Raw genomic sequence first — 56,242 nt, forward strand, 5'->3', positions numbered from 1 at the left:
TTCAGTGCTCGTAAAAGTCCGCGATGATTTTCCAGGCCTGATCGGCCGTTTCCACGAAGCTGATCAAGTTCACGTCATCCGGCGCGATCGTGCCGAATTCCGCAAGCGCTTCGAAATTGATGATACCGCGCCAGAAGGATTCGCTGAAAAGGATCAGCGGAACGCGCTCCATGCGCCTGGTCTGGATGAGAGTGAGCGCCTCGAACATCTCGTCGAGCGTGCCGAAGCCGCCTGGAAACACTGCTACCGCCTTGGCGCGCATCATGAAATGCATCTTGCGGATGGCGAAATAGTGGAAGTTGAAACTGAGCTCGGGGGTTACGAACCGGTTCGGCGCCTGCTCGTGCGGCAGCATGATGTTGAGACCGATGCTGGGCGCGCCGGCCTCGGTCGCTCCGCGATTTCCGGCCTCCATCACGCCAGGGCCGCCGCCCGTCACGACCACGTATTCCTGATGGTTGTAGATGGCCGAATACTTGCCGCAGAGGGCCGCGAATTTCTGCGCCTCCTCGTAATAAACCGAAGCCGCTTCAAGGCTCTTGCGCTGGGTTTCGTTGCGAGCCGCCCAAGCGCTCTGGCCCGGAGCGGGAATGCGCGCACCACCGAAGAGCACGACGGTCGATCGGATGCCGCGTTCGGCAAGGGCCATCTCCACCTTCAGCAGTTCGAGCTGCAGGCGAACCGGGCGAAGCTCTTCCCGGCATAGAAAATCTTCATCCACATAAGCGAGCCGGTAGGACGGCGATTCCGTCTGCGGCGTCTTTGGCAGGCCCGCCGCCGCCTGCCTGTCCGCCACATTGTCCTTCAGCGGATCCCAGACACCATCCTTGCGCCTTGGTCCGTCTTTCCTTGACCTTGCCATTTGCCTGATCCTTCCGGCATCAACATCGGTTGACGCCAATTCACATTGACGCTTGAGTGGCGGTCGCTTAGAGCAAATGACACTAAAAAACCACCTCTCCCACCATCACGATATCGAGCGACGTTTAAGGATTTCCCATGAGCAGCCCCGACTTCTCTTCCCTCGAAAAGACTATCGAGACCGCTTTCGACAACCGTGACAGCGTCACGGTCTCCACGAAAGGCGAGGTGCGCGATGCCGTCGAGGAGGCGCTCTCGCTGCTGGACAGCGGCAAGGCGCGCGTGGCAAGCCGCGGTGCGGATGGAACCTGGACCGTGCATCAGTGGCTCAAGAAAGCCGTGCTGCTCTCCTTCCGGCTCAGCGACATGGAAGTGGTCAAGGGCGGGCCGGGCAATTCCACCTGGTGGGACAAGGTGCCGTCGAAATTCGAAGGCTGGGGCGAGAATGCGTTTCGCGCCGCCGGCTTCCGCGCCGTGCCGAACGCGGTGGTTCGCCGTTCCGCCTATATCGCGAAGAACGTGGTGCTGATGCCCTCCTTCGTGAACCTCGGCGCCTTCGTCGATGAAGGCACGATGGTCGACACCTGGGCGACCGTCGGTTCCTGCGCGCAGATCGGCAAGAACGTGCATCTCTCCGGTGGAGTCGGCATCGGCGGCGTGCTGGAACCGATGCAGGCAGGCCCCACTATCATCGAGGACAATTGCTTCATCGGCGCCCGTTCGGAAGTCGTCGAAGGCTGCATCATCCGCGAGGGTTCGGTGCTCGGCATGGGCGTTTTCATCGGCAAATCGACCAAGATTGTCGACCGCACGACCGGCGAAGTCATGTATGGGGAAGTGCCGCCCTATTCGGTGGTCGTGGCCGGCACCATGCCGGGCAAGCCGCTGCCGAACGGCGAACCGGGCCCGAGCCTCTATTGCGCCGTGATCGTCAAGCGCGTCGATGAAAAGACCCGCTCCAAGACCGGCATCAACGAACTGCTCCGCGATTGAGCGAACAATGTCCACATCCGATCCCGTCATCAATCTCCAGACTCTCATCCGCTGCCCTTCGGTGACGCCCGCCGAAGGCGGTGCGCTTTCGGCACTGGAGGCCATGCTCCTGCCGCTCGGCTTCAAGGTGGAGCGCATGGTGGCGACGGAACCGGGCATGCCGGACATCGAGAACCTCTATGCGCGACTCGGAAGCAAGGGCCCGCACCTGATGTTCGCCGGGCATACGGACGTCGTGCCGCCGGGCGACGAAGCCTCCTGGAGCCATCCACCCTTCGCCGCCGTGATTGCCGGCGGTGAGCTTTTCGGTCGTGGCGCGGTGGACATGAAAGGCGGCATCGCCTGCTTCGTCGCGGCAATCGCACGCCATATCGAAAAGCATGGCATGCCAAAGGGCTCGATCTCATTCCTGATCACCGGCGATGAGGAAGGCCCGGCCGTCAACGGTACGGAAAAACTGCTGAAATGGGCAGCCGAGAGAGGGGAACGCTGGGACGCCTGCCTGGTCGGCGAACCGACCAATCCGGACGCCCTCGGCGACATGATCAAGATCGGCCGGCGCGGTTCCGTCTCCGGCAAGGTGAGCGTTCTCGGCGTCCAGGGTCATGCGGCCTATCCGCATCTTGCCGACAATCCGGTGCGCGGGCTGTTGCCGCTTGCCTCGGCGCTGATGGATCCGCCCTTCGATACGGGAACGGATAATTTTCCGCCCTCCAACCTGGAGGTGACCTCGGTGGACGTCGGCAATCCGGCCACCAATGTCATTCCGGCCAGGGCAAGCTTTGCTTTCAACATCCGGTTCAACGACACCTGGACCGCCGATACGGTGAAAGCCGAGATCCTGCGGCGGCTCGATGCCGCCGCAGCCGGCAGCCCGCTTCGCCCGGGCCGCGATCCGGTCCGCTACGAGATCGCCTGGGCCGAACGGCCAAGCCATGTGTTCCTCACCCGCAACAATGCGCTGATCGCCTCGCTTTCCGAAGCGGTCGAAAACGTGACAGGCAGGACGCCGCAGCTTTCCACCACCGGCGGCACATCGGATGCCCGTTTCATCAAGGATTACTGCCCGGTGGTGGAATTCGGCCTCGTCGGCCAGACCATGCACATGGTGGATGAACGGGTAGCCCTTGCCGATCTGGAAATACTCACCCAAATCTATGGGACTTTCATCTCCCGCTGGTTCGATAATGCCCTCCTACCATGAAGTCAGGCTCTATCTTAATGGCCTCTGGCTGTTGATCAGAGGCGACGCCCAAGGTTTCCGGCTCCTCGACATTTCCGATCGAGGCATGATGCGCTCGTTCTGGGCTTTCGTCTGGTGCCTGCCGGCAGCAGCGATTTCCTGGCTGTGGTGGCGGGCCTATCTGCTCGAAGGCATGCCGGCGGGTGCGCGGGTCGGCGGGCTTTTCTTCGTCCGCATGGCGATGCTGGAGGTCTTCAATTGGCTGGTGCCGCTGATTCTTGCCGGCATTCTCTGCGCGCTGCTCGGCATCGGGCGGAAATTCTCGGCCGTCGTCGTCAGCGTCAACTGGCTCTCGGTTCCGTTCGCCTATCTCTACGGCCTGCTCAGTCTGCGCTTCCTGTTGCCTTCCAGCCTCGACGCGTTGCTGGCGCTCGTCCACTTCGCCCTGCTCATCGCCATGGTCGTTTCCGTCTCACGGGTGATGCGGATGATCTGCGGGCCGCAGCCGCTGATGGTCACGGGCCTCGTCCTGGTGCTGATCGTTCCGGGCATGCTGCTGACCGAAGCATTGCAACGCTTCCTCGGCATCTATCCGTTCTGACTATCTTTGCGGGATCACGGATCGCCGGGATAATCGACCTTCATGAAATAGAGGCCTTCCGGCGGCGCGACCGGCCCGCAGGCCGAGCGATCCCGCGCATCCAACGCGGCGCGCACATCTTCCGGCGTCATCTTGCCCTCGCCCGCAAGCTTCAGCGTGCCGGCGAAGGAGCGGATCTGGTTGTGCAGGAAACTCTGGGCGCTTGCCCGGATTTCGATCAGGTCGCCGGTGCGGGTCACATCCAGCCGGTCGAGCGTGCGAACCGGGCTCGTCGCCTGGCAGTGGGCCGAACGGAACGTCGTGAAATCATGGTGCCCGACCAGCGTCTGCGCCGCTGCGTGCATGGCTTCGTGATCGAGATGGCGCGCCACCCACCATGCGCGCTTGGCCTCCAGCGCCAATGGCGACGGACGATTGAGGATGCGGTAGAGATAATGCCGGCGGAGCGCCGAAAAGCGCGCATCGAACGTCTCATCGACCGCCTGGACGTCGAGCACCGACACCTTTTCGCCCGCCATCATCAAATGGGCGTTCAATGCATTGCGCAGCTTATAAGGCTTCCACTCGCGCGATAGATCCGCGTGGATGACCTGACCCACGGCGTGAACGCCGGAATCCGTGCGGCCCGCGCCGCGGATCGAGACGGTTTCGCCGGTCAGCGACAGGATGCCGCCCTGGAGCGCCGCCTGCACCGAGTGGCCGTTTTCCTGCATCTGCCAGCCGACATAATTGGTGCCGTCATATTCGACGGTCATGCGGTATCGCGGCATCAGGAGAGCCTCGCCCCGGCCGGGATCGGCGTGCCGCGCAGGAAATCGGCCGCCGCAAGCGGCTTGCCGCCTGCTTTCTGAAGCTTCAGCAGCCGGACGGCACCATCACCGCAGGCGACCGTCAGCGCGTCATCCAGCACCATGCCTGGCTGACCACGCCCCTCCCTCATTTCGGATGCCAAAACCTTGATGCGCTCCGGCCTGCCGTTGATCTCGGCCTCGAACCAGGCGCCGGGAAAGGGCGACAGGCCGCGAATATGGTTATGAACATCCCGCCCCGGTTTCGAGAAATCAATGCGCGTCTCGCCCTTGTCTATCTTGGCGGCATAAAGCACGCCCTCTTGCGGCTGCGGCGTCAGCGGCAGGTCGCCGGCTTCCAGTTTCCCCATCGCCTCGACCATGGCGCGGGCGCCGACCAGCATCAGCTTGTCGTGCAGTTCTCCCGCCGTCATGTTTTCGCCGATCTCGACTTCCCTAGTAAGCGCCACCGGCCCCGTATCGAGGCCTTTCTCCATCTGCATCACCATCATGCCGGTCTTCTCGTCTCCTTCCATGATCGCCCGCTGTATGGGGGCTGCACCACGCCAGCGCGGCAGGAGCGACGCATGGCCGTTGTAACAGCCGAGCCGCGTGCCGGTGAGGACCGCTTCCGGCAGAAGCAGGCCATAGGCAACGACCACGGCCACGTCGGCGTTCAGAGCCCGGAATTTCTCGCGCTCTTCCGGATCCTTGAAGTTGGCGGGCGTGAAGACGGGAATGCCGAGAAGCTCGGCCGCCTGATGTACCGGCGACTTGACGAGATCAAGCCCGCGCCGGCCGCCCGGCCTCGGCGGCTGCGTATAGACCGCGACGATATCATGGCCCGCCTGCTTCAGGCCCTCAAGCGTCGGCACGGAAAATTCCGGCGTGCCCATGAAGATGATTCGAAGAGACATGGACGTTCCACGCTTGGAAAGCGCGCCTTCAAACTGAAGATCGCCGGTTGAAGCCCTAAACGGCCTTCGCCTTGGCGGCCTTGGTGAACTTCTTGATCACCATCTCCCGCTTCAGACGCGAGATGTAGTCGATGAAGAGCACGCCGTTCAGGTGATCGATCTCGTGCTGCAGGCAGGTGGCAAGCAGGCCATCGGCCTCCACCATATGTTCCTTGCCGTCCCGGCCGATATGCTTGACCGTGACAGCCGCGGGCCGCTCCACCTCGGCGTAATATTCCGGAATAGAAAGGCAGCCCTCCTCGTAGACGGACCGCTCGTCGGAGGATTTGACGATCTCCGGGTTGATGAAGACCTGCGGGTTCTTCTCTTCGCCCTCCCGGGCAACGTCGATGACGAGAAGCCGGCGCGGCACGCCGATCTGGATCGCCGCAAGGCCGATGCCAGGCGCCTCGTACATGGTCTCCAGCATATCGTCGGCAAGCCTCAGGAGTTCGTCATTTACCTGTTCGACGGGCTTGGAAACCTGGCGCAGGATCGGGTTCGGGAGAATAATCAGCGGTTTGATGGTCATGGCTTCCCATAACGTAACTTTTTTTCGGAAGAAACAGGGATCGCTTCGCTTTTTTATATAATGTTCACGTTTTGATCTTTTCAAGCCGCGGAATTCTGTTAGCTTCCCGCCATGGATGATCTTCTCGCACGTCTCCCCGCGCTTCTGGCCGACCAGCAGGCTGTGGCCGTTGCAGCCGCAGCGGCGGCGCTAGTTATTCTGCTCGCGGTGTTTTTTATCAACCGTCGCCAGCGGGAAATCGCCCGGCAGGCGGTCGAGGCGGAAGCGAGGCTTTCCGAACTCCTTCGTGCCCAGAGCGAGATGCAGGGCCGGCTGTCGGCCATGGCGGAGACGCTTTCGGCGCGGCAATCGGAACTCAACCAGGCTGTCAGCCAGCGTCTTGATGGCATGACGCACCGGATCGGCGCGACGATTACCGAACAGACCAAGTCGACGCATGAGAATCTCCGCCGGCTTCAGGAGAGACTCGCCGTCATCGACGCCGCGCAGAACAATATCCAGACGCTTGCCAAGGATGTCGTCGGCCTGCAGGCGATCCTGTCGAACAAGCAGACTCGCGGCGCTTTGGGCCGGGGGCGGATGGAGGCGATCGTCGCGGACGGCCTTCCGCTCGGCGCCTATTCGTTCCAGGCACTGCTTTCCAACGGCACCCGGCCCGACTGCCTCATCAAGATGCCGAACGGCGCACCGCCGCTGGCAGTGGATGCCAAGTTCCCGCTGGAGGCCTGGAATGCCTTTCGCGAGGCTGCCGCACCAGAAGCGAGGCGGGCGGCTGCGCAGCAGTTCCGCCGCGATCTGGACGTGCATATCAAAGACGTTTCCGAGAAATACCTCCTGCCGGGCGAAACCCAGGAGATGGCCTTCCTCTTCGTGCCGTCGGAATCGATCTTCGCCGAGATCCACGAGCATTTCGAGGGTGTTGTGCAGAAGGCGCAACGCGCCCGCGTGGTCTTCGTATCGCCTTCTCTCCTGATGCTGTCGATCCAGGTCATCCAGGCAGTCCTGAAAGATCAGCGGATGCGCGAACAGGCGCATCTCATCCAGGGCGAGGTAGCGCTTCTGGTGGAGGATCTGGCCCGGCTCGACGACAGGACCCGCAAACTTCAGGCGCATTTCCTCGCCGCCCAGAAGGATGTGGAGCAGATCATCACGTCCACTGACAAGCTCAATCGCCGTGGCGCCAGGATCGAGGCATTGGAACTGGAAGCGCCGGCAGACGCCGAAGCATCCCGCGACGCGCCGCAGGCCAAGGTCGTCGAAAGCCGCACCGGCCTGCTCAAGCTCAGGGTGGTTGACGAGGAGTAACGCTCTCGGGCAGTGTCGCGCGACTTTACACCAGCAAGCAGGCCTGCCCATGATCACTGTCCTCGGCTCCATCAACATGGATCTCACCGCAACGACCGAACGCCTTCCGCAGCCCGGTGAAACCGTTGCAGGAACGAGCTTCGCAACGGCTGCCGGCGGCAAGGGCGCCAACCAGGCGCTGGCGGCACGGCGCGCCGGAAGCACGGTGAAGATGGTCGGAGCCGTCGGCGAAGATAACTTTGCCGGACCGGCGCTCGTCCTTCTCGATGAAGCTAAGGTTGACCTGTCCGCCGTCGCGCATGTCAGCACGCCGACCGGCACGGCGCTGATCCTTGTCGGCGGCATAGGCGAGAATATGATCGCGGTCGTGCCCGGCGCCAACGGCACCGTGAGTGAGGCACAGGCCCACGCGGCAGTCGAAACCATGCAGACCGGCGACATCCTGATGTTGCAACTCGAGATTCCGGCGACAACGGTGGAAGCGGCCCTCAAGGCGGCACGCGCAAAGGGGATTGTAACGCTGATGAATACAGCGCCGCTGACGGATGACGCTGCACGGCTTGCCCGGCTTGCCGATATCGTGGTCGCCAACGAGACAGAATTCGAGCTTCTTGCGGGGCATCCGATTCCGGATGCCGCCACGCGTAAGGCCGCATTGGAAAAGCTGCATTCGGAAACCGGCCAGACCTTCGTGGTGACACTCGGCGGCGATGGCGTCGTAGCCATCCGTGAGGGTCGGTTCTTTTCTGCTGAAGGACTCAAGATCGAACCGGTCGATACGGTCGGGGCGGGCGACACGTTCTGCGGCTACCTGGCCGCCAGCCTGGAGCAGGGACTTGAATTTGCCGAAGCACTCCGCAGGGCGGCGGTTGCCGGCTCGCTCGCCTGCCTTGTCCGCGGTGCGCAGCCGTCCATCCCGCTCGCCGATCAGGTCGATCGCCGAGTCTGAAGTAGGCGGCAACCGTGCTGTTGCGATGTCAATTCCGGCTGCGCTGATTTCAGTCAAAGTTAAGATATCGATCCTAGGGTGTCGCCAACACCTCCGCGGCAGTGGATTCGCCAGCTATCCCTTCCGCGGCAGCCCCATGACGGGGCGCCTCCAGGTGAATACTCCCCCTTTGATACCCTGCTGAAGGCGCGAGCCCATGTTTCCGCTGAAGATCAAGTCCCTGTCCACGAAACTGATCCTTGTGACGAGCCTGGCAATCGCTGCAGTTCTCGTCATCTCCAACCTCTTCCTGATCTCCCAGACACGCAGCCGCGTCTCGTCGCTCACCATGGCTCAGGCCGAGGCCGAGGCTCGCTCGATCGCCAACGAAGTCGCCGTCGACATGGGACAACTCGCGGGCGCCGCCCGATCGATCGCCGGCGTGATCGGTCGCGGTCATGCGGGCGATTACCTTGATCGCAAGGGCGTGGTCGATGCCCTGAAGGCCAATCTCGAGCAGAACGCATTCGCCTATGGCAGCTGGTTCGCAGAAGCCCCCGGCACCTTCGACGGCAAGAACGCCGACCTGGTCGGCAACAAGGAGATGGGGGCCAACAAGAAGGGCGAACTTGCACCCTATTGGACCAAGAGCCGCTCCGGCGATATCGCCTACAGCGTTTTCGACATCGACACCCAGGCGGAGTGGTATGCGCTGGCCGCCAACTCGAAGAAAGGCTCGCTGACCCAGCCTTACGTGGAAAGCACGACCGGCGACGCAACCGCCATGAGCTCGATCGCCTATCCGGTCTTCTCAGGCTCGAAATTTCTCGGTGTTGCCGGTCTCGATGTGTCGCTCGCCACCCTCACGAGGAAGCTGCAGGCGATGAAGCCCTTCGGTTCCGGCCGTGTCCTTCTCGTGTCCCAGGGTGGCAAGTGGATTGTCCCGGTTGATCCGGACAAGCTGATGAAGCCGGTGGAAGGCGAAAAGGCGAGCGAGCTTCTCGCCGCGCTGAAGGCAGACAAGCCCGCACAACTCGACAATCTCTCGGCCGATGCTTCGGAACCATACGACCGCGTCGTCTACCCATTCACGGTACCGGACCTCAACGCCACCTGGGCGATCGTCGTCGACGTGCCCCACAGCGTCATCGCTGCACCTGTCCGGGATCAGACGTGGATGATGGTTCTTGGCGGCGTCGTCATCATGGGCGCCTGCATTGCGACCCTCTATTTCGGCAGTACCGTCTTCGTGCGTCGTCCTTTGGGCGCGCTGCTCGGAAGCGTCGATCTTCTCAGCCAGGGTCGTTTCGAGCAGCCGGTCGAAGGCCAGGACCGTAACGATGAGATCGGCTCGCTCTCTCAATCGCTCGAAGGCTTCCGGCATACGCTGGCCGACGGCCGCCGATTGGAAACCGAGGCGGAAGCTCAGCGCAATGCCGCCGAAAAGGAGAGGAGCCGTTCGGAAAACGAGCGGGAAGCCAACGCGCTTGAACAGCAGTGCATCGTGGCTTCCCTTGCCAAGGGATTGGCCGAACTCTCGAACGGCAACCTCGGCTATCGGGTCCAGGAAGAGTTTCCAGGCGAATACGCAAAGTTGAAGACCGATTTCAACCGGGCGCTGGAAAGCCTTGAAGACACGATCGCGACCGTCAATTCCACCGTGCATAACATTGGCAACGGTACCCGCGAAATTGCCGCCAGCGCACAGGATCTGTCGCGCAGGACCGAGCAGCAGGCATCGAGCCTCGAAGAGACCGCCGCAGCGCTCAACGAGCTCACCGCCCAGGTGAATTCCAGCGCTGAAAATGCGGGTTCGGCTGCCTCCACTGTCAACCTCGCCTGTGACGATGCGGAAAAGTCCGGTGAGGTGGTGCAAAAGGCGGTCGCCTCGATGCAGGGCATTGCCCAGTCCTCGCAGGAGATTTCCCGCATTATCGGCGTCATCGACGAAATCGCTTTCCAGACCAACCTGCTTGCGCTCAACGCAGGCGTCGAAGCGGCCCGCGCCGGCGAGGCCGGAAAAGGGTTCGCCGTCGTTGCGCAGGAAGTGCGCGAGTTGGCGCAGCGCTCTGCTAATGCCGCCAAGGAGATCAAAGCCCTCATCAACACATCTACGACCCAGGTCGGCGAGGGAGTGGACCTGGTCGGAAAGGCGGGCGATGCGCTGCAGAAGATCGCCGTCCAAGTCATGCAGATCAACGGGCTGATCCGTCAGATCTCCGCCTCCGCCAGCGAACAGGCTGCCGGCCTCAAGGAGATCAATTCCGCCGTCAACCAGATGGATCAGGTGACCCAGCAGAACGCCGCCATGGTGGAAGAAACCACCGCGGCAAGTTCCGTGCTCAGCAATGAGGCGGAAACGTTGCGGTCGCTGGTAGCCCGCTTCCGCGTCTCGACGCATGCCACGGGCCAGGTTCAGAACGCACCGCAGGCATTGCGGCAGGTCGCACAGTCCATGCGGGCGCCGCAGGCAAATCGACCTGCTCCAGCATCGCCGCGTGCAAAGCCTGCACCGAAGGCGGCCGTTGCTGCGGGATCGGCCGCCGTTGCGGATGAGTGGGAAGAGTTCTGATTGCCAATGCAAAAAGCCTGAACGGTGGCCGCCGGTCAGTGTCCGGCGGCCTTTCCTTTATCCGCGGGTGAGGCCGATCAAAGCCGGCCGACACGTTCCGTCAGCAGTGCGAAGAAGCCGTCGGCATCCACATCGCGCATGACCTTGGCATTGGGCTTGCGGCCGGAAACCCGCCACCAGTCGACTACGGTCATGCCGGCCGTCAGCTCCGACCGCGTTTCGATTTCGACATTGCAATCGCGCCCCGAGAAGAGTTCGGGCTTCAGCAGATAGGCAATCACGGTCGGATCATGCAGCGGCCCGCCATCGGAGCCGTATTTTTCGATGTCGAATCGCTCGAAGAACGCAAGCCAGTCGACCAGCACCTGTGCCGGCCTGGTCCCGAGTGCCGCAATCTTTCCGACACGAGCCTTGGTCGTCAAAAGCTTGTGGGTGACGTCGAGCGGCATCATGACGATCGGGATAGCGGAGGCAAAGACGGCCTTCGCCGCTTCCGGATCCACATAGATGTTGAACTCGGCAGCAGGCGTGATGTTGCCACCCTCGAAGAAGCCACCGCCCATCATCACCAATTCCCTCACGCGCGGTGCTATGTCCGGCGCCTTTTGAAGCGCCAGCGCCACATTGGTGAGCGGCCCGAGGGTACAAAGCGTCACCGTTCCGACCGGCTCGGAGCGCAATGTCTCGACGATGAAATCCACGGCATGGGTGCTGCGCACCGGCATCATCGGCTCAGGCAGTTCGGCGCCGTCGAGACCTGTCCTGCCGTGGACGTGCTCCGCGGTCACCTGAGGACGCAGGGTTGGTTTCCGGGCTCCCTCGTAGATCGCCGCGTCCTGCCTGCCGCAGAGTTCGCAGACGATCCTGAGGTTACGGCTGGTATAGGAAAGCGGCACGTTTCCGGCGACTGCGCAGAGGCCGAGCACGTCCAGTTCCGCGGGGCTTGCAAAAGCCAGCATGATCGCAGCGGCATCATCCTGGCCCGGATCGGTATCGATGATGATCTTTCTGCGTTCCATGGAATGCCCCTGATTTTGCCGGGGCTTGGTGGCCCTGCTCCTACAGATTGTCAAGTACGGGCGGGGCTTATATGGAAGGATTGCAAATACTGACGACCGGATTCATTCTTGCGGTCTTTGCTGCAACTCCCCATATAAGTTTCCGAATTGGCGCGCCGAATTTCGGGCGCCGATAGGGTCGCTTGTTACAAGGACTGCACGATGAGCCGAATGATGCCATTTGCGAGCCCGCTGCTTTTGGGCTTCGACTCCATGGAAAAGACCCTCGAGCGCCTCGCGAAGGCGAATGACGGCTACCCGCCCTACAATATCGAACGCATCCAGGCGGACGCGTCCGGCGCGCCGGAACGGCTTCGCATTACAGTTGCGGTCGCCGGCTTTTCCGAATCCGAGCTCGATGTGACGATCGAGGAGAACCAGCTCGTCATTCGCGGACGCCAGATGGAACAGGGCGACCGGAATTACCTCTACCGGGGCATTGCAGCTCGTCAGTTCCAGCGTGTGTTCGTGCTCGCCGACGGCATGCAGGTCTCCGGTGCCTCGCTCAGAAACGGTCTCCTGTCGATAGACCTCGTCCGCCCCGAGCCGGAACGCATGGTGCGAAAAATTAACATTTCCGTCTCAGAGTAGGTCAACGGCATTAATGCCGTTGCATCCTCAATACTGGAGGCTGGAATGCTCCTGAAAGAAGCGAATACGCGTTTGACGCAGTCCGAACTCGCTCATCTGGGTACTGGAGAGGTCGGATATATTCGCAAGATGCGGTCGGATGAAGTGTCCCGCTGCTTCCCCGAAGCCCCGGAAATCGATCCCAATCTCGACCTTTGGGCCCTGTTCGGCGCCGATGGCACGCCGATCCTCTTGACCGACAACCGTTCCAGCACCTTCTTCAAGGCTGCTGAGGACGACCTGAAGACCGTCAGTCTGCACTGACTTTTCAGATCCTTCTGAAGGTCAGATAGGCCGAGGAACGGCCTTCGCGACGGGCCTTGTTTTCGTATCGCGTTCCTGGCCAGCCGGCGAAGGGGGTCAGCCAGTCGGAAGATTGCTCCGCCAGCCATTGAAAGCCGCCATGGTCGCGGCAATGGATCAGCGTCCAGTTGACATAGGTGTCGATGTCGGATGCGAAGCAGAATAAGCCGCCCGGCTTCAGCACGCGATGGAAGCGGTCGAGATTGACCTCGGACACGAACCGCCTTTTCCAATGCTTGCGCTTCGGCCACGGATCCGGATAGAGCAGATCCACACGATCGAGAGAAGCATCCGGCAGCCAGTCCAGCACCTGGGTCGCATCGTCGTCATAGACCCGGATATTCTTCAAACCCAACTGATCGACGCGCGACAGAAGCTTCGCCATGGAATTGACGAAGGGTTCCACGCCGATGAAGCCCGTTCTCGGGCTTTCCTGGGCGCGATGGATGAGATGTTCGCCGCCGCCGAAACCGATCTCCAGCCGCAGTTCATCCACCGGGACGAGAAACAGGTCAGACAGTCTTGCCGGCGCCGGAGCTTGAAGATCAAGCTTCAAGGCCGGCAGCAGCGTGGCCATGCCCTCCGCCTGTCGCTCGCGCAGCGGTTTGCCCTTGCGACGCCCGAAAAATGCCTCGGTGGCGCGGCTCGGGTGCGGTTGTTCGGTCATGTCTGCTCTCTCACGATAAAAGCGGGCGTCTCCTTCAGGGAGACACCCGCTTTACAGTTTTCTTCAGCGATCCGTAAAGACCGATCAGGCGGCCTTCAGCATCTCTTCCTTCAGCGCATCCTTGAGCGGCTTGACGAGATCGGTCTTCTCCCAGGAGAAGGAACCATCGCGGCCCGCTTTACGGCCGAAGTGGCCGTAGGCCGAGGTCTTGGCATAGATCGGCTTGTTGAGGTCGAGGTGGCGGCGGATGCCCGACGGCGACAGGTCCATGACCTTGCGGATTGCAGCCTCGATCTGATCTTCCGTCACACCCTTGCCGGTGCCGTGCAGGTCGACGTAGATCGACAGCGGCTGGGCAATGCCGATCGCATAGGAAAGCTGGATCGTGCAACGGTCGGCAAGGCCGGCGGCAACGACGTTCTTCGCCAGATAGCGCGCCGCATAGGCTGCCGAACGGTCGACCTTGGTCGTGTCCTTGCCGGAGAAGGCGCCGCCGCCATGCGGAGCTGCACCACCGTAGGTGTCGACGATGATCTTGCGGCCGGTGAGGCCGGCATCGCCGTCCGGGCCGCCGATGACGAACTTGCCGGTCGGGTTGATGTACCACTTGCAATCGTCGGAAATCTTCAGGTCGCCGAGCGCCTCGCGGATATAGGGTTCGACGACGGCGCGGACCTTCTTGGAATCCCAGCTCTCATCGAGGTGCTGGGTGGAAAGCACGATCGAATCGACGCAGGCCGGCTTGCCGTTTTCGTAACGGACGGTCACCTGGCTCTTGGCGTCCGGGCCGAGCTTGGCCACTTCGCCCTCGCCCTTCTTGCGGGCTTCGGCGAGAAGCCGGAGGATCTTGTGGGAATAGTAGATCGGCGCCGGCATGAGATCCGGGGTTTCCGTGCAGGCATAACCGAACATGATGCCCTGGTCGCCGGCACCTTCGTCGCCCTGCTGGTCGGCGGCGCTGTCGACACCTTGCGCGATATCGGCAGACTGCGAGTGCAGCAATACGTCGATCTTCGCCGTCTTCCAGTTGAAGCCGTCCTGTTCATATCCGATGTCGCGGATCGCCTTGCGGGCGGCCGACTTGAATTTCGAGGGGTTGATGACGTCCTTGCCCTGCTTGTCCTTCTTCATCAGGCTTGGCGGGAGGCGAACCTCACCGGCAATGACCACGCGGTTGGTGGTCGCGAGCGTCTCGCAGGCGATGCGTACCGTCCACGGATCGACGCCGGTCTTGACCGCTTCGCGGTACACAAGATCCACGATTTCATCGGAAATACGGTCACAAACCTTGTCCGGATGGCCTTCGGCGACGGACTCGCTGGTGAACAGGTAACTTGGGCGCATTACGGGATTCCCCTCAAAGAAACGAACGAGCCTGTGTTAGTGGCTTCCGCCGACAAAAACAAGCGTACAACGACATAAATATATCTTTATGTGTACAATCTCAACACTCAAGCAACACTTGGATGCCAGAAAATGAGCAAAAAAAAGCGGCCCTTAGGCCGCTTGCGGAATCGTACTGAATCCGTCTTATTCCACTTCGGCATCCGCCGCCAGCGCCTTGACGAGATCGACCACACGTCGGCGCACCTTCGGGTCGGAGATTTTCACAAAGGCCCGGTTGAGCTGCAGGCCTTCGGAAGACGACAGGAAATCGACCACATAATTGGAGCTTGACGCTTCCGCCATGCCGGCCTGACCGCCCGACTGCTCGCCCGGAGCATCCTCGAAGAAGAAGGAAACCGGCACGTTGAGGATGCTGGAGATATTCTGCAGGCGGCTTGCGCCGACGCGATTGGTGCCCTTCTCATATTTCTGGATCTGCTGGAAAGTAATGCCAAGGCTTTCGCCCAGTTTTTCCTGGCTCATTCCAAGCATGGTCCGACGAAGGCGAATCCGGCTGCCGACGTGAATGTCTATCGGGTTCGGCTTCTTCTTATTTTCAATCATAACGATGTCCTGACGAAGTTAACGGTTCAATCTTCACAACCCGGTCTGCGTGTGGAGATACACTTCGCGCGATTGGTCACTACAGGCACAACGTGTGAAGCATATGGCGAGACGAAAGGCCAGGACCACTATGCAATTTTAGGGGTTTTCGGTCAATTCGTCCGAAAATTAAAACCAGCACGCGAGACCACTGCAATCAGTAACATAGATGCCAGAACCAACCAGAAGTAATTTTGACGAGCATCCTCGCCCCAATGCGGAACGGGAATGCTGCTCACAGTTGCATCTATCACACCTTTTTGATTGTAGTCCATACCCCTTATTAGTCTTCCGTAGGGGTCGACAACGGCCGAAATACCGGTATTCGCCGCACGAATCAGCGGCAGGCCGTTTTCGACGGCACGGATCCGAGCCTGCTGGAAATGCTGATAAGGGCCGGGTGTCGCTCCAAACCAGCCGTCATTGGTGACATTGAGAAGCGCGCTCGTCCGCTCCACGTCTTCGCCGATCTCCTGCGGGAAGATCGCCTCATAGCAGATCAGCGGATAGAAAACCCGGCCGCCGGGCAGCGTCAGCATCGCCCGCACGGGCGCGGCGCTGAAGCCGCCCGGCATGGCAACCGCCTCGGGGATGCCGAGCCTGCGCAACATGTCCTCGTAAGGGACGTATTCCCCGAACGGGACGAGATGCACCTTGTCGGCAGCGGATACGATCTGCCCCTCGCTGTCGATCACGTAGATCGAGTTGTAGTAGCGCGGCGCGAAACCCTGACCGGTCTCTTCCGACCGCACCACGCCGGTAATAAGGACCTGATCGTCCTGAAGCATCTCGGCGATACGGGCCAATGCGTCCGGGTTCTGGGTGAGGATGAACGGAATGGACGTCTCCGGCCAGACGATGATATCCGGCCGCTTGCCGCCATCTTCCGGAGGCAAGGCGGAGAGGGCCAGATGCTCCTCGAAGATTTCGGCGCGGTCGGAATCTTCGATCTTCCGGGCCTGGTCGATCACCGGCTGGACGATGCGGACCACCATCTGGCTTTCCGCAGGCGCGGCAAGAGCGGAATCCGCCAGATAAAGCCTGTAGGCGCCGAAGCCAAGATGGGCGCAAGAGAGCAAAGCCGCCAGCGACAGGCCGAGCCGCATGCCTTTCTTCGTGCCGATCAGAGCGGGTGCCGAGAACACGAAGACCGCGAACACGGTGACCCCGTAGATGCCGAGCACGGCGGATTGCATCATCAAAGGTATGGGCATGGCGCCATAACCGACCGCATTCCATGGAAAGCCGGTGGCAACGAAGCTGCGCAGCCATTCGGCAAGCCCGAAACCGAAGGCGAGCGCCGCGATCCGTCCGAAGCCGTCCGACCAGAACATCCGGGCGAGCGCCGTTGCGAGACCATAAAAGAGGGCGAGACAGGCCGGCAGGCCGATGACCGCAAGCGGCAATGCCCAGGCGAACTCGTCGGCTTCCACCAGCAGCGCATTGCCGAGCCACCAGAGGCCAGCCACAAAATAGCCGAAACCAAAGAACCAGCCGAGCCAGAAGGCCGAGCGGAGGCGGGAGAACAGACCTCCATCCGGATTGCCGGTCGAGCCGTCCATCAGCCAGACGAGCAGCGTGAAGGAGATGAAGAGTGCCGCAAGGAACCCGAAGGGCGGCAGGGCTAAAGCGCCAACGGCGCCCGCCAGAAAAGCGACAATGGCTCGCGGGAAACCCCATAGAAGTATGATCCTGCCCGCCAGCCGCTCCATGGACTTCCCCTTTTTCCTCGAATCAGCCGCCGCAGTCTTCCAAAAAACGGCTGACTTGTCGTGAGGTCAAAGAGGAACGCTCTGGCGGAATCGCTCAGGCCTGATGATTGGACCGGTCTGCACTCGGAGCGGATGGTGGCAGCAGCAGCATGGACGGCGTCTGATCGGTGAGCAGCGCTTCGCCGTCGCCTTTCAGGCGGCGGCGGGCACCTGCCCGCTTGCGCATGATGCGGACGCGCTTGATGCGGCGCGGATCGGCTTCGAGGATCTGGAATTCGAAGCCCGGCACCGCCTGCACGACCTCGCCGCGCACCGGAATGCGGCCAAGCGCGGAGAAGATCAGGCCGCCCAGCGTATCGACATCCTCAAGGCGATCCCTGATGTCGAAATCCGGGCCGATCGCCTGGGCGATCTCCTCGAGTTCGATGCGGGCATCGGCCACGAAGACGTCATCGCCGGCGCGGGAGAACATGACTTCCTCGTCGTCGTGCTCATCCTCGACATCGCCGATCACCATCTCGACGATGTCTTCGTGCGTGACGAGACCATCGGTGCCGCCATATTCGTCGATGACAAGGGCAAGCTGCGTGCGCGCCGCCTGCATGCTCTGAAGCAGATCGGATGCGAGCATCGACGGCGGCACGAACAGGATCTTGCGGATCAGGCCGGCTTCCGAGACGGTCTGTTCGAGATCGACCCGCCCGAGGTCGAAAGCAGGCCGTGGCGTGCGTACCTGCTTTTCCGCCTTCTCCGGCTTGTCGGCGGCAAGCGGCATCGGCTGAGTCGGTGCGGCACGCGAAGGTGCCGCGCGCGCGTTTGTCCGGCGCTTGTTGCGGGCCTGCTTGGCAAGATAGGACAGGAGGTCGCGGATATGCACCATGCCGCGGGGATCGTCGAGCGTATCACTGTAGACCGGCATGCGCGAACGGCCGGTTTCCTCGAAATGGATCAGCAGCTCGCCGATGGTCATGGTCATGTCGACGGCTTCGATATCGGCGCGCGGCACCATGATGTCCTCGACCCGAACTTCCCGGAAACGCAGGATATTGTGCAGCATCGCCCGCTCTTCGGGCGAAAAGGCGTTGCTGACATTGGTATCGGTCATCAGCGCGTCGGCGAGGTCCTCGCGCAGCTTCTCGCCCTGCGAGGGTCTGAGCAACCTCAAGGCGCGCGACCAGAAAGAGCTGTGGTGTTGTTTGGGTTGGGTTTCGGTCTTGGCCGGACTACTGCCCTCTTCCGAGGAGCTGGAGTCACCGTCCTTGCCCTCTCGGGCCGGGTTTGTCGAAAAATCGCTCATTGTTCCAGACTATACTATCGGGTCCTGTCCCGCATAGGGGTCAGATAGGCCGAGCACGGCCAAAATGCGAGTCTCAAGCCGCTCCATTCTTTCCGCCTCATCCGTTTCCATATGGTCGTAGCCGAATAAATGCAGGAAACCATGGATCAGCAGATGGGTCAGATGATCCTCGAAAGTCTTCTCGAGATCAACCGCTTCGCGTTCAACGGTCTCGCGGGCGATGACGATATCGCCGAGCATCGGTCCCGGCATATCACCCGGCTGGAGCGGAAAAGCAGGAAAAGACAAGACATTGGTCGGCGTGTCCTTGCCCCGCCATTCCGCATTGATTTCCCTGATCGACGCGTCATCGGTAAAGACCAGCGACAGTTCCGGAGCCCTTTCCGGGAAGGGCTGCTTTTCCTCGTCGGCGAGCAGCTCTGCCGCCGCGCCCAGTGTCCTTTCGCTCAGCAGGAGAAGGGCGGCCTCGTCGCGCCAGCCCTCGTTTTCCACGGTGATCTGTATGTCGAGCTTGGACATCGCTTCGGTCTCGACCTATCGGTCGAGGTCCTCGCTTTCCTCCTGGACGGCATATTGCGCGTCATAGGCTTGCACGATGCGGCCGACCAGCGGATGGCGGACGACGTCGGTGTCCTTGAAGCGGACGATGGAAATCCCCTCGACGCCCTTCAATATCTGCAACGCCTCGACCAGGCCGGACTTGACGCCGCGCGGCAGGTCGACCTGGCTCGGATCGCCGGTGATGATCATGCGGGCATTCTCACCGAGACGCGTCAGGAACATCTTCATCTGCATCGAGGTGGTGTTCTGCGCCTCGTCCAGGATGACCGCAGCGTTCGCCAATGTGCGGCCGCGCATGAAGGCGAGCGGTGCAATCTCGATAACGCCGGCAGTGATTGCCCGCTCCACCTTGTCGCCCGGCATCATGTCATAGAGCGCGTCATAAAGCGGCCGAAGATAGGGATCGACCTTCTCCTTCATGTCGCCTGGCAGGAAGCCGAGGCGCTCGCCGGCTTCGACAGCCGGGCGCGACAGTATGATACGATCGACCGCACCGCGTTCCAGAAGCTGGGCGGCATGCGCGACGGCGAGGTACGTCTTGCCGGTGCCGGCGGGACCGACGCCGAAGACGAGTTCCGAGCGTTCCAGCGCCCGCATATAGGCGTCCTGGGTCGGCGTACGCGCCTGGATCGTCTTCTTGCGGGTGGAAATCTGCGCCATCGACAATTTTGCTTTGCGTTCCAGGGTCGGCAGGGTCAACTGATCGTCCGTCGCCTGTGCCATGCGGATCGCGCCCTCCACATCGGAGGCTTCGACCGAACCACCCTTCTGCAGCCGTTCATAGAGAAAATCCAGCGCACGGCGCGCCTGATTGGTGGCCGTTAAATCTCCGGAAATCGCGACCGAGTTGCCACGCGGGCGTGCATCGATGCGAAGCCGCTCCTCGAGCAGCTTCAGGTTCTGGTCGAATTGTCCGAAAAGCTCGCTGGCGAACCGATTGTTCTCGAACGTCAGGACAAAGTGATTGGCGTCGGTGGCAGCGGATCGGGGTTGTCGCGCGGATGAAGAAACCAATTCACGTCCGTTCAAGCAGGCTCGCTCCTTAGTAATTTAGTAGTCTATTAAACTCTGTATCGGCTCGGAGAACAAGCTGTTCGGACCGCTTCCGATGATTCGCACCTGGATAATGTCACCGATTTGCGATGTTTTTGCATCAACATTCACAGACTGTAGCCAAGGCGAACGTCCGATCACTTGTCCCGGGTTGCGGCCGGGCTTTTCAAGCAGGATGTCGATGACCTTCCCAATACAGGATTTGGCGAAGGCAGCCTGCTGTTTCAAGAGGAGCGCCTGCAATCTTTCGAGTCGCTCGGCCTTCACCTCTTCCGGGACATGGTCAGGAAAGTCGGCACCAGGCGTGCCCGGGCGCGGCGAATATTTGAACGAGAAGGCTTGAGCATAATTCACCTCCTCGACGATACGGATCGTGTCTTCGAAATCCCGGTCCGTCTCGCCCGGGAAGCCGACAATGAAGTCGCCGGACATGGCGATATCCGGCCGGGCGGCCCGGATGCGATCGATAAGGCGCAGATATTCCTCAGCCGTATGGCGGCGGTTCATGGCTTTGAGGATGCGGTCGGAACCGGCCTGCACCGGCAGATGCAGGTAGGGCATCAGGGCGCGGAGATCGCGATGCGCCTCGATCAATTTGTCGTCCATGTCGCGCGGGTGGCTGGTCGTATAGCGCAGCCGGGCAAGCCCCGGAATTTCCGCAAGGCTGTAGAGAAGATCGCCGAGCCCCCATTCGCCGCCGTTCGGGCCTTCCGCCCGCCAGGCGTTGACGTTCTGGCCGAGCAGCGTGATCTCGCGCACGCCGCCATCGACCAGCCGCCGGGCTTCGTCGAGAATCTGCCGGACCGGACGGGAAACTTCCGAGCCGCGCGTATAGGGCACGACGCAGAAGGTGCAGAACTTGTCGCAGCCTTCCTGCACGGTCAGGAAGGACGTGACACCACGGGAGCGGATCTTGGCCTGCTCCGCGACCGGCAGGTGTTCGAACTTGTCCTCGACGGCATAGTCCGTCTCGACCACCCGGTCCCCGGCACGGGCGCGCCTCAAGGCCTCCGGCAGGCGATGGTAGGTCTGCGGTCCGATGACCACGTCAACCGCGGGCGCACGACGGATGATCTCTTCACCTTCCGCCTGGGCCACGCAGCCGGCGACGCCAATCATCAGCTCCCTGCCTTCCGCAGCGCGCGCTGTCTTCATGTCGCGCAGACGGCCGAGCGCCGAATAGACCTTGTCGGCCGCCTTCTCACGGATATGGCAGGTATTGAGCAGGATCAGGTCCGCCTCGGCCATGTCTTCCGTCGTCACATAGCCGTCGCTGGCCAGTGCATCACCCATGCGGGTCGAATCGTAGACGTTCATCTGGCAGCCATAGGTCTTGATGAAGACCTTGCGGCTGTTCGAGCGCTCGACCGTCTGTTCGGCGGGAGTAGAAAGAGTAACGTGTTCGTTCATGGGCGCTTCCATATCGCAAGAACGCCCGGAAATGAAGCGTTTCGTTATGGAGGCCGAATAGTGAAGGTCGTGCCGTGTCCGCCCCCTCTGGCCTGCCTCAGTGACTAAAGCGTCTCATAATCCCGGCCGCGCAGATGCTTCAGCAGCATGCGCCGGATACGGCTCGTCACCGCCTGGCTCAGATGCTTGCGGTTGTCGCCGGTGCGGAAATCGATCGTTTCACCGAAAGCCACGTCCACATCGAGCGCACCCTCCTTCAGGACGCCCAGCAGATGAGGCCCGAGTTCTATATCCCCCGGCCAGGCGGCGATCGGCCGGTGATAACGGCCCATCGCCATGCCGTGTACGCGGGTATAGGCGATCGCTACCGGCTGAACATGGACCACGCCCTGCTTCGTAAAGGGAACCGCGGCGGCTGCCGCGCCGAATAGCGAGGATTTCACCTCCAGAAGCCGGTTGCCGTCAGAGGTCGTTCCCTCGGGAAAGAGCACGACGATCTCGTCCGCTGCCAGGCGCTCGGCGATTTCACTCACCTGATCGCCCGTGCGGCGCTTCTGTTCGCGGACCACGAAAATGCTCTTCTGCAGCTTGGCGAGCGTGCCGAAGATCGGCCATTCCGACACCTCCATCTTGGCGATGAAGACGACATCGGCAATCGCGCCGAGCACCAGGATGTCCTTCCAGGAGACGTGGTTGGAAGCAAGCATCAGCGGCCGGCGCCGATCGATCGTTCCGTGGATATGGATGCGGACGCCGAGCAGAAAGCAGGCGGCCCGATGCCAGTAGCGCGGAATATAACGGCGGATTCTGAGGTCGAACGCGAGGCCGATCAGTTGAAACGGCAACAGGATCAGCGTGACTGCGAAAAGGACGACAAAAACGATGCCAATCCGCAGCCAGGTGATCACTTATCGTCCTTGTCCAGCGGGATGCCGTAAAGCTCCAGCCGGTGGCCGACGAGACGGAAGCCGTGCTCGCGGGCAATACGTTCCTGCAGCGCCTCGATTTCCGCCGAGCGGAATTCGATGACATTGCCGGTATTGAGATCGATCATGTGGTCGTGGTGCTCTTCCGGCACGGTCTCATAGCGCGAGCGACCGTCGCGAAAATCGTGCCGCTCGATGATTCCCTCGTCTTCGAACAGTTTCACCGTTCGATACACAGTGGAGATCGAAATGCGCGGATCAGCCTTCGAGGAGCGGCGATAGAGCTCCTCCACATCCGGATGGTCGTCGGATTCCTGCAGGATACGGGCAATCACACGGCGCTGGTCCGTCATTCGCATACCCTTTTCGGCACACAGCTCCTCCAGAGTCTTGGAAAGGTCTGTCATGTCGGTGGCCTTCGAAACGTTCCAGTACAAAACAAGGGACTAGCGAAGAACGCGGCTCATGACAAGCGCCATGGAACGCGTCCCGTCGGGACCGGTATAGTAGGCCGGCCGCTCGCCAACCTTCTGAAAACCAAGCTTGCGGTAGAGCCCGACCGCGGCGTGATTCGCCGCCTCGACCTCCAGAAACATGCTTTCGGCACCACGCGCCGCCGCCTCCCTGAGCGCCGCCTGCATGAGCCGCCAGCCGAGCCCCTGGCGGCCGGACTTCTCGCTGACAGCAACCGTCAGTATCTCCGCCTCGCCCGCCGCTTCCCGCGACAACACGAAACCGCCGAGCGGTCTCGAAAAGAAAGCGTTGGTCTGGCGCGCGATGAAACCGAAGACATTGTGCTGCAGAAGCAGGTTCTGGAACTCCCCATCACTCCACTGCCGCGGAAAACGCTGGCCGTGAAGCTCTGAGACTTCCGTACAGTCGCCAATCTCCATCGGCACAACTTCGAAAAACGGCTTCCAGGTCAGGTAATCGTCGAGCATCGGTATTCACGAACGGCGCTGTAGTGCGAATCCCGTCTGCGGCTTGGCATCGGGTCCACGAAGATACAATGGTTTGGGCCGGCCTGCACCTTCCGGTTTTTCCGCGCCGACCCGCGCGACCGTCGCAATATCGAAACGGTCCCGTCCTTCAAATCCGCCCTCTCCCTTGACCGGGGAGTGCTCGGCCCACGAGCCAGTCGCGGCCGCAGCCAGCTTCTCCACGAGTTTCGAGACGTCCTCCGGCGAAAGCGCGGCAGGTTCGCTGAGCGGCAGACCATCGGCGGCAAAGGCCTGAGCGTAGACCTCGTTGCGCTTGGCATCCATGGCCGCCACAACCGGTTTGCCCGGATGATCGGCAAGGTAGCCGCGCGCCAGCGTTTCCAGGGTCGTCACGCCGACCGATTCGACGCCCAGCGCGAGTGCCAGACCGCGGGCAGCAGCAACGCCGACCCGAATTCCGGTAAATGAACCGGGGCCGATCACCACGGCAACGCGCTCCACGGCATCGAGGGACAGATTGGCGGCGGCAAGCGCTGCGTCGATCACGGCCATCAGCCGTTCTGCATGGCCTTTGCCGATCGTTTCGGTAACCGCCGACAGAATCTGCTCCGCTGCACTGTCATAGAGCGCAGCGGAGCAATCCACTCCGGCGGTATCGATAGCCAAGACGATCATGAAAGTGCCGGCGAAGCGCTCAGAGGGCTTCAACCGCCTGCACTTCGGGAACGAAATGGCGCAGCAGGTTCTGCACGCCGTGCTTCAGTGTTGCCGTCGAGGACGGGCAACCGGAGCATGCACCCTTCATGTTGAGGTAGACCGTTCCGTCGCGATAACCCTTGAAGGTGATGTCGCCACCATCCTGGGCGACCGCCGGGCGGACACGGGTTTCGAGCAATTCCTTGATGGTGGCGACGACGGTTTCGTCATCCTCGTCAAAGAATTCACCTTCCTGGTCAAGCGCCTCGGCGAGCGTCGAGGTGCCGCCCATGACCGGCTGGCCGGACATGAAATGCTCCATGATCGAACCGAGGATCGCCGGCTTCAGGTGCTGCCATTCGGCATTTTCCTTGGAGACCGTGATGAAATCGTAGCCGAAATAGACACCGGACACGCCGCTGATCCCAAAGAGACGCGAGGCGAGCGGAGAGGCTTCCGCCTCGTCGGCGTTACGGAAATCAGCGGTTCCGCGCTCCATGACCACCTTGCCGGGCAGGAACTTGAGCGTCGCCGGATTCGGCGTGGCTTCCGTCTGAATAAACATCTCGTTTCTCCCGGGGGCGTGGCGCCCGCCAATTTAGAATTCTTCAAAAGAAGATAAGCCGGATCAGCTTTTCGTTCAAGTGCGCATTTGCCCTTCGAAGGTCAAGGGCGGCATCAGGCAAGCGCGTCGATTTCCTCGTCGGTCAGCGTATCCGGCAGGACCGTCACGGGGATCGGGAAGGTCGCGCCGCGGCCGGCGACGGCGGAAACCAGCGGTCCCGGTCCTTCCTTGGCGGAAGCCGCGGCGAGAACCAGGATCGCAATATCCCGGTCCTCCTCGACGAGCTGGTTGATCTGTTCGGGGGCGCTTCCCTCGCGAATGACGATTTCCGGATCGATGCCGATCGTCTCGCGCACCCTCTGGGCGGCCTTGGCCATGACGGCTTCCGCCTCCTCGCGGGCTTCGGCGCGCATGATCTGTTCGACGCCAAGCCACTGCTGAAAATCCCCTTCCGGAATCACGAAGAGGAGCACGAGGCCACCATTGGAATTCTTGGCGCGGCGGCCGGCATAGTGGACGGCCTTTTCGCATTCCGGCGTCGCATCGATGACCGCCATGAATTTGCGCCTATGCCCTTCAAGTCGAGAAAGCCGTTTCGAAACCATGTCCGCCCCCTTCGCTCGCATCTACTCGACCGCCGCGGTCGTGATGCGGAACTTAAAACCTTCGACGGAAAATGAAAACCCGCCACGAAACCGTGGCGGGTATGCAATCCCGGCAGACCTCGGTTCAGCGCAGGAAACCGACGATATCGAAGACGTCAGCCATGACCTTTCCGGCACGGGCGCGGGCACGTTCCCCGCCATCCCGGAGGATCGCGTCGATATGCGACGTATCGTCCAGCAGGCGGCGCATCTCGCCCGAGATCGGCGACAGGACGTGAACGGCGAGATCAGCAAGCGCCGGCTTGAAGACCGAGAACTGCTGGCCGCCGAATTCGGCAAGCACATCCGCCTTCGTCCTGTCTGCGAGCGCGGCATAGATGCCGACGAGGTTGTCGGCTTCCGGCCGGTCCTTGAGACCTTCGATTTCGCCCGGCAGGCCTTCCGGATCGGTCTTGGCCTTGCGGATCTTCCTGGCGATGTCGTCAGCGTCGTCCATCAGGTTGATGCGCGACAGGTCCGACGGATCGGATTTCGACATCTTCTTGGTGCCGTCGCGCAGCGACATGACGCGCGGCGCCGGCCCATCGATCAGCGGCTCGACCAGCGGGAAGTAGCCGTGGATCTTCTCCTCGCCGACCACCATGTCGACGCCGGTGCCGGTCGCGCGGATCTTTTCCTGGAAGTCTATGTTGAACTTCTGGGCGATGTCGCGGGCAAGTTCCAGGTGCTGCTTCTGGTCGTCGCCGACCGGCACATGGGTGGCGCGGTAAACGAGAATGTCGGCCGCCATCAGGCTCGGATAGGCAAGCAGACCGAGCGAAGCATTCTCGCGGTCCTTGCCTGCCTTGTCCTTGAACTGCGTCATGCGGTTCATCCAGCCGATGCGGGCAACGCAGTTGAAGATCCAGGCGAGCTCCGCATGCTGCGGCACGGCCGACTGGTTGAAGACGATATGCTTCTTCGGGTCGATGCCCGAAGCGATGAAGGCAGCGGCGATCGAGCGGATCTGGCCGCGCAGGTCATCGTGGACGAGCTGGGCGGTGATCGCATGCAGGTCGACGACGCAGTAGATGCAGTCGTTGTTTTCCTGCAATGCGACGAACTTGCGGATCGCGCCGAGATAGTTGCCGAGATGGAGATTGCCAGTCGGCTGAACGCCGGAAAAGACAAGCGGCTTAAAGGTATTCGTATTCATATCGTCCTCGATTAGGCTTGTGGAGGGCCCCAGACCCGAAGGGTCATGTTGCTAACGGCCGGGCTTATGCACGGGCGACGAGGCGCAATCAAGGGCTTACGCGACCCTGTGCTCAATCAAATCCCAGGTGTTGCCGTAGGGATCGGCAAAAACGGCCACGGTGCCGTAGATTTCCCGCCGCGGCTCTTCCAGAAACCGGACTCCCTTTGCAATCATGGCAGCACGGTCGTGGGCAAAATCATCCGTCTTGAGGAAGAAGCCGACCCGGCCGCCCGTCTGGTTGCCGATCGCCGATTTCTGTTTTTCCGTCGCGGCCTGAGCGAGCAGCAGGGCCGCGCCCTCCCCTCCCTTCGGCCTCACCACGACCCAGCGCTTGCCGTCCGGCTGCGGCGTGTCTTCCAGGCATTCGAAACCGAGCGAACTGCAATAGAAATCCCTGGCACGGTCGTAATCATCGACGACGAGGGTGACGAGGAAGAGGGATTGGCTGGGCATGGCGGCTTCCTGTGAAGTGGACAAAGGCGACGATAGATACACTACGCCCTTGGCGACAGTCGGAATTTCAAGTTCGGCCGGGACACGTCGGGTGCCTTGATTTAAGTTTTTATAAGTGACACACGACGTGTCCCGTTCAGTGTTCTTGTGCTGCGCAACTCCGGTTCCTCTGCGGCGATATGGTCTTACGTCCTTGCAGATGCCATACCGGGTTGGGTGCGACACACGCACGCCCCGCCTTGAGGCGAGAGGGGGACCATTTTCTGCGCAGCCCCTGACGACCCGCCTGCATCAACGGCAGACCGAAAGGGCACCGGTCCCATCTCGCCGGCGATGCTTGAACCGGTGTAGCCGAAACGGGACGCGAAGATTGTAGGCATGGGTTGAAAGGGCGGGGATGAACGGGAGTGATTTTTCCTGTCGATTTTTGCCAAGGTCTTGACTTGCCTCGTCTCACCCCCCTCTGCCCTACCGGGCATCTCCCCCACAGGTGGGGAGATCGAATGGACGCACCGGCTTCCCCAAACAACTCCGGTGCAGCTCTGCGAGCCATTGCTTTGGTAGAAAGGTCAGGCCGCTTGTGATCCCCCCTTGTGGGGGAGATGCCCGCCCTTCGACAGGCTCACGAGGCAGACGGGGCGGCCTGGTTGATGCGGGAAGCCTTTTATCTGGATCTCCGATCAAGCCTGAAAGTGGGCGAAAATACACCAATCCCTGCGGGAGCCTGCTACCGCTTTCGACATAGCTTCGACACTCAAATAGCAAAATTCTACTCCTCCCTCCTCAGAAAGATTAATGGATGTTAGCTATTTAGGCAGGCATTTTCCCAATTTTGAGCAAAAGCCTCCTTATTCACGCCTCTTTTAGAAAAGAAATACCCGCCGAACATCACGGTTAACCGGTCATGAAGACCGGTCTTTTCGGGGGATGACCCATGCGCATGATTTTTCGCGTCGCGCTTGCCTGCCTTCTGGCATTCGGCCTCAATGCCAATGCCCAAGCAGAAGCCGGCCAAAGCCAGAAACGCCGTGGCTCATCTTTCAAACACGACTACTCGGCCTTCTACACGGTCCAGCGGGTCAGCGTCCGGACAGGCTGCTTTCCCGAAAAGCTCGGAGCCATCCTCGCCCACATCGCCAAGCAGACCGGCCGAAAGCCAATGGTAACATCCGGCCACCGGCCGCATTCCGGCAGATCACAGCACAGCCGCTGCTATGCCGCCGATATCCGCGTTCCGGGCGTTTCGGAGAAGAGGATCCTTGCCGCGGCCGCCACCGCGCCGGGCATCGGCGGCATCGGCCGCTACTGCAACGGCATCGTGCATGTTGACATCGGTCCGAAGCGGACCTGGGCACATTGTGGCGGGGGGAAGGGCCTTGCCAGCCTCAAACGCCGCAGCCGTTCCTAAGATATAAGCCAGACGAGCGCTACTCGCTCGGCTTCGGCCTGCGCTTCAGATTGCGCCTGATCATGCCCATGTCGGCGCCGCCGATCAGGAAAGCGCAAGCGAAATACACGACCATTGCAAGCCCCAGAAGGCAGCCGAGTGCCATGACCTGCTGAAGAAGCGAGACCTCCGGCTGCAGCCACGGGCCGGTATAGCGCAGCGCATAGACGAGCGCCGCCGACATGATGCCGGCCGAAACGAGAAGCAGGCCGACGCGTTTCGCAAGCCCCCATTCCCATACGAGATCGCCGCGCCACAAAAGCGTCGAGAAGAGCAGGACCGTGTTGGTCCAGCCGGCGGCCGCCTCGGCGGTGGCGATGCCACGTTCCGCAATCAGCGGAAAGAGCGAGATCGCCAGTCCCGAATTGATCACGACCGAGATCATGGTGAAGCGCATCGGCGTTTTCGTATCCTCGCGGGCATAGAAGGCCGGCTGCAGCGCCTTGATCAGCACGAAGCCCGGCAGGCCGATGCCGTAAATGGCGAGGATCGCGGCGACGACCGAGGTGTTTTCCGCCGAGAACGCGCCGTGCTCGTAAAGCACGCGGATGATCGCATCGGACAGTATCCAGAGGCCGGCGGCGGCCGGCAGCGTCAGGAACAGCACGAATTCGATCGAGCGGTTCTGGATATTGGCGGCCTCGCGCATGTGGCCGCCCTTGAGGGCCCTTGAAAGTTCCGGCAAAAGCACGACGCCGACCGCGACACCGACGACGCCGAGCGGAAGCTGGTAGATCCGATCGGCATATTGAAGGGCTGCAATCGCACCTTCCTTTCCGGACGCGATCGCCTGGCCGATGATCTGGTTGATCTGAGTGATGCCGCCGGTGACGGCGGCTGGCACCGCCAGCACCAGCAGGCGCTTGACGTTCGGCGTCATCCTCGGGCGGCGGAGACCGATATTGATGCCCGCATGCCGCACCCCGACATAAACGACGGCAAGCTGCAACAGACCGGCCGCAAGCACGCTCCAGGAAAGATACCAGGCGATCGTCAAAGGATCGGCACCGATCCACAGCCCGTAGAAGAGCGCGCCGATCATCACCACGTTCAGGAAAACCGGCGCGATGGCGGCCGCGAAGAAGTGGTGCAGCGAGTTCAGCATGCCGCTCATCATCGCCGTCAGCGACATGCACATCAGATAGGGGAACATCACTGCCGCCATGCGGATGGTGATGGAGGTCTTTTCCGCATCATCGGCGAAGCCCGGTGCGATGATCCATTGCACCAGCCAGGGCATCAAAAGCTCCATGACGATGGTGATCAGCATCAGCGCGGAGAAGAGGACGCCGAAGACTTCCTCGGAAAAGCGTTTGGCGCCCTCGACGCCGTTCGCCTCGATCTCCTTGGAAAACAGCGGCACGAAGGCGGCGTTGAACGCGCCTTCGGCGAACAGCCGGCGGAAGAGGTTCGGGAAACGGAAGGCGGCATAAAACACATCCGCCATTGGCCCGGTGCCGAGGGCCGCCGCCATCAGCGTCTCGCGGGCGAAGCCGAAGATGCGGCTGCCGAGCGTCGCGCCGCCGACGGTCGCGAATTTCTTGACGAGGCTCATGGGGCTAAACCCATATTTGTACGCAAAGCAGAAAAAAATGCGGCTTTTACACCCCCCTCTGACCTGCCGGGCATCTCCCCCACAAGGAGGGAGATCGGCTGGGTGCACCGACTTCCCCAAACAAGCGACGCTGCTATTTGCAAGATGGTCAGCGAGATAGGAAGGTCGGCCCGCTTGTGATCTCCCCCCTTGTGGGGGAGATGCCCGGCAGGGCAGAGGGGGGTACAATTGTCCGCCGAGGAGATCACGCGCTGGCCTTGGCCTTGCGGGCCTGCGGCTGTGGTGCCGGCACGGAAGCCTGTTCAGGGTTCGGCGCGGGCGCGATGATGCCGGCCGGCATGCCGCTTCGAAGCTCGTCCTCCTGTTCGGCCATGACCGCCTTCAGCCTTGCGGAAATATTGCCCTGGCGGTTCTCATTCACGACCTTCTGGCCGACCAGGTCGGTGACGTAGAAGGTATCGATGACCTTCTCGCCGAAAGTGGTGATGCGTGCCGAATGAATGTCGAGCGAGAGATCCGCCAGAACCGCCGTGATATCGGCCAGCAGGCCGGTACGGTCCAGGCATTCCACCTCTATGACCGTGAACTTGTTCGACAAGCCGTTCGAGATGATGACCGAGGGCGGAATCACGAAGGTCTTGTTGCGCTTGCGGGACTTGGCGCGCGTCGCAATGACTTCCGGCAGGCGTTTCTTTCCCGACAGTACGTCCTCGATCATCCGGCTGATCGTACCGGCGCGGCGCAACTCGTCCTCGTCGACGGCAAACTCGCGGTTGACGAGGATGGTGTCCAGGGCCCGGCCATCCGTCGTGGTGAAGATCTGCGCATCGGCGATATTGGCGCCGGCCGCAGCGCAGGCCCCGGCAATGATCGACAGGAGGCGCGGATGGTCGGGAGCAAGCACCGTGATCTCGGTGATGGCGTGGAAACTGTCCGTGCGCACCATGGTGGCGAGAGCCTGATCGGCCTTATCCGCATCGCGGATGAATTTCGCGTGTCGGACCTGGTCTTCCAGCGAGACCGACAGCAGGTAGGGCTGGTAGTGTAGCTTCGAATAGGTGCGGCGATCCTTCTGGCTCCAGTCGGAAAGCGCCTTGAAGAGCTCTTCCTCGGCAAGCTTGGCGCGCTCCTTGCGGGAGACTTCCGAAAAGCCGCCCGAAAGCAGGAGTTCCGTCTCATAGTAAAGCGTGCGCAGCAACTGGCCCTTCCAGCCGTTCCACACACCCGGGCCGACGGCGCGGATATCGCAGATCGTCAGGATCAGGAGCAGCTTCAGCCGGTCCATCGACTGCACCTTCTCGGCGAAGTCCGTGATCGTCTTGCGGTCGTGCAGGTCGCGGGTCTGGGCGGTCATGGACATCAGGAGATGTTCCTCGATCAGCCAGACGACCAGCTCGGTCTGCTTCGGATTGAGACCGAGACGCGGGCAGAGCTTGCGCGCGATGCGGGCTCCGGCGATCGAATGATCCTCCTGGCGGCCCTTGGCGATATCGTGCAGCAGCACCGCCACATAAAGCACCGTGCGGTCCTCGATACCCGGCATCAGCTTGTTCGACAGCGGATGGATGTCCGCCGTCTTGCCCTGATCGACCTCCGAAAGCGCCTCGACGGACCGGATCAGGTGCTCATCGACCGTATAGTGATGATACATGTTGAACTGCATCATCGCGACGACCTTGCCGAATTCCGGGATGAAGCGGCCAAGTACCCCAGCCTCGTTCATGCGGCGCAGCATCAGCGCCGGATCGCGGCGCGAGGTCAGTATGGAAAGAAAGAGCCGGTTCGCCTCCTCGTTCTCGCGCACGTCGTTATCGATCAGCGAGAGCGAACGGGTCATGTGTTTGAGCGCATCGGGATGCAGCTCGAGTCCGTTGATGTCCGCGACGTGGAAGAAGCGTATGATATTGACGGGGTCGCGCCTGAAGACGTCCGGGGCAGCAAGCGTGATGCGGCCGCGATCCTCTACGAAATCCAGCGTGCCGGGGATCTTGCGGAGCCGCTTGGTGAAGCGGGAAATGACGCGCTGGGTAAGCCCCGGCGCGGCCTTGGCCTGCTCATCCTCGAGTGCGGCGCAGAGGATGCGCGTCAGGTCGCCGACGTTCTTGGCGACCAGGAAGTAGTGCTTCATGAAGCGCTCGACGGCGGAAAGGCCGGGGCGCGTGTGGTACCCCAGGCTTTCTGCAATCTCCCGCTGGATATCGAAGGAAAGCCGTTCCTCCGCCTTTCCGGTCAGAAAATGCATCTGGCAGCGCACGGCCCAGAGGAAGTCATCCGCCTTTTCGAACAGCCGCCATTCCTCGCGGGACAGCACGCCGAGCTTGACGAGATCGGCCGTGTCACGCACCCGGTAGTAATATTTGGCGATCCAGAAGAGCGTGTGGAGGTCGCGCAAGCCCCCCTTGCCCTCCTTGACGTTCGGCTCGACGAGATAGCGGGTGTCGCCCGCCTTCTGGTGGCGCTGGTCGCGTTCGGCAAGCTTGGCGGCGATGAATTCAGGCCCGGTGTCGGCGACGATTTCCCGGTCGAAACGGGTCTGCAGCTCCTCCACCAGCGCCTGTCTGCCGCAGATGCGGCGGGTTTCGAGGATCGCCGTGCGGATCGTCATGTCCGTCCTGGACAGGCGGATGCATTCCTCGACGGTGCGGGTCGCATGGCCGACCTTGAAGCCCATGTCCCACAGGATGTAGAGCAGGAACTCGACCGCCTTGCGCATGTTGTCGGTATTCTTTTCCGGCAGCAGGAAGAGAAGATCGATGTCCGAGCCGGGCGCCAGCGTGCCGCGGCCATAACCGCCGACGGCCGCCACGGCGATATCGTGGCTCTCCGGATAAAGGCCCTCCGCAATCGTCTCATGCAGGATGCAGATGAGTTCGTCCTGGAGCCAGGAAATGCGGCGGGCGCAATTCAGGCCGCTGCCGTCGCTCGCCAGCAATTCGCGCGCCTTCTGGCGGCCCTCAACGCTCGCCCGGCGCAGGACCGCCAGGAGGGCCGTGCGCAATTCGAGCTGCGGGCGCTCCTTGTCCTTGACGATCGCACAGCATTCGGCCCGAAGACGGGCCACATCGAGAAGTTCGGAAAAATCGATATCGTGTCTGGCCATGTTATCCTGCCGGTGCCGGCCTGCGGTGGCAGGCTATAGCGATTTTAAGGCACCTTGACCAACGATTATCATCGCCAGCCGTTTCAAAGTTGTTTCTTCGGGCGACGAAGTTCAAGTCTCCGCCTTCGCTACATTGTCTCCCTGCCCCCTTGCCCGGTATTGCGCCGGGCTCATGCCGGTGACGCGGCGGAATTCGCGATTAAAGTTCGATTTCGTCGAAAAGCCGGCATCGAGCATGATCCGTGTCACGGTACCTTCGGTTTCCCGCAAAAGGCGGCAGGCTTCGGCAATCCGCCGGTTGTTGACGAATTGCGAGACGTTGAGGCCCGTCGCACGGTTGACGGCGGCGGAGACATCACGGGCGGGAAGGCCGGCCCGGCGGGCGAGCTTGGCAAGGCTCAGGTCCTCGTTCCTGTAAAGCCCCCGCTCGTCGAGGGCGGCCTCCACGCGGGCGAGAACGGCGCGGTCCTCCTCCGTCGGCTGCGAGGCGACGGGGCGACTCGTCGCGGAAAAATCCGGCGCGAAATAGTAGACAAGCACTGCGGCGATCGCGGCGATATTCATCAGGCCGACCACCAACGGTACGTTCCCGGGACCATAAACGTCGGTGTAAAAGGCAAGGGCTGCATCGCTGACCGCAAAGAAGAGCATGAGACCGGCCGTCAGGCGCGCCGCACGCAGCGCCGGGCGCATGCGCTGGAGCGAGGCTTCCGCCATCACCTCCTCATCGCCGTCTGACACCGTCAGACGCCACAACGCCGCGCCATAAGCCAGGAAAACCGCAAGCAGCAGCAGATCAACGAGATCGCGGAAGAACGCCACCGAGACGGCGACCGCCAGAGGCGGCAGGCTGTGAAGCCAGGCCCTCGAAAGGGGCTTCGAGGTCAGGCCGCGGAAAGCCAGAAAGGCCAGCGGCGCCATGATGGACGCCGAAACCGGCAGAAAGGGTGCCAACCATTCGACGCCGTAACCGAAGCGGAGGCCGATGCCGACGCCCTGCAAGGCATAGAGGACGAGGAAAGCGTAGAAGTAGCGCCGGGTTCCGGGGACCTCGACGCCCTTCAGGCTGCGGTAAAGCGTCAGCGCAAAGACGAGGCCGGCAAGGAAGGGCAAGGGAATGGAAGGCAAGCGGATACCCGACGAGAGCGGCCTCAATCACAATTTTCGAAGGCCCATAGCATGTTCAGGGCCGAAAGGCATGAGGATTGAGATATTGATCTGACTCTCCGAAAGGCACTGCCGCACAGACAGAGATCGCCATATGTTAAAAGGAGGTCCTGCCAAGACGCGCCTCAGCCTCCCGCCCGAGACCGGCGATAAAATCCTCCAGTCCGTCGCCCCTCACATCGACAAACCTGCCTTCATCCAGATCGGTAAAGCCTTTTCGAGCTGCCTCCCGCAATTGAATCAGGCGCAACTCTTCGCACAGAACTTCGCTGGCATTCTGATATTGGTCGGACTTCACCAGTCGGTCAGTGTCTTCTTTTTTCATGTTTGGTCGGTACGATGCTACGTATGGACATGGATTCTGTACGCTCAACAAGTACACTTGAAACATAACGCCGACGGCATGAATGGCCAACTGCTATCGACGCTCGATCACCGATATCAGATCGCCAATCCCAACCAAGTGCGCGATTTTCCCGTTCATATAGCTCAAAGAGATACGGCCGTGTTCATCGTCGTAGGTGCTTATGCACTCTTCTGCAAGAAAGACACGGAAATCCCTTTGATAAGCGTCTATCGCGGCCGTCCGGATACAAGCGTGCGTGTTGATACCGCAAAGAACGAGATCAGTAGCGCCCAGCTCTGCCAGAAGTTCGTCCAGATTGGTGCCGAAGAACGCACTGTATCGTTTCTTGATGACGGTTATGTCGGACGCACTCCATAAAAGATCCGGATGTAATTGAGCGCCTTGCGTACCCTGAATAGCAAGCCGAACATTCTTCTCGCGCATCTCCGGAAACGCATCGCTCAGGTCGGGACGGAATTCGTTTCGGACCCAAATAACCGGAAGCTGCCTTCGCTTGAAGTTTTCAACGAGTTTGTTGGTGTTCCCGACGAGCTCTTTCAAAGCCTCGGGCTCCCAAGAACCGAGATAGTCCCTGATCATATCGATCACGATGAGGCATGGCTTGTTCATGCACCAGCCGTACCGCCTTCCGACTTCACTTTTGTGACATGCCAGCGCAATCCGACATGCCTTGCCGGAGTCTAGAGCTGCTTCTTCAGCGCGTAGAGCGCGTCGAGCGCCTCGCGCGGGGTCATGTCGTCGGGGCTGAGCGCCTTCAGCGCCTCCTCGACCTTGGACGGGCCGGCCCGTTTTGTTTCCTCGCGGCGCACCGCGACCTGGAAGAGCGGCAGGTCGTCGATCAACTGGCTCGCCGGGTTCTTGCGGTCGGAATCTTCCAGCTTGGTCAGCACGTCGCGGGCTCGGGCGACGACCGAATCTGGAAGGCCGGCAAGCCGCGCGACCTGGATGCCGTAGGAGCGGTCGGCAGCACCCGGCCCGACCTCGTGCAGGAAGATCACCTCGCCGTCCCATTCCTTGACCCGCATCGTTGCGTTGGAAAGCCGGTTGAGCTTTTCCGACAGCACGGTCAGTTCGTGGAAATGGGTAGCGAAAAGGCCCCGGCAGCGGTTGCCCTCATGCAGGTGTTCGACCGCCGCCCAAGCGATCGACAGGCCGTCGAAGGTCGCCGTGCCGCGGCCGATCTCGTCCAAAATGACCAGCGAACGATCCGTCGCCTGATTCAAAATCGCCGCCGTCTCAACCATTTCGACCATGAAGGTGGAGCGGCCGCGCGCCAGATCGTCGGAGGCGCCGACGCGGGAGAACAGCCGGTCGACGATGCCGATATGAGCAGACGTGGCCGGCACGAAGGAACCCATCTGCGCCAAAATGGCGATCAGCGCGTTCTGGCGCAGGAAGGTCGATTTACCGCCCATGTTCGGGCCGGTCAGAAGCCAGAGCGCGCCGAATTCGCCATCCCCATGCGGGGAAAGATCGCAGTCGTTGGCGATGAACGGGCCCGAAGACTGGCGGCGCAGCGCCTGCTCGACGACCGGATGGCGGCCGCCCTCGATCGCAAACATGCGGGAGCCATCCACCACCGGGCGGCGGTAATTCCATTCTTCCGCCAGCATGGCGAGGCCCGCCGCGACATCGATGACGGCGAGCGCCCGGGCGCCGGCCTTGATCGCCTCGGCCTCGGAAATCACGGCCTCGACCATCCGGTCGAAGGCTTCGAGCTCGATCGTCAACGCCCGGTCGGCGGCGTTGGCAATGCGGCTTTCGAGATCGGCAAGCTCGGTGGTGGTGAAGCGCATGGCATTCGCCATGGTCTGGCGATGGATGAAGCGCGCCTTGCCCTCGACCGTGTCGGTCATCGTGCCGGAATTGCCGGCGGTCACCTCGATGAAATAGCCGAGCACATTGTTGTGCTTGATCTTCAGCGACTTGATGCCGGTCTCTTCCGCATATTGAAGCTGCAACCCGGCAATGACCTTGCGGGACTGGTCGCGCAAGGCACGCACCTCGTCCAATTCGGAAACGGCACCTTCCGCCAGGAACCCGCCGTCACGCTTCAGGAGCGGCAATTCCCCGGCGAGCATGTTGCCCAGCATGGATTCCAGATGCAGCGGCAGGGCTTTCAGGTCCGCCAGCGCCTCACCAAGCTCCTGCGGCAGCATGGCGCGATCGAGGAACGTCGTGACGCCGCGCGCCGCTTCGAGGCCCTGCAGGATCGAACCGAGGTCACGCGGACCGCCGCGATCCAGCGCCAGGCGAGAGAGCGCGCGCGGCATGTCCGGCACGTGCTTCAAAGCCGACCGCAACTCGCTGCAGAGGCCCGGCTCCTCCAGCAGGAAGGAAACCGAGTCGAGACGGCGATTGATTCGATCAGGATCGGTCAGCGGCGACATCAGCCGCTCGGCGAGCAGGCGGGCGCCGCCTCCGGTGACCGTCCGGTCGATCGCCTTCAGAAGCGTGCCGTCGCGCTCGCCGGAGAGCGTCTTCGTGAGTTCCAGATTGCCGCGCGTTGCCGGATCGATGAAGAGGGTCGAGGCGCCGCTTTCCCGCTCCGGCCGGCCGAGCGGCGGGCGTTCGGCGATCTGGGTTTTCTCGACATAGGCAACGGCAGCCGCGGCGGCAGCCAGTTCCGCACGGGAAAAGGTGCCGAACCCATCGAGCGTGCCAACGCCGAAATAACGGGCTATGCGGCCTTCGGCGCTGGCGCTGTCAAAGAGCACCGACGGCTGCGGCACGGCCACCTTGCCGAGGACGTCGAAAACGGGCTTCAGCTCCGGATCGTGGAAAGTCGTGTCGGCCAAAATCAGCTCACGCGGATCGATGCGCAGGATGTCCGCCAGCAACCGTGAGGCGTCGGTCTCCGCCAGCCGGAAGACACCCGTGGAGATGTCGATCCAGGCGAGCGCCATCTGCGCTTCGGAAGAGCCGCGGATGCGGGCGAGCGCCATGAGATAGTTCGATTCCGAGGCGACGAGCAGCTTTTCTTCGGTGATCGTGCCCGGTGTGACGAGACGCACGACATCGCGCTTCACCACCGATTTCGAACCGCGCTTCTTGGCCTCCGCCGGGTCTTCCACCTGCTCGCAGACCGCGACGCGGAAGCCGAGCGCGATGAGCTTCTGGAGATAGTCGTCCGCCGCGTGTACCGGCACGCCGCACATGGGGATATCCTGCCCCATATGCTGGCCGCGCTTCGTGAGCGTTATGCCGAGCGCTCGGGAGGCTTCCACCGCATCCTCGAAAAAGAGCTCGTAGAAATCGCCCATGCGATAAAAGAGCAGCGAACCGGGATTGTTCGCCTTGATCTCGATATACTGCTCCATCATCGGCGTCGCCGATGCACGGCTTTCTTCCGAGGCGAGCTCGGCGGCGTTCAGGGCTTCGATGGAGAATCTTTCAAACTGGGTCACGGAACCGAATTTTTGTTGCGCAAGGGAGTTGACGACACTATCGATGTTGGCCCCTGAAAGACAACATCTGCCGCGGCCTTAAAGACGGCTGCCCACAAAAAGCTGGAGGAGACATGCCTGCCAACGACAAGGCCGCCCGGACGCGCGCATCGGTGACCGAACAGGAAGCGCTCGATTTCCATTCGGAAGGCCGGCCCGGAAAGCTGGAAATCAACCCCACGAAGCCGATGGCGACGCAGCGGGATCTTTCGCTCGCCTATTCGCCGGGCGTTGCGGTGCCGGTAAAGGCAATCGCCGCAGACCCCGCAACGGCCTACGACTACACGACCCGTGGCAACATGGTGGCCGTCATTTCCAACGGCACCGCGATCCTCGGCCTCGGCAATCTCGGCGCTCTCGCCTCCAAGCCGGTCATGGAAGGCAAGTCGGTTCTCTTCAAGCGCTTTGCCGACGTCGATTCGATCGACCTCGAAGTCGATACCGAGAATGTCGATGAGTTTATCAACTGCGTGCGCTTTCTCGGCCCTTCCTTCGGCGGTATCAACCTGGAGGACATCAAGGCGCCGGAGTGCTTCATCATCGAAAGCCGGCTCCGGGAACTGATGGACATCCCGGTCTTCCACGACGACCAGCATGGGACCGCGATCATCGCTGCCGCGGGCCTGATCAATGCGCTGGAACTCACCGGACGGGATCTCAAAACCACAAAGCTCGTCTGCAACGGCGCGGGCGCTGCGGCAATCGCCTGCGTCGAACTCATCAAGGCGATGGGCTTCAATCAGGACAACATCATCCTCTGCGACACCAAGGGCGTGATCTACCAGGGACGTACCGAGGGGATGAACCAGTGGAAATCGGCGCACGCGGTCAAGACGACCAAGCGGACGCTGGAAGAAGCCATGAAGGGCGCCGACGTGGTGTTTGGCCTTTCCCAGAAAGGTGCGTTCACCGAAGAAATGATCCGCTCCATGGCGGACAAGCCGATCATCTTCGCCATGGCGAACCCCGACCCGGAAATCACTCCGGAAGAAGTCGCCCGTATCCGCGACGACGCGATCATGGCGACCGGGCGTTCCGATTATCCGAACCAGGTCAACAACGTGCTCGGCTTTCCCTATATCTTCCGTGGTGCGCTCGACGTGCGTGCTTCGCAGATCAATGACGCGATGAAGATCGCCGCCGTCCACGCACTCGCCAATCTCGCCCGCGAGGACGTGCCGGACGACGTCGCCGCCGCCTATCAGGGCAACCGGCCGCGCTTCGGTGCGCAGTACATCATCCCGGTTCCTTTCGATCCGCGCCTCATCTCGGCGATCCCGGTCGCCGTCGCTGAGGCGGCGATGGAAAGCGGCGTGGCGCGCAAAAACATCACCAACCTTGCCGCCTATGCCGCCGAGCTTTCCGCCCGCCGCGATCCGATCGCCGCCACGACGCAAGGCATCTACGAGCGGGTACGGCGCTTCCCGAAACGGGTCGTCTTCGCCGAGGCCGAGGAAGAGCAGGTCATGCGCGCGGCGATCTCCTTCTGCCATCAGGGGCTTGGGACCGCCATCCTGCTCGGCCGCGACGACGTGATCCGCGCAACGGCGGAGAAGGCCGGCATCGATCTCGACCGGCCGGGCATCGAGATCGTCAATGCCCGCCTCTCGAACCGCGTCGAAGCCTATATCGACCACCTCTATGCCCGCCTGCAGCGCCAGGGCTTCCTCTACCGCGACGTGCAGCGCCTCATCCATAACGACCGCAACCATTTCGCCGCGACCATGGTGGCGGTGGGCGACGCGGATGCGATGGTGACAGGCACGACCCGCAATTATGCCACAGCGCTTGCCGACGTCAGCCGCTGCATCGACGCCAAGCCGGGCCACAAGGTAATCGGGGTTTCGATCGTGATCGCCCGCGGCCGCACGATCTTCGTGGCGGACACCGCCGTGCACGACATGCCGAATGCCGAAGACCTTGCCGATATCGCGGTCGAGGCCGCACGGGTCGCAAAGCGCATGGGCTACGAGCCCCGCATCGCCATGCTTGCCTATTCGACCTTCGGCCAGCCGATCGGCGAACGTTCGGAGCGGGTGCGCGAGGCAGTGAAAATCCTCGACCACCGGCGCGTCGATTTCGAATATGACGGCGAAATGGCGGCCGACGTGGCGCTCAACCCGCACCGGATGGAGCAGTATCCGTTCTGCCGGCTTTCCGGCACGGCCAACGTGCTCGTCATGCCGGCGATCCATTCCGCCTCGATCTCGACGCGCATGCTGCAGGAACTCGGCGCCTCCACCGTGATCGGTCCGCTGCTCGTTGGCCTCGACAAATCGGTGCAGATCACCTCGATGGGCGCCAAGGACAGCGATATCGTCAACATGGCGGCGATCGCGGCCTATAACGCGGGGACGTGAGAGGCGGTATCCAGCAAAAGGCCGGGACGGTTATAGCGCTCCGGCCTTTTTGAACATCGGATATGAATTCATGCGCAACTCTGTTGGCGGAAACGGTTGGATCCGTCAGCTCGCGAAGCGGCCGGCGTCGGCGCCATAATAATTGATGTAGCGGTCCGAGATCGCGGCGATCGGCAGCACGACCAGCACATCGGTCGTGTTGAAGGCCCGGTCGACGACCGCGCCGTCGCCGATCATCGCGCCGAGGCGCAGATAACCCTTGATCAGCGGCGGCAGCGCCGATAGCGCCTTGCGGGTGTTGATCCCTTCCAGCGGCATCAGATTCATCTCTTGATGGAGTTCCGGCCGAGCGGAAACAGCCCATTCGCCCTTGGTCAGGACCGTATGATACAGGAAGGAAAGAGCCAGCGCATGTTCTTCCGGCACCACGCCCGGGAAGGAGGCGCAACCGAACATGGCGTTCATGCCGTGCTTCAGCGAATAGGCCCAGTTGCCCTGCCAGAGCAGTTCCACCGTTCGCTTGGTACGGTAGTCCGGCAGCACGCAGGAGCGGCCGAGCTCCATGAACTGCTTGTCCGGGTGACGGGCAAGCAGCGGTTCGATATCGAACTCGGAGGCTGAATAGAAACCACCATTGGCGAGCGCCACTTCCTGCCTGAGCAGGCGGTAGGTGCCGACGATCTGATCTTCGATATCGCCCTCGATCGCATTGTCGATGACCAGAAGATGATCACAGATCGCGTCATAGGCATCGACATCGCGGTGGAGGCGCATGGCATCCGGATTGAGCGTCGCGTTCATCTCTTCGACAAAGACGCGATAGCGGACGGCCTGCGCGGCATCGATCTCGCGCTCGCTACGGGCGAGCCGAGTTTCGAGCGTGCCTATTCGGCCGAACACATCGCCGTTATCCGGAGTAGGGGCCGGTGCCTGGTTTGTTTCAGGGGTCACTTCACGGTTCAGGAGTTCAATTGCCATGGTGATTCGTCCCGTACCGGTTGGATCACCACCATAAATCACGTCTCCACGACAGGAACGTGACAACTTCTGTCACAATATGGTCCGCCGATGATCGCGTCAACGGACCTGTTGACGTTCGGAGCCAAGAATGCCCAGAGCCCCGATTTCCTCCACAAGCTTCACGGGGTCAATCGGCTTGCCGAGCACGCGGCTCGCGCCGCTGAGAAGCACCTCCCGATGGGCGGTCTCGCGGCTCTCGCCAGTCAGCACGATCACCGGAACGGAAGGACCTGCTTCCGGGCGATCGTCGGCGCGCAGGGCCGACAGGAGATCGAAGACACTGCCGCCCGGCATATGCATGTCGGAAATGACGAGGTCCGGCCGGGCGTCTTTCTTCAGAGCGGCCTTCACCAATGAGGGGAAATCCTCCGCGAGGCGGACGCGATGTCCCGCTTTTCCCAGAATCGCGCGGATAAGCAGCGCACTGACAGGATCGTCTTCGCCGAGCAGCACATCGAGCCCTGCCGCGTGTATCTCGACAACCGGCGCAGGCGTCGGTTGGCTGTCGCTGAGGACGTCGCGTGTGCGAAAGCCTCTCAAGCGGCCGCTCAGCACGTCGATCAGCGATTTTTCCCGCAGCGGCCGGATAAGCCAGGCATCGAAGAAATCCTGCGGCTGGGACGCCCGCTCCTCCGGATTGACGAGCAGGATGCGATGAAGGGTCGCATGCGCCTTCTCATTGGCGTAATCCGACGCAAGCCGGTGATCGACGATCAGGTCCGTATAAGGCATTGAGCCGGTGGCCTCGCGGTCAATCAGCATCGGCACATCAGCGGGACTGGACACATGCCGGCAGCGGCCGCCAAGCGTCTGAATGGTCGATACGGTCGCCGTCGCGGCCGGACCGTCGGGGGCCAGAAGCAGGACGCGAGAACGGGCGAGCAATTGGCTTCTCTCGACGGGCCCGGACTGGGCCGCTTCCGCAAGATGCAGAGGAAAGCGGATCGTAAACGTCGTGCCGGTTCCCTTCCGGCTGGCGACCGAAAGCGAACCACCGAATTCGGTCAGGATGCGGGAGGCGATGGCAAGTCCGAGACCGGTGCCGCCGCTGCGCGCCTCGGCGGTGCCGACCTGTTCGAACTCCCCGAAAATCCGCGCCTGTTCCTCCTTCGTCATGCCGGGGCCGCTGTCTATGACCGCGATCGTCACATTGTTGTTCTCGGGACTGTTCCCGACGAATGCCCGCACCAGCACACCGCCTTCAGCGGTAAACTTCACCGCATTGCCGACGACATTAAAGAGCACCTGACGGATGCGTGCAGGGTCGAAATCGAGAAGATCGGGAAGATCGGCCGCGACGGTCGCGGCAATCTCTATGCGCTTTTCGTGCGCGCGGGGCGCCAGCATCTCGACGACGCTCTCAATCAGATGGCGCAGGTTCTCCGCCCGGTTGTTGAGCCGGAAGCGGCCGGCTTCCAGCGTCGAATAATCCAGGAGATCCTCGACAAGCTGCGCCAGCGCGTAACCCGACTGGCGGATGCCGCTCAGATAATTCTGCTGTTCAGCCGTCAGTTTCGTCTGGCCGAGCAGATGGGTCATGCCCAGGATGCCATTGAGCGGCGTGCGGATTTCGTGGACCACGGTGGCGATCTGCCGGGATTTTGCAGCGCTTGCCGCCTCCGCCTCCATCCAGGCGTGATGGAGCCGGGTGACGGTGCGCTGGCGGAACCATGCGGAAACCCGGGAAAAGGCAGCGGCGAAGGGGCTGGACGGCAGACGCGTTTCTTCCGAAGCGCGCAGCCCTAATGCAGGCACGATCCGTTCGCCCGCCGATTCGGGCGAATCGGCGGATGCAGGGGACGCGAACGCTTTGGCAATACGTTCATGTATTTCGGCAATATCGCGCATGGGGGGAAAGATTACCGACGTTTCCTTTCCCAATCCCTAGAGCAAATGGGTAAAATTTTATTGATCGCTCTTTTTCGGCCCTAAAAGCTCATCAAGGATCACAAATCCGGCGCCGATGGTGATGAAACTGTCCGCCAGATTGAAGACCGCGAACGACCAGCTCGCCGTGTGGAACAGGATGTAGTCGATCACGTGGCCATAGACGAAGCCGTCGATCAGGTTGCCGGTCGCGCCGGCGATGATCAGCGAAAAGCCTACATGGGCAAACGGCCGATCCTTCGGCGTGCGCCGCCAGAGCCAGAGCACGAAGGCAACGATGACGACCCGCATGCCGATGATGAATTCGCGCTCCATGCCGGACAGAAGCGAGAAGGCGACGCCGAGATTGTAAGTCCGATAGAGCGCCAGGACCGGCAGCAGAGGCACCGCCTCCTGCATGGGAAGATAGTTTTCCACCGCGATCTTCACCGCCTGGTCGAGGATGACCGCGATGATGATGACAATCAGGGCCGTCAGCGGTCTTGAGAGGAAGGCAACGCGTCCGTTCATTTTTTCTCGTCCAGGGTCAGCAGATGACGGCGCGCCTCGAAAAGCATCACGGCAGTGGCGACGGCAAGGTTGAGCGAATCGGCCCTTCCCTGCTGCGGGATACGAACCGTGCGGTCCGCGGCCCTGGCAAGATTGTCCGGCAGGCCTGACTGCTCGTTGCCCATCAACAGAACGACCGGCTTCTTTGCATAGTCGACCGTTCTGTAGTCAACCGCACCGGCCAGATGGGTCGCGACGACCTGGGTGCCGGAGCGCTTCTGCCAGGCGAGAAACTCCTCCGCCGAACATTTGACGACCGGCATCGCGAAGACCGAGCCCATGGTGGCCCGTACGGTTTCCAGCGAAAAGGGATCGGTGCATTCGCCGACCAGGATCACGGCGGAGGCCCCGGCCGCATCGGCCGTCCGGATGATCGTACCGAGATTGCCGGGGTCGCGCACCCGATCGAGCGCCACGAAAGTCTCCTCCCTGGCAGGCCTCAGATCGTCCAGCCGCTTCCAGCGCTGTTCGAAAATGCCGACCACCATCTGCGGATTGTCGCGCCGGGTGATCGACGAAAGCACCTTTTCGCTGACTTCCAGCACCAATCCACCCCGGGCAACGGTCTTCGCCGCCACCTGTTCCACCAGCGGCTTGCCCTTCGCCGCCTTGGCGTAGACGAGCGTGCGGATGGCCCAGCCGAGTTCCAGCGCGTCGATGACGAGCTTCAAGCCCTCGGCCATGAAGGTGCCGCTTTCCTCGCGATCCTTCTTGTTGCTGAGCGCCTTGATATCCTTGATGATCGGGTTGGCAAGCGAGGTGACTTCCTTCACCTGTCCTACCCGTCCTGGTCCTGATTTCTGAAATTCATCTGTCATGCCGGCACCCAGCGGCTGAAAAGCGAAGTGGAAAGCGCGCGGCCGTGGCCTTTGCCGTCGAGCCCGGCCTCGCGGATGACAAGTTCGCCCGATTCCACCAAGCCGCCCGCACCGCGCATCGTCTCGCGCATCAGTTCGTGGATGGAATAGAAGCTTGCCCGGATGGAATAGGCGGTCAGCACAAGGCCGATCGCCTTCGGTGAGAGCAGTTCGCGGCAGATATCGAGCATCAGCGGCAGGTGATCGAAGAGCTGCCAGACCTCGCCGTTAGGCCCGCGGCCGAACTTTGGCGGGTCGGTGAGGATGATGTCGTAACGGTTGCCGCGGCGTTCCTCTCGCAGGATGAACTTCATGGCATCCTCGCAAATCCAGCGGATCGGCGCCCTTTCGAGTCGCGCAAGCGCCTGGTTCTCGCGCGCCCAGCCGATCGCCTTCTTCGAGGCGTCCACATGGGTGACCTCCGCACCAGCGGCGGCCGCCACCAGCGAAGCGACGCCCGTATAGCCGAAAAGGTTCAGCACCTTGACGGGCCGTTTTGCCTCTTCGATGCGGGTTTTCATCCAGCTCCAGTGGGCGATCTGTTCGGGGAAGACCCCGACATGGCGGAAGGCGGTGAAGCGGCCGAGGAAGTCAATGCCGAGAAGGGAAAGCTGCCAGGTCTCGCCCAGCGCCTCCTTGGGAAAACGCCAACGGCCCATGCCGTCCTCATCCGTGTCACCGGTGAAAACCGCATCCGCCCTCTCCCATACATGTGCGGCAAGCGACGGCTGCCAGAGCGCCTGCGCTTCCGGGCGAACGATGCGATAGGGGCCGTATTGCTCGAGCTTGAGGCCCTTGCCGCTGTCGATCAGGTGGAAATCTCCGGCACCCGACGATTCCAGGATCACCGGAATGCGTTCGGCAGGCGGCTCGCCCGCGCGCACGATCAGCGGCCGGCTTTCTGCCGGCGCAGATGTTGCGGGTCCTGCGGATTTCTCCTGCGACCGTGGCACCGGCCTGGCCGGGGCGGCATTCCCGCGCGCAGGCCGGCGGCCTGTCTCTGACCGGGCCTTTCGTTCCGGCCGCCTTTCCTTGTTCTTCAATGCGTTCATCCGCCTGGGTTATTCTTCGCAAGGCAGCAGATAACATCCGCCGCGCATTCTTCAAAGCCATGCGCCGGCAGAGGCCAGGTTTTCTTCTCGACCGGCCTGTCCGCCCAATGTCCCCCTTGGCAAAGGTATCGGCGCTTGCAATATGACAATCAGCAAAATCCAAGGAGGAGCATCACATGGATATGGGCGGCGAAGAACGGATTGCAGCACCCCGCGAAGTGGTCTGGGAGGCACTGAACGACCCGGATATCCTCCGCCAGTGCATTCCGGGCTGCCAAAGCCTCGAGCAGAAGTCGCCAACGGAACTCGCCGCCACCGTGAAGCTGAAGGTCGGCCCGGTTTCGGCAACCTTCTCCGGCGAAGTGACCCTTTCCGACATCAACCCGCCGGAAAGCTACATGATCTCCGGCGAAGGCAAGGGCGGCATTGCCGGCTTCGCCAAGGGTTCAGCAACCGTGACCCTCCTGGAAGACGGCGCCGATACGTTGCTGCGCTATGCGACCAAGGCGCAGGTCGGCGGCAAGATCGCCCAGCTCGGCTCGCGCCTGATCGATTCGACCTCGCAGAAGCTCGCGGCGCAGTTCTTCGCGGATTTCAACAAAGCCGTCGTCGCCAGGGTCAGCCGGGCCTGATCCTTATTTTGCCGGAAGCTGCGACGATCCAGGCCGCCCTGCAAGGACTGCCTTGTGCTCCTTCTGCCATTTGACGGCTTCGCGCGCCTCGGCGCGGGCCTGCTTGCGATACTTGCCCTGGCTCCACCAGGTCGCAGCCGAGCCGATCACCATGCCGATGAGGACGGCAAGAAAAAGGAACACGAAGAAAGGAGCGCTCACCGAAAGGACACTGTCCGCCGGCCGGAAGGGATTGAGCGCGAGGATGGCCATCTGGCGGTTCGCCACCGCAAGAACGATCAGCACGATGCCGAGCGGCACCAGGATCAGAAGGCTGATGATCTTTTTGAGCTTATCCATCGGACATCTCCCGGCAGCAACGATTGCCGTTTGGTCGGCAGCTGTTGCAGAATAGGCGCAGTTTATGGGCTTTCAAAGGCGACGGAAGGCCGCGGCCGGAGATGTCAATCGTCTTCGTCCGCAAGGCCCGGATTCAGTCGTTCGCGCAGTTCCTTGCCGGTCTTGAAGAAGGGAACCCACTTCTCCTCGACAAAGACGCTTTCGCCGGTGCGCGGGTTGCGACCGGAGCGAGAAGGACGATTCTTGACCGAAAAGGCACCGAAACCGCGCAGTTCGACGCGGTTTCCCGCTGCAAGGGCATCTGTGATCTCGTCGAGCACGGCATTCACGATGTTCTCGACGTCGCGATGGTAGAGATGCGGATTGCGCGCTGCGACGATCTGAACCAATTCAGACTTGATCACGGTTGCCCCCCTGAAAAGGCTAGATTTTCAACCGTGCCAACCTGCCAAACCGAGACCAGACCGTCAAGGAACAACTTGTCGGCACCGAGCGCGCGAAGCGTCTCCGGCGTCACCACCTGAGCAAGGCCGGTCTGCTTCACAAACTCCGCAAGCGCCCCCGCCAACCAGAAGGACGAGGCGGAGCTGCGCTCCTTCCAGTCCACGACCGGCAGGTTCTTCGCGACGCCGCGCGTTTCCAGATAGGCGCGGATATCGTCCTCGCCGCCGAGCTTGTCGACGAGCTTGACATTGAGCGCCTGGCGACCGGTGAAGATCGTGCCGTCGGCGAGCTTCAGCACGTCCTCGCGCGGCAGTTTGCGGCGGTCGGCGACGAGATCGACGAACCAGCCGTAACTGTCCATCACCATGCTGCGGATCATGGCCTTGGCTTCCTCGCTCGCCGGATGGAAGGGCGAGGGCTCGGCCTTCAGCGGCGCCGACTTGATCTCCTCCAGCGAGACGCCAACCTTCTTCATGACCTCGCCAAGCTGCGGATACTGGAAGATCACCCCGATCGAGCCCGTGATCGAGCTCTCGCCCGCAACGATCTGATCGCCCGCGGTGGCGATCATGTAACCGGCGGACGCCGCGAGCGTACGGATGTCGGAGACGACGGGCTTCTTTTCCGCAATGTGGCGAATCGCCTTGAAGATGCGTTCTCCCCCATAGGTCGTTCCGCCCGGCGAGGAGATCGAGACGATGAGCGCCTTGGCCTGATTGCTGTCGGCAATCCGATCGAGCCGCTCCAGGAGTTCCTTGTTATCGGCGATCAAACCGGAAATCTCGACACGCGCGACATGCGGTACGGCCGCACCGGCACGATCGCCGAGCGCAACCCGGTAGAGTGCAAATCCGATACCGACCAGCATGATCAGAGCGACGACGCGCCAGAAGCTCAGCTTGCGGCGCAGAGAACGCCGATCGGCAATTGCCATTCGATCCATAAAAACACCCTCAAATCTGCCCAGCAGCAGCTAAATAGGCTCTGTAGCGCGTTTTACACGAGGGCACATCACGTTTTTATGTTGTCCGTTATTGTTTGTTGATGAATAAAAACCATATTGGCGGACAGAGTAGGCCTGTGCGTGCCGGCCCCGGCCATGAGATGGCTTCGGGGCAGGCCGCAGAAGGGCAAAAAGGAAAAGATCCAGCATCCATGCTGCAGCATATTCGAAAGACGGCAGGCCTGGTGGCGGCGTTGGAGCCGCATGCGGACGCCTATCAAGAGGCGCTTGCCCATTCCGCGCTTGTGCGGAAGCTGAAAATCCTGCTGCCTGTCGCCGCCGGCTTGATCTCGATTGTCTTTATCGGTGTTTCGATCATCCGCGCCTATCTGCCGGAAGACCTCTCCATCGAAAGCGCCCGCATCGAAAACGGCAAGATCGTCATGGAACGTCCGGCGATTTCCGGCCGCAACAACGAAGGCATCAGCTATTCGATGATCGCCAACCGTGCGTTGCAGGACATCCAGAACCCGAACATGATCACGCTCGAAGACGTGAAAGCGGCCGTGCCGATCAATGACGACGTGATCGCGCGGGTAACGGCAACCGGCGCCAACTTCGACCGCGGCACCGACATGCTCGATCTCACTGCTCCGTTCGACGTGAACCTCAGCAACGGCATCACGGCCCGGTTCAAATCCGCCCATCTTGACGTCAATGCCGGTTTCATGGACACACGCGATCCCGTCGATATATCGATGAAAGAAGGGTCGATTGTTGCAGACTCCTTAAAGATAACGGATAAGGGGCGCATTATCACTTTCATAGGCCAGGTTCGCGTCCATCTCGACCCTGCCACCATCCGCAACCAAGGCAAATAGAGCCCGGCCGCCATGACCTATCGCCGCCTTTTTACACGGAATTCCGCAGTTCTGGTTGCGGCGGGGCTATTATCCTGCCTTGCCGCCACCGCTCAGGCCCAATCGACCACCAGCCAGATGGAAAGCCTCAAGCTTTCCAACGATCAGCCGATCCAGATCCAGAGCGACCAGCTCGAGATCAAGGAGCAGGAAAAGAAGGCTTTCTTCACCGGCAATGTGCAGGTCGTGCAGGGCTCGACCACGGTGAAGGCCGGCAAGATGACGGTGCTCTATACCGGCGAGGGCGCATCCGTGACCTCGGGTAACGCCAATATTGACAAGATATTCCTCGATGAAACGGTTTTCCTGAGCTCCGGTACGCAGCAGGCCACCGCCGAGAAAGGCGAGTTCGACATGGCCACGCAGACCTTCGTGCTTTCGGGCAAGCAGGTCGTGCTCTCCGAAGGCCCCAATGTCTTCAAGGGCTGCAAGCTGACCGTGCTGATGGAAACCGGCCAAGCCAAGCTCGACGCCTGCGGCGGGCGCGTCGAAATCCTGCTCGATCCGAAATCGCGGCAGCAGCAGCAACCGAAACAATAATAGACATCGCACGTGAAAATACCGCTGCTCTCCAGTCTGTCGGCAAGGAAGCCGTCCGCGCCCGAACCCTTCGTTGTACGCGACAAAGCGCGCTATGAGGGCACGCTGGTCGCGCACGGCCTTTCCAAGAGCTATGACGCGCGCCGCGTCGTCAACGGCGTGTCGCTGGTGGTGCGCCGCGGCGAGGCCGTCGGGCTGCTCGGACCGAACGGCGCCGGCAAGACGACCTGTTTCTACATGATCACCGGCCTCGTGCCAGTGGATGAGGGCATGATCGCCATTAACGGCAACGAGGTCACCCGCATGCCGATGTACCGGCGCGCCCGCCTCGGTGTTGGCTATCTGCCGCAGGAAGCCTCGATCTTCCGCGGCCTGACGGTGGAAGAGAACATCCGCGCGGTGCTCGAAGTGCATCAGCCGGACAAAGACAAGCGGGAACAAAAGCTCGATGAACTCCTGCAGGAGTTCCATATCAGCCAGCTGCGCAAATCCGCTGCCGTGGCGCTTTCCGGCGGCGAGCGGCGCCGCCTCGAAATCGCCCGCGCATTGGCGACGGATCCCGCCTTCATGCTGCTCGACGAGCCGTTCGCCGGCGTCGATCCGATTTCCGTCTCCGATATCCAGAACCTCGTTCGCCACTTGACGGCGCGCGGGATCGGCGTTCTGATAACCGACCATAACGTCCGCGAGACTTTGGGCCTCATCGACCGCGCCTACATCATCCATGCGGGTGAAGTGCTTACGCATGGCCGGGCGGGCGACATCGTCAATAACCCGGATGTCCGCCGGCTTTACCTTGGCGACAAGTTCAGCCTCTAGTGCGACAAAGAAGTTTGCTTTGCCCGCACCGCGGCGCTTGACCAAATCTCCTAAAAAAGCAATTCTCGTGCCAGATGCAAATTCGGCCATCAAGAGGCTTGGCCGAAGGCGCGTATTGCCGCCTCATGATGGGGTACCGCAAGGGGATTGCAGGGGAGTTTCGCGTCCGCCATGGGTTTATCCACCAGCCTTTTCCTACGCCAAACCCAATCGCTGGTGATGACGCCGCAGCTGATGCAATCGATTCAGCTGCTGCAGATGACGCATTTCGAACTCAACCAGTTCATTGCCCAGGAAGTCGAGAAGAACCCACTGCTCGAAATTGCATCAGAGGATGCCGAAAACGGCGCGGAAACGGGCTTTGAAAGCGGCGGCATCTTTGCCGAACCGGAGCTCGGAAGCGAAGGCGCCGGGGCCCCGGACGAGAGCGAGTGGTATGAGGGAGGCTCTTCCGCCACAGCGGAACAGCTCGGCGAAGGACTCGACACAGGCTTTGAAAACGTCTTTCCAGATGACGGACCGGAACGGCGCGCCGACGCCCCGGAACTCCTCAGCCAGTGGAAATCCATGCCGGGCGGGGATTCCGGCGAAGACTACGATCTAGACGATTTCGTCGCCGGCCAGGTGACGCTACGCGACCATCTCAACCAGCAGATCCCTTTCCTTCTGGGCAGTATGACGGATCGTCTGGTGGCCCAGCATCTGGTCGATCACCTCGATGAGGCGGGTTACCTGCAGGGTGATGTTCAGGAAATCGCCGCTCGGCTCGGCAAGCGCGCCGAAGACGTGGAGGCCATCCTGCACAGGCTGCAGACGCTGGAGCCGCCGGGCGTCTTTGCCCGCTCGCTCAGCGAGTGCCTGTCGATCCAGCTCCGGCAGAAGGATCGGCTTGACCCGGCGATGGACGCGCTCGTGAAGCATCTCGACCTGCTCGCCAAGCGCGACTTCGTCTCGCTCCGGAAGATCTGCGGGGTCGATGACGAAGATCTGCTCGATATGCTGGCGGAAATCCGCGGGCTCAACCCGAAACCCGGCGCCGGTTTCGAAAGCTCCGTCTCGGAGACGATTTCGCCGGATATCGTCGTCCGCCCCGCGCCGGACGGAAGCTGGCTGGTCGAGCTCAATCCGGACACACTGCCGCGGGTTCTGGTGAACCAGGCCTATTTCCAGAGCGTTTCAAAGAATTGCCCGAAAAATGGAGAGGATCATAATTTCCTGTCCGAATGCCTGCAGAACGCCAACTGGCTGACGCGCAGCCTCGACCAGCGAGCCAAGACAATCATGAAGGTGGCAGCCGAGATCGTCCGCCAGCAGGACGCCTTCCTGCTGCGAGGCGTCGATCACCTGAGACCGCTCAACCTGAAGACCGTCGCCGAAGCGATCAAGATGCACGAATCGACGGTGAGTCGCGTCACCTCCAACAAATACATGCTGACGCCGCGCGGCCTGTTCGAGCTCAAATATTTCTTCACCGTCTCGATCGGTTCGGCGGAAGAGGGCGGCGACAGCCACTCGGCCGAAGCCGTGCGCCACCGCATCCGCCAGATGATCGCCCAGGAAACGCCGGACGCGGTGCTTTCCGACGACGACATCGTCATCAGCCTGAAGCGCGGCGGCGTCGAACTGGCTCGCCGCACGGTGGCAAAATACCGCGAGGCGATGAACATCCCCTCCTCCGTCCAGCGCCGCCGGGAGAAGCGTGCGCTTGCCAAGGTGGCGGCATTCTGACGAACGGATTTCCACAGACCTAAGTAGTTTTCCCAAGGCCTGCGGCCGTTGACATTCCGGGCCTCGGGGGTTAGAAGCCCGCCGCAACTGCACGGGACATGGCCAAAAAGCATGCCCCGCCGTCCGATAGGCATAGATAGCAGCAATTTGGCTTTGCCGCATTCGAACGGCTTGGATGAGGGGGCGGCTTGGCGTAGACTGAAACACGCAAGTCACGACAAGAAGGAAAAATTCCATGAGTGTGCGTGTATCCGGTAAGCATATGGAAATTGGTGAATCGTTCCGTCAGCGGATCGAGGGCCAGATCGGTGAAGCGGTTGCGAAATACTTCGACGGGGGGTATTCCAGCCAGGTCATTGTGGAAAAATCCGGCTCGCGCTTTTCAGCTGATTGCAAGGTCCATCTCGATACCGGGATCGTCCTGCATGCGGCAGGAGAGGCGAATGATCCCCAGGGGTGCTTCGATGCTGCGGCAGAGCGGATCGAAAAGCGCCTTCGCCGCTACAAGCGGCGCCTGAAGGACCATCACGCGGGCAACCACATGAATGGCTATGCCGAAGTCGCTTACACGGTGATGGATGCCGTACCGGATGAATCGGACGAACTGCCTGAGGATTTCGCGCCGACCATCGTTGCGGAAAGCTCAAAGCCATTGAAGACGATGACTGTAGCTAGCGCAGTGATGGCGCTCGACATGACTGATGAGCCGGTTCTCCTGTTCCGCAGCCCCGGCAAAGAAGAGTTGAACATTGTTTATCGCCGCAACGACGGCAATATTGGCTGGATCGATTCTACCAATATCAAAAACTGAACAACCTTGGGGAGAGCGTCGGAAACGGCGCTCCCCTTCGCATGGAGCAAAGCCTCTTGCGGCACAAAGGATGACGAGAATGGCATTGGCAGATTTGCTGCAGCAAGATGCGATTATTCCTGCCCTCAAAGTGAATTCCAAAAAGCAGCTCTTGCAGGAACTGGCGGCCAAGGCCTCCAGGCTCACCGGCGTCGCCGAACGGGAGATCTTCGACATTATCCTGCAGCGGGAAAGGCTCGGCTCCACCGGCGTCGGCCATGGCATCGCCATCCCGCATGGCAAGCTCAGCAGCATCTCCTCCATCAAGGGGATTTTCGCGCGGCTCGAAACGCCGGTCGATTTCGAAGCACTTGACGATGAGCCGGTAGACCTCGTTTTCCTGCTGCTTGCGCCGGAAGGCGCCGGAGCTGACCACCTGAAGGCGTTATCGCGGATTGCCCGCGTGCTGCGCGATCAGGATCTGGTGGCGAAGCTGCGCAAGACCGATTCCGCATCGGCAATCTACGCCTTTCTGAACGAGGAACAGGCTAACCACGCCGCATGACGGCACAGATTTTTCGTGGGGACGAAGCGAAACCGCCCGGCTGCTGGAGAAGCGCCGGGCGGTTTTGTTCTGGGGATTTTCAGACCTGCCCGTCGATCACTGATCGAGGTCCGATTTCAGCCGATCCAGCAATCGGACGGCATGCGCGGCGTATTCCCCGATCCAGCGATCACTGATCGCCTTGATCGGCACCGAATTCAGATAGTTCCAGCGTTCACGCCCTTCCCGCTTCACAATCACCAGATCCGCGTCCTCCAGAACCCTCAGATGCTGCATGACCGTGCAGCGATCCATATCAAAGAAGGTTTCGCAGAGTGCGCCCGTCGTTTGCGGCTTGTCCTTCAACTGATCCAGGATTTGCCGCCGCCGGGGATGGGCGAGCGCCTTGAAAACGGCATCGATCTGCGATTCGCTTGACATGTTATATTTTTATAACATATTTTGGATACCGGCAAGAAATCGCGGGGAAGAGCTGCGACATTTCCAAAAGGGAGGAGAATTTGTCATGACCGGACACATCTACGGCGGCATCGACATCGCCATGAAAGTCCCGCCGCATCAGTATCAGGAGACGCTCGCTTTCTACCGAGACGTCGTCAGGCTCAAGGAGATTACCGACAAGGCGCCGGCCATAGGCTTCGAACTCGGTCCAAACAAATTATGGATCGACGAGGCGCCGATGCTGAGCCAGGCAGAGATCTGGCTGGAGCTTTTCACCGACGATTTCGGTGCCGCAGCGGCTCACCTGGAGAAATCGGGTGTCGTTCGTTGCGATGCGATCGAGCCCCTGCCGGGCGGCTTCAAGGGCGGCTGGGTGACGAATCCTGCCAACATCGTGCACATGGTGCGAGAACCCGCCGCCTGGTGAGACGACAGAAGACCGCACCATGGCAAAAGCGGGCGAGACCGCCCGCCTCCAGAATTGTCAGGCTTTGTTCTCGCCAGCCGGCTCGGCCGCCGAGGCTTCCGGTTTGGGGCCGCCTTTTGCAACGCCGACCATGGCCGGACGCAGGACGCGTTCGCCGATCGTAAAGCCTGCCTGCACCACCTGCACGACCGTGTTGTTCGGTACGGTGGTGTCCGGTATTTCGAACATGGCCTGATGGAAGTGCGGATCGAACTTCTGGCCTTCCGCCTCGATCCTCTTCACGCCATGGCGTTCCAGCGCCGACAACATGGAGCGCTCGGTCATTTCAACGCCTTCCAGAAGCGTCGTCAGCGTGGCATCGGCCCCAGCGCGCATTTCGGTCGGCACGGCATCCAGCGCACGGCGGAGGTTATCCGAAACGGCTAGCATATCGCGGGCGAAGCCCGCGACCGAATAGGACTTGGCGTCCTTCACGTCGCGCTCGGTGCGGCGGCGCAGGTTATCCATCTCGGCGGCAAGCCGCAGGAAGCGGTCACGCAGTTCGGCATTCTCCGCCTTCAGCACGCCCAGGGGATCGGTCGTCTGGCCTGCATCCGGGGCCGGCGCTTCGGCGGCGTTCTGATTGGCCGCGTCCTCAAGAGCAGACGCCACGGCTTCCGTCGTATTTTCGGCGGCAGTTGTGTCAGGTCCGTTCTTCTTGGTTTCGTCGGTCATGACGGTCTCCAGTTATTCTTTGCTTAGATTTCCGGGCTTCGATTTGTGCCCGATATCGAGGTTTAAGATGGAAAAATCAAGGCTTGGCGGAAACTCGGGCGCCGGAAGCTTGCCTCTTCAGCGCGACAGCCTTGCGAGAAGCTGGGCGGTGTAGTCCACCATCGGCACAATACGGGAGTAATTGAGCCGCGTCGGACCAATGACGCCGACAGCGCCTATGATATGATCCTCGCCGTCGCGATAGGGCGCCACAATGAGCGAGGAACCGGAAAGCGAAAAGAGCTTGTTCTCCGAGCCGATGAAGATACGCACACCCGGCCCTCTCTCGGCGAGTTCAAGAATTTCGATCAGGCTGTCCTTCTTTTCGAGATCGTCGAAAAGAAGGCGCAAACGATCCAGATCGGCTGAATCGTCGAGGCCCTGAAGAAGGTTGGCGCGGCCGCGAACAATAAGCTGGCTCGGCTTGCCCTCCTCATTGTCCCCCGACCAGACGGCCAGCCCTCGCTCGACGAGCTCCTGCGAGAGAGTATAAAGCTCTCCCTGCACCTGGTCTTTCAGCCTCGTAAGCTCATTGCGCAGCTCCGGCAGCGTCTGACCGGTCAGATGCGCATTCAGGAAATTCGCCGCTTCCGTGAGCTGTGACGAAGTCACGCCGGCGGGCAGCTCGATGATGCGGTTCTCCACCTGATTGTGATCGCCGACCAGCACGGCAAGCGCCTTGGTGGGCTCCAGCCGGATGAATTCCACATGCTTGAGGACAGGGTCGCTCTTCGTGGTGATGACGAGACCGGCGCCGCGCGACATGCCGGACAGCATGAGGCTTGCTTCCGCCATCAGGCTCTCCATCGGCTGGTCGCGGTCACCCGGCCGGATCTGCCGTTCGATCGTGGCGCGTTCCTCATCAGAAAGATTGCCGACCTGCATGAAGGCATCGACGAAGAACCGAAGGCCCGATTGGGTCGGCAGCCGGCCGGCGCTGACATGCGGCGAATAGATCAGGCCGAGTTCTTCGAGGTCGCTCATCACGTTGCGCACGGATGCCGGCGACAGCGACATCGGCAGGAGCCGCGACAGATTGCGGGAACCAAGCGGCTCACCGGTTTCGAGATAGCTTTCGACAACGCGACGGAAAATTTCCCGCGAGCGATCGTCGAGCACAGAGCCGCTGTCCCTACCCGTCGGTCTCGAAAACCCCATTTATTCCTTCACCGTGCCGTTGATCTGCTATGAAAATATAGTCATTCCTCCGGCTATCGCAAAAGGGAAAATCGGATGACCCATTTCCCTCGCATGACAGACGACAAACGCCCT

Annotated in this window: 56 protein-coding genes; 18 read left to right on the plus strand and 38 right to left on the minus strand. The window is 61.4% G+C overall.

From position 1 onward, the window contains the following. Window position 1: 1 nt before the first annotated feature. The gene (locus tag JL39_RS29265; RefSeq protein WP_037159109.1) at window positions 2-862 is read right to left on the minus strand and encodes an LOG family protein; all 861 of its coding nucleotides are present in this window, start codon (window positions 860-862) and stop codon (window positions 2-4) included. A 137-nt stretch (window positions 863-999) separates the two neighbouring features. Here JL39_RS29265 and dapD point away from each other — a divergent pair, with 137 nt between their 5' ends. Genes dapD through JL39_RS29280 form a run of 3 tightly spaced genes read left to right on the plus strand, consistent with a single transcriptional unit; the run spans window position 1,000 to window position 3,638 of the window. After that, on the plus strand, window positions 1,000-1,854 hold the full coding sequence (gene dapD, locus JL39_RS29270; RefSeq protein WP_037159112.1) for a 2,3,4,5-tetrahydropyridine-2,6-dicarboxylate N-succinyltransferase: 855 nt from the start codon (window positions 1,000-1,002) through the stop codon (window positions 1,852-1,854). A 7-nt stretch (window positions 1,855-1,861) separates the two neighbouring features. Further along, window positions 1,862-3,058 (plus strand): succinyl-diaminopimelate desuccinylase, encoded by a 1,197-nt coding sequence (gene dapE / locus JL39_RS29275; RefSeq protein WP_037159114.1) that lies wholly within the window; start codon window positions 1,862-1,864, stop codon window positions 3,056-3,058. Beyond that, entirely contained in the window at window positions 3,042-3,638 is a 597-nt protein-coding gene (locus JL39_RS29280; RefSeq protein ID WP_037159117.1) for a hypothetical protein, read from the plus strand. The genes dapE and JL39_RS29280 overlap by 17 nt, the downstream gene beginning before the upstream one ends. A 14-nt stretch (window positions 3,639-3,652) precedes the next feature. Here the strand turns inward: JL39_RS29280 and truA are convergent, their stop codons facing one another. Genes truA through def form a run of 3 tightly spaced genes read right to left on the minus strand, consistent with a single transcriptional unit; the run spans window position 3,653 to window position 5,914 of the window. Then, window positions 3,653-4,408: a tRNA pseudouridine(38-40) synthase TruA gene (truA, locus tag JL39_RS29285; protein ID WP_037159120.1), complete on the minus strand. Its 756-nt coding sequence runs from the start codon at window positions 4,406-4,408 to the stop codon at window positions 3,653-3,655. Beyond that, window positions 4,408-5,343 carry a methionyl-tRNA formyltransferase gene (fmt, locus tag JL39_RS29290; RefSeq protein ID WP_037159123.1) on the minus strand — a complete coding sequence of 312 codons (936 nt, stop codon included), beginning with the start codon at window positions 5,341-5,343 and terminating at the stop codon, window positions 4,408-4,410. Before fmt ends, truA begins: the two co-directional genes overlap by 1 nt. A gap of 55 nt (window positions 5,344-5,398) precedes the next feature. Next, entirely contained in the window at window positions 5,399-5,914 is a 516-nt protein-coding gene (gene def, locus JL39_RS29295; protein WP_037159126.1) for a peptide deformylase, read from the minus strand. 111 nt (window positions 5,915-6,025) lie between these two features. Between def and rmuC the strand changes: the two genes are divergently transcribed. The 3 genes from rmuC (at window position 6,026) to JL39_RS29310 (ending at window position 10,719) form a co-directional block, all read left to right on the plus strand. Next, window positions 6,026-7,219: a DNA recombination protein RmuC gene (gene rmuC, locus JL39_RS29300; protein ID WP_037159129.1), complete on the plus strand. Its 1,194-nt coding sequence runs from the start codon at window positions 6,026-6,028 to the stop codon at window positions 7,217-7,219. A gap of 49 nt (window positions 7,220-7,268) precedes the next feature. After that, window positions 7,269-8,168, plus strand: coding sequence for a ribokinase (locus JL39_RS29305; RefSeq protein WP_037159132.1), 900 nt, complete (start codon window positions 7,269-7,271; stop codon window positions 8,166-8,168). A gap of 196 nt (window positions 8,169-8,364) precedes the next feature. Continuing rightward, complete coding sequence (locus tag JL39_RS29310) at window positions 8,365-10,719, plus strand: methyl-accepting chemotaxis protein (protein WP_037159135.1); 2,355 nt, start codon at window positions 8,365-8,367, stop codon at window positions 10,717-10,719. A gap of 77 nt (window positions 10,720-10,796) precedes the next feature. Here the strand turns inward: JL39_RS29310 and JL39_RS29315 are convergent, their stop codons facing one another. Beyond that, window positions 10,797-11,738, minus strand: a complete 942-nt coding sequence (locus tag JL39_RS29315) for a nucleoside hydrolase (RefSeq protein WP_037159138.1) — start codon at window positions 11,736-11,738, stop codon at window positions 10,797-10,799. A gap of 201 nt (window positions 11,739-11,939) precedes the next feature. Between JL39_RS29315 and JL39_RS29320 the strand changes: the two genes are divergently transcribed. Together JL39_RS29320 and JL39_RS29325 are read left to right on the plus strand one after the other, a co-directional pair. Further along, the gene (locus JL39_RS29320) at window positions 11,940-12,368 is read left to right on the plus strand and encodes an Hsp20 family protein (RefSeq protein ID WP_037159141.1); all 429 of its coding nucleotides are present in this window, start codon (window positions 11,940-11,942) and stop codon (window positions 12,366-12,368) included. Window positions 12,369-12,413: 45 nt separating this feature from the next. Then, complete coding sequence (locus tag JL39_RS29325) at window positions 12,414-12,671, plus strand: DUF1150 family protein (RefSeq protein WP_037159144.1); 258 nt, start codon at window positions 12,414-12,416, stop codon at window positions 12,669-12,671. A 4-nt stretch (window positions 12,672-12,675) separates the two neighbouring features. Here the strand turns inward: JL39_RS29325 and trmB are convergent, their stop codons facing one another. The 16 genes from trmB to JL39_RS29405 all read right to left on the minus strand — a co-directional run bounded on the left by trmB (window position 12,676) and on the right by JL39_RS29405 (window position 26,822). Next, complete coding sequence (gene trmB / locus JL39_RS29330) at window positions 12,676-13,377, minus strand: tRNA (guanosine(46)-N7)-methyltransferase TrmB (protein WP_037159146.1); 702 nt, start codon at window positions 13,375-13,377, stop codon at window positions 12,676-12,678. An 84-nt stretch (window positions 13,378-13,461) separates the two neighbouring features. Further along, window positions 13,462-14,721, minus strand: a complete 1,260-nt coding sequence (gene metK / locus JL39_RS29335; protein WP_037159149.1) for a methionine adenosyltransferase — start codon at window positions 14,719-14,721, stop codon at window positions 13,462-13,464. A 186-nt stretch (window positions 14,722-14,907) separates the two neighbouring features. Further along, a complete protein-coding gene (locus tag JL39_RS29340) occupies window positions 14,908-15,327 on the minus strand; it encodes a helix-turn-helix domain-containing protein (protein ID WP_037159150.1) in 420 nt (139 codons plus the stop codon). 152 nt (window positions 15,328-15,479) lie between these two features. Next, window positions 15,480-17,078 (minus strand): apolipoprotein N-acyltransferase, encoded by a 1,599-nt coding sequence (gene lnt / locus JL39_RS29345; RefSeq protein WP_037159153.1) that lies wholly within the window; start codon window positions 17,076-17,078, stop codon window positions 15,480-15,482. 94 nt (window positions 17,079-17,172) lie between these two features. After that, entirely contained in the window at window positions 17,173-18,375 is a 1,203-nt protein-coding gene (locus JL39_RS29350) for a hemolysin family protein (RefSeq protein WP_037159156.1), read from the minus strand. Window positions 18,376-18,384: 9 nt separating this feature from the next. Next, window positions 18,385-18,894: an rRNA maturation RNase YbeY gene (ybeY, locus tag JL39_RS29355; RefSeq protein WP_037159159.1), complete on the minus strand. Its 510-nt coding sequence runs from the start codon at window positions 18,892-18,894 to the stop codon at window positions 18,385-18,387. A 15-nt stretch (window positions 18,895-18,909) separates the two neighbouring features. Then, a complete protein-coding gene (locus tag JL39_RS29360; protein ID WP_037159162.1) occupies window positions 18,910-19,965 on the minus strand; it encodes a PhoH family protein in 1,056 nt (351 codons plus the stop codon). 21 nt (window positions 19,966-19,986) lie between these two features. Next, window positions 19,987-21,399 (minus strand): tRNA (N6-isopentenyl adenosine(37)-C2)-methylthiotransferase MiaB, encoded by a 1,413-nt coding sequence (gene miaB, locus JL39_RS29365; protein WP_037159165.1) that lies wholly within the window; start codon window positions 21,397-21,399, stop codon window positions 19,987-19,989. Between the two features lie 104 nt (window positions 21,400-21,503). Then, window positions 21,504-22,307 carry a lysophospholipid acyltransferase family protein gene (locus JL39_RS29370; protein WP_037159168.1) on the minus strand — a complete coding sequence of 268 codons (804 nt, stop codon included), beginning with the start codon at window positions 22,305-22,307 and terminating at the stop codon, window positions 21,504-21,506. After that, entirely contained in the window at window positions 22,304-22,732 is a 429-nt protein-coding gene (locus tag JL39_RS29375) for a Fur family transcriptional regulator (protein WP_037159173.1), read from the minus strand. The genes JL39_RS29370 and JL39_RS29375 overlap by 4 nt, the downstream gene beginning before the upstream one ends. A 39-nt stretch (window positions 22,733-22,771) precedes the next feature. Next, entirely contained in the window at window positions 22,772-23,266 is a 495-nt protein-coding gene (locus JL39_RS29380) for an N-acetyltransferase (RefSeq protein ID WP_037159177.1), read from the minus strand. A gap of 6 nt (window positions 23,267-23,272) precedes the next feature. Then, the gene (gene tsaB / locus JL39_RS29385) at window positions 23,273-23,941 is read right to left on the minus strand and encodes a tRNA (adenosine(37)-N6)-threonylcarbamoyltransferase complex dimerization subunit type 1 TsaB (RefSeq protein WP_037160033.1); all 669 of its coding nucleotides are present in this window, start codon (window positions 23,939-23,941) and stop codon (window positions 23,273-23,275) included. 19 nt (window positions 23,942-23,960) lie between these two features. Then, complete coding sequence (locus JL39_RS29390) at window positions 23,961-24,527, minus strand: NifU family protein (RefSeq protein WP_037159180.1); 567 nt, start codon at window positions 24,525-24,527, stop codon at window positions 23,961-23,963. A gap of 113 nt (window positions 24,528-24,640) precedes the next feature. Then, a complete protein-coding gene (locus JL39_RS29395; RefSeq protein WP_037159183.1) occupies window positions 24,641-25,132 on the minus strand; it encodes a universal stress protein in 492 nt (163 codons plus the stop codon). A 124-nt stretch (window positions 25,133-25,256) separates the two neighbouring features. Further along, window positions 25,257-26,327 (minus strand): tryptophan--tRNA ligase, encoded by a 1,071-nt coding sequence (trpS, locus tag JL39_RS29400; RefSeq protein WP_037159186.1) that lies wholly within the window; start codon window positions 26,325-26,327, stop codon window positions 25,257-25,259. Window positions 26,328-26,423: 96 nt separating this feature from the next. After that, entirely contained in the window at window positions 26,424-26,822 is a 399-nt protein-coding gene (locus JL39_RS29405; protein ID WP_037159189.1) for a VOC family protein, read from the minus strand. Window positions 26,823-27,756: 934 nt separating this feature from the next. Between JL39_RS29405 and JL39_RS29410 the strand changes: the two genes are divergently transcribed. Then, on the plus strand, window positions 27,757-28,230 hold the full coding sequence (locus JL39_RS29410; RefSeq protein ID WP_037159192.1) for a DUF882 domain-containing protein: 474 nt from the start codon (window positions 27,757-27,759) through the stop codon (window positions 28,228-28,230). A gap of 19 nt (window positions 28,231-28,249) precedes the next feature. On the opposite strand, the gene murJ is transcribed toward JL39_RS29410, so the two are convergent. The 6 genes from murJ to mutS form a co-directional block, all read right to left on the minus strand. Then, window positions 28,250-29,824, minus strand: a complete 1,575-nt coding sequence (murJ, locus tag JL39_RS29415; RefSeq protein WP_037159195.1) for a murein biosynthesis integral membrane protein MurJ — start codon at window positions 29,822-29,824, stop codon at window positions 28,250-28,252. A 244-nt stretch (window positions 29,825-30,068) separates the two neighbouring features. Beyond that, entirely contained in the window at window positions 30,069-32,924 is a 2,856-nt protein-coding gene (locus tag JL39_RS29420; RefSeq protein WP_037159199.1) for a [protein-PII] uridylyltransferase, read from the minus strand. Window positions 32,925-33,035: 111 nt separating this feature from the next. Beyond that, the gene (locus JL39_RS29425; protein ID WP_152601303.1) at window positions 33,036-34,052 is read right to left on the minus strand and encodes an AraC family transcriptional regulator; all 1,017 of its coding nucleotides are present in this window, start codon (window positions 34,050-34,052) and stop codon (window positions 33,036-33,038) included. Between the two features lie 136 nt (window positions 34,053-34,188). Next, the gene (locus tag JL39_RS29430; protein ID WP_037159203.1) at window positions 34,189-34,416 is read right to left on the minus strand and encodes a hypothetical protein; all 228 of its coding nucleotides are present in this window, start codon (window positions 34,414-34,416) and stop codon (window positions 34,189-34,191) included. A gap of 93 nt (window positions 34,417-34,509) precedes the next feature. Continuing rightward, window positions 34,510-35,067 carry an isochorismatase family cysteine hydrolase gene (locus tag JL39_RS29435; RefSeq protein WP_037159206.1) on the minus strand — a complete coding sequence of 186 codons (558 nt, stop codon included), beginning with the start codon at window positions 35,065-35,067 and terminating at the stop codon, window positions 34,510-34,512. 71 nt (window positions 35,068-35,138) lie between these two features. Further along, window positions 35,139-37,781, minus strand: coding sequence for a DNA mismatch repair protein MutS (gene mutS, locus JL39_RS29440; RefSeq protein ID WP_244446990.1), 2,643 nt, complete (start codon window positions 37,779-37,781; stop codon window positions 35,139-35,141). A gap of 197 nt (window positions 37,782-37,978) precedes the next feature. Here mutS and JL39_RS29445 point away from each other — a divergent pair, with 197 nt between their 5' ends. Continuing rightward, complete coding sequence (locus JL39_RS29445; protein WP_037159213.1) at window positions 37,979-40,264, plus strand: NADP-dependent malic enzyme; 2,286 nt, start codon at window positions 37,979-37,981, stop codon at window positions 40,262-40,264. Between the two features lie 105 nt (window positions 40,265-40,369). Here the strand turns inward: JL39_RS29445 and JL39_RS29450 are convergent, their stop codons facing one another. The 5 genes from JL39_RS29450 to JL39_RS29470 form a co-directional block, all read right to left on the minus strand. Then, the gene (locus JL39_RS29450) at window positions 40,370-41,242 is read right to left on the minus strand and encodes a GNAT family N-acetyltransferase (protein ID WP_037159216.1); all 873 of its coding nucleotides are present in this window, start codon (window positions 41,240-41,242) and stop codon (window positions 40,370-40,372) included. A gap of 99 nt (window positions 41,243-41,341) precedes the next feature. Beyond that, complete coding sequence (locus JL39_RS29455; protein ID WP_244446979.1) at window positions 41,342-43,039, minus strand: ATP-binding protein; 1,698 nt, start codon at window positions 43,037-43,039, stop codon at window positions 41,342-41,344. A gap of 150 nt (window positions 43,040-43,189) precedes the next feature. Next, the gene (gene lspA, locus JL39_RS29460; protein ID WP_037159219.1) at window positions 43,190-43,681 is read right to left on the minus strand and encodes a signal peptidase II; all 492 of its coding nucleotides are present in this window, start codon (window positions 43,679-43,681) and stop codon (window positions 43,190-43,192) included. Beyond that, complete coding sequence (locus tag JL39_RS29465) at window positions 43,678-44,538, minus strand: RNA methyltransferase (RefSeq protein WP_037159222.1); 861 nt, start codon at window positions 44,536-44,538, stop codon at window positions 43,678-43,680. Before JL39_RS29465 ends, lspA begins: the two co-directional genes overlap by 4 nt. After that, a complete protein-coding gene (locus JL39_RS29470; RefSeq protein ID WP_081953030.1) occupies window positions 44,535-45,629 on the minus strand; it encodes a class I SAM-dependent methyltransferase in 1,095 nt (364 codons plus the stop codon). Before JL39_RS29470 ends, JL39_RS29465 begins: the two co-directional genes overlap by 4 nt. A gap of 176 nt (window positions 45,630-45,805) precedes the next feature. Here JL39_RS29470 and JL39_RS29475 point away from each other — a divergent pair, with 176 nt between their 5' ends. Beyond that, window positions 45,806-46,261: a carbon monoxide dehydrogenase subunit G gene (locus JL39_RS29475; RefSeq protein WP_037159224.1), complete on the plus strand. Its 456-nt coding sequence runs from the start codon at window positions 45,806-45,808 to the stop codon at window positions 46,259-46,261. Between the two features lie 3 nt (window positions 46,262-46,264). Here JL39_RS29475 and JL39_RS29480 read toward each other — a convergent pair whose 3' ends face one another. The 3 genes from JL39_RS29480 to sppA form a co-directional block, all read right to left on the minus strand. Beyond that, complete coding sequence (locus JL39_RS29480) at window positions 46,265-46,600, minus strand: LapA family protein (RefSeq protein WP_037159227.1); 336 nt, start codon at window positions 46,598-46,600, stop codon at window positions 46,265-46,267. A gap of 104 nt (window positions 46,601-46,704) precedes the next feature. After that, window positions 46,705-47,004 carry an integration host factor subunit beta gene (locus tag JL39_RS29485; RefSeq protein ID WP_037159231.1) on the minus strand — a complete coding sequence of 100 codons (300 nt, stop codon included), beginning with the start codon at window positions 47,002-47,004 and terminating at the stop codon, window positions 46,705-46,707. Continuing rightward, window positions 47,001-47,987: a signal peptide peptidase SppA gene (sppA, locus tag JL39_RS29490; RefSeq protein ID WP_052183176.1), complete on the minus strand. Its 987-nt coding sequence runs from the start codon at window positions 47,985-47,987 to the stop codon at window positions 47,001-47,003. The genes JL39_RS29485 and sppA overlap by 4 nt, the downstream gene beginning before the upstream one ends. A 212-nt stretch (window positions 47,988-48,199) precedes the next feature. Here sppA and lptC point away from each other — a divergent pair, with 212 nt between their 5' ends. From lptC to ptsN, 6 genes are all read left to right on the plus strand, one after another. Continuing rightward, window positions 48,200-48,868: an LPS export ABC transporter periplasmic protein LptC gene (gene lptC, locus JL39_RS29495; RefSeq protein WP_052183177.1), complete on the plus strand. Its 669-nt coding sequence runs from the start codon at window positions 48,200-48,202 to the stop codon at window positions 48,866-48,868. A gap of 12 nt (window positions 48,869-48,880) precedes the next feature. Continuing rightward, window positions 48,881-49,447 (plus strand): LptA/OstA family protein, encoded by a 567-nt coding sequence (locus JL39_RS29500; RefSeq protein WP_037159233.1) that lies wholly within the window; start codon window positions 48,881-48,883, stop codon window positions 49,445-49,447. 36 nt (window positions 49,448-49,483) lie between these two features. Then, entirely contained in the window at window positions 49,484-50,266 is a 783-nt protein-coding gene (lptB, locus tag JL39_RS29505; RefSeq protein WP_081953047.1) for an LPS export ABC transporter ATP-binding protein, read from the plus strand. A gap of 171 nt (window positions 50,267-50,437) precedes the next feature. Further along, window positions 50,438-51,994: an RNA polymerase factor sigma-54 gene (gene rpoN, locus JL39_RS29510; protein WP_037159239.1), complete on the plus strand. Its 1,557-nt coding sequence runs from the start codon at window positions 50,438-50,440 to the stop codon at window positions 51,992-51,994. A gap of 235 nt (window positions 51,995-52,229) precedes the next feature. After that, window positions 52,230-52,805: a ribosome-associated translation inhibitor RaiA gene (gene raiA / locus JL39_RS29515; RefSeq protein ID WP_037159241.1), complete on the plus strand. Its 576-nt coding sequence runs from the start codon at window positions 52,230-52,232 to the stop codon at window positions 52,803-52,805. A gap of 79 nt (window positions 52,806-52,884) precedes the next feature. After that, entirely contained in the window at window positions 52,885-53,349 is a 465-nt protein-coding gene (gene ptsN / locus JL39_RS29520; protein ID WP_037159243.1) for a PTS IIA-like nitrogen regulatory protein PtsN, read from the plus strand. Between the two features lie 96 nt (window positions 53,350-53,445). Here the strand turns inward: ptsN and JL39_RS29525 are convergent, their stop codons facing one another. Further along, on the minus strand, window positions 53,446-53,769 hold the full coding sequence (locus JL39_RS29525; RefSeq protein WP_037159246.1) for a metalloregulator ArsR/SmtB family transcription factor: 324 nt from the start codon (window positions 53,767-53,769) through the stop codon (window positions 53,446-53,448). Between the two features lie 85 nt (window positions 53,770-53,854). Here JL39_RS29525 and JL39_RS29530 point away from each other — a divergent pair, with 85 nt between their 5' ends. Then, on the plus strand, window positions 53,855-54,217 hold the full coding sequence (locus JL39_RS29530; protein ID WP_037159248.1) for a glyoxalase/bleomycin resistance/dioxygenase family protein: 363 nt from the start codon (window positions 53,855-53,857) through the stop codon (window positions 54,215-54,217). A 57-nt stretch (window positions 54,218-54,274) separates the two neighbouring features. Here JL39_RS29530 and grpE read toward each other — a convergent pair whose 3' ends face one another. Further along, on the minus strand, window positions 54,275-54,931 hold the full coding sequence (grpE, locus tag JL39_RS29535) for a nucleotide exchange factor GrpE (protein WP_037159251.1): 657 nt from the start codon (window positions 54,929-54,931) through the stop codon (window positions 54,275-54,277). Between the two features lie 117 nt (window positions 54,932-55,048). Further along, window positions 55,049-56,128, minus strand: coding sequence for a heat-inducible transcriptional repressor HrcA (gene hrcA / locus JL39_RS29540; protein ID WP_037159254.1), 1,080 nt, complete (start codon window positions 56,126-56,128; stop codon window positions 55,049-55,051). Window positions 56,129-56,242 lie beyond the last annotated feature (114 nt).

Origin of the sequence: Rhizobium sp. YS-1r (genome assembly GCF_000757525.1) — a bacterium.
In the GTDB taxonomy this organism is placed as follows: domain Bacteria; phylum Pseudomonadota; class Alphaproteobacteria; order Rhizobiales; family Rhizobiaceae; genus Neorhizobium; species Neorhizobium petrolearium.

Excerpts from the sequence above, each read along its gene's own strand:
- JL39_RS29265 (WP_037159109.1), bottom strand. The coding sequence starts at position 862 with ATGGCAAGGTCAAGGAAAGACGGACCAAGGCGCAAGGATGGTGTCTGG.
- dapD (WP_037159112.1), top strand. The coding sequence starts at position 1,000 with ATGAGCAGCCCCGACTTCTCTTCCCTCGAAAAGACTATCGAGACCGCT.
- dapE (WP_037159114.1), top strand. The coding sequence starts at position 1,862 with ATGTCCACATCCGATCCCGTCATCAATCTCCAGACTCTCATCCGCTGC.
- JL39_RS29280 (WP_037159117.1), top strand. The coding sequence starts at position 3,042 with ATGCCCTCCTACCATGAAGTCAGGCTCTATCTTAATGGCCTCTGGCTG.
- truA (WP_037159120.1), bottom strand. The coding sequence starts at position 4,408 with ATGCCGCGATACCGCATGACCGTCGAATATGACGGCACCAATTATGTC.
- fmt (WP_037159123.1), bottom strand. The coding sequence starts at position 5,343 with ATGTCTCTTCGAATCATCTTCATGGGCACGCCGGAATTTTCCGTGCCG.
- def (WP_037159126.1), bottom strand. The coding sequence starts at position 5,914 with ATGACCATCAAACCGCTGATTATTCTCCCGAACCCGATCCTGCGCCAG.
- rmuC (WP_037159129.1), top strand. The coding sequence starts at position 6,026 with ATGGATGATCTTCTCGCACGTCTCCCCGCGCTTCTGGCCGACCAGCAG.
- JL39_RS29305 (WP_037159132.1), top strand. The coding sequence starts at position 7,269 with ATGATCACTGTCCTCGGCTCCATCAACATGGATCTCACCGCAACGACC.
- JL39_RS29310 (WP_037159135.1), top strand. The coding sequence starts at position 8,365 with ATGTTTCCGCTGAAGATCAAGTCCCTGTCCACGAAACTGATCCTTGTG.
- JL39_RS29315 (WP_037159138.1), bottom strand. The coding sequence starts at position 11,738 with ATGGAACGCAGAAAGATCATCATCGATACCGATCCGGGCCAGGATGAT.
- JL39_RS29320 (WP_037159141.1), top strand. The coding sequence starts at position 11,940 with ATGAGCCGAATGATGCCATTTGCGAGCCCGCTGCTTTTGGGCTTCGAC.
- JL39_RS29325 (WP_037159144.1), top strand. The coding sequence starts at position 12,414 with ATGCTCCTGAAAGAAGCGAATACGCGTTTGACGCAGTCCGAACTCGCT.
- trmB (WP_037159146.1), bottom strand. The coding sequence starts at position 13,377 with ATGACCGAACAACCGCACCCGAGCCGCGCCACCGAGGCATTTTTCGGG.
- metK (WP_037159149.1), bottom strand. The coding sequence starts at position 14,721 with ATGCGCCCAAGTTACCTGTTCACCAGCGAGTCCGTCGCCGAAGGCCAT.
- JL39_RS29340 (WP_037159150.1), bottom strand. The coding sequence starts at position 15,327 with ATGATTGAAAATAAGAAGAAGCCGAACCCGATAGACATTCACGTCGGC.
- lnt (WP_037159153.1), bottom strand. The coding sequence starts at position 17,078 with ATGGAGCGGCTGGCGGGCAGGATCATACTTCTATGGGGTTTCCCGCGA.
- JL39_RS29350 (WP_037159156.1), bottom strand. The coding sequence starts at position 18,375 with ATGAGCGATTTTTCGACAAACCCGGCCCGAGAGGGCAAGGACGGTGAC.
- ybeY (WP_037159159.1), bottom strand. The coding sequence starts at position 18,894 with ATGTCCAAGCTCGACATACAGATCACCGTGGAAAACGAGGGCTGGCGC.
- miaB (WP_037159165.1), bottom strand. The coding sequence starts at position 21,399 with ATGAACGAACACGTTACTCTTTCTACTCCCGCCGAACAGACGGTCGAG.
- JL39_RS29375 (WP_037159173.1), bottom strand. The coding sequence starts at position 22,732 with ATGACAGACCTTTCCAAGACTCTGGAGGAGCTGTGTGCCGAAAAGGGT.
- JL39_RS29380 (WP_037159177.1), bottom strand. The coding sequence starts at position 23,266 with ATGCTCGACGATTACCTGACCTGGAAGCCGTTTTTCGAAGTTGTGCCG.
- tsaB (WP_037160033.1), bottom strand. The coding sequence starts at position 23,941 with ATGATCGTCTTGGCTATCGATACCGCCGGAGTGGATTGCTCCGCTGCG.
- JL39_RS29390 (WP_037159180.1), bottom strand. The coding sequence starts at position 24,527 with ATGTTTATTCAGACGGAAGCCACGCCGAATCCGGCGACGCTCAAGTTC.
- JL39_RS29395 (WP_037159183.1), bottom strand. The coding sequence starts at position 25,132 with ATGGTTTCGAAACGGCTTTCTCGACTTGAAGGGCATAGGCGCAAATTC.
- trpS (WP_037159186.1), bottom strand. The coding sequence starts at position 26,327 with ATGAATACGAATACCTTTAAGCCGCTTGTCTTTTCCGGCGTTCAGCCG.
- JL39_RS29405 (WP_037159189.1), bottom strand. The coding sequence starts at position 26,822 with ATGCCCAGCCAATCCCTCTTCCTCGTCACCCTCGTCGTCGATGATTAC.
- JL39_RS29410 (WP_037159192.1), top strand. The coding sequence starts at position 27,757 with ATGCGCATGATTTTTCGCGTCGCGCTTGCCTGCCTTCTGGCATTCGGC.
- murJ (WP_037159195.1), bottom strand. The coding sequence starts at position 29,824 with ATGAGCCTCGTCAAGAAATTCGCGACCGTCGGCGGCGCGACGCTCGGC.
- JL39_RS29420 (WP_037159199.1), bottom strand. The coding sequence starts at position 32,924 with ATGGCCAGACACGATATCGATTTTTCCGAACTTCTCGATGTGGCCCGT.
- JL39_RS29430 (WP_037159203.1), bottom strand. The coding sequence starts at position 34,416 with ATGAAAAAAGAAGACACTGACCGACTGGTGAAGTCCGACCAATATCAG.
- JL39_RS29435 (WP_037159206.1), bottom strand. The coding sequence starts at position 35,067 with ATGAACAAGCCATGCCTCATCGTGATCGATATGATCAGGGACTATCTC.
- mutS (WP_244446990.1), bottom strand. The coding sequence starts at position 37,781 with ATGATGGAGCAGTATATCGAGATCAAGGCGAACAATCCCGGTTCGCTG.
- JL39_RS29445 (WP_037159213.1), top strand. The coding sequence starts at position 37,979 with ATGCCTGCCAACGACAAGGCCGCCCGGACGCGCGCATCGGTGACCGAA.
- JL39_RS29450 (WP_037159216.1), bottom strand. The coding sequence starts at position 41,242 with ATGGCAATTGAACTCCTGAACCGTGAAGTGACCCCTGAAACAAACCAG.
- lspA (WP_037159219.1), bottom strand. The coding sequence starts at position 43,681 with ATGAACGGACGCGTTGCCTTCCTCTCAAGACCGCTGACGGCCCTGATT.
- JL39_RS29465 (WP_037159222.1), bottom strand. The coding sequence starts at position 44,538 with ATGACAGATGAATTTCAGAAATCAGGACCAGGACGGGTAGGACAGGTG.
- JL39_RS29470 (WP_081953030.1), bottom strand. The coding sequence starts at position 45,629 with ATGAACGCATTGAAGAACAAGGAAAGGCGGCCGGAACGAAAGGCCCGG.
- JL39_RS29475 (WP_037159224.1), top strand. The coding sequence starts at position 45,806 with ATGGATATGGGCGGCGAAGAACGGATTGCAGCACCCCGCGAAGTGGTC.
- JL39_RS29480 (WP_037159227.1), bottom strand. The coding sequence starts at position 46,600 with ATGGATAAGCTCAAAAAGATCATCAGCCTTCTGATCCTGGTGCCGCTC.
- sppA (WP_052183176.1), bottom strand. The coding sequence starts at position 47,987 with ATGGATCGAATGGCAATTGCCGATCGGCGTTCTCTGCGCCGCAAGCTG.
- lptC (WP_052183177.1), top strand. The coding sequence starts at position 48,200 with ATGCTGCAGCATATTCGAAAGACGGCAGGCCTGGTGGCGGCGTTGGAG.
- JL39_RS29500 (WP_037159233.1), top strand. The coding sequence starts at position 48,881 with ATGACCTATCGCCGCCTTTTTACACGGAATTCCGCAGTTCTGGTTGCG.
- rpoN (WP_037159239.1), top strand. The coding sequence starts at position 50,438 with ATGGGTTTATCCACCAGCCTTTTCCTACGCCAAACCCAATCGCTGGTG.
- raiA (WP_037159241.1), top strand. The coding sequence starts at position 52,230 with ATGAGTGTGCGTGTATCCGGTAAGCATATGGAAATTGGTGAATCGTTC.
- ptsN (WP_037159243.1), top strand. The coding sequence starts at position 52,885 with ATGGCATTGGCAGATTTGCTGCAGCAAGATGCGATTATTCCTGCCCTC.
- JL39_RS29525 (WP_037159246.1), bottom strand. The coding sequence starts at position 53,769 with ATGTCAAGCGAATCGCAGATCGATGCCGTTTTCAAGGCGCTCGCCCAT.
- JL39_RS29530 (WP_037159248.1), top strand. The coding sequence starts at position 53,855 with ATGACCGGACACATCTACGGCGGCATCGACATCGCCATGAAAGTCCCG.
- grpE (WP_037159251.1), bottom strand. The coding sequence starts at position 54,931 with ATGACCGACGAAACCAAGAAGAACGGACCTGACACAACTGCCGCCGAA.
- hrcA (WP_037159254.1), bottom strand. The coding sequence starts at position 56,128 with ATGGGGTTTTCGAGACCGACGGGTAGGGACAGCGGCTCTGTGCTCGAC.